49 protein-coding genes and 8 tRNA genes (2 of these 57 only partly in view) are annotated in these 57,437 nt (G+C 54.0%); 39 read left to right on the top strand and 18 right to left on the bottom strand.

The features are described from left to right. A protein-coding gene (locus tag ACWAU4_RS15055) for a hypothetical protein (RefSeq protein WP_232786079.1) crosses the window boundary here: on the bottom strand, window positions 1-112 show its 5' portion. 35 nt of this gene lie to the left of the window's left edge; only the first 112 of its 147 coding nucleotides appear in the window; it begins with the start codon at window positions 110-112; its stop codon lies beyond the left edge, outside the window. Between ACWAU4_RS15055 and ACWAU4_RS15050 the strand changes: the two genes are divergently transcribed. From ACWAU4_RS15050 to rpoS, 10 genes are all read left to right on the top strand, one after another. Next, the gene (locus tag ACWAU4_RS15050; RefSeq protein ID WP_238336466.1) at window positions 54-1,634 is read left to right on the top strand and encodes a CTP synthase; all 1,581 of its coding nucleotides are present in this window, start codon (window positions 54-56) and stop codon (window positions 1,632-1,634) included. The two genes, ACWAU4_RS15055 and ACWAU4_RS15050, sit on opposite strands and share 59 nt — an antisense overlap. Before the next feature lie 148 nt (window positions 1,635-1,782). Further along, a complete protein-coding gene (gene eno / locus ACWAU4_RS15045; protein WP_025011657.1) occupies window positions 1,783-3,078 on the top strand; it encodes a phosphopyruvate hydratase in 1,296 nt (431 codons plus the stop codon). Window positions 3,079-3,177: 99 nt separating this feature from the next. After that, on the top strand, window positions 3,178-3,480 hold the full coding sequence (gene ftsB / locus ACWAU4_RS15040; RefSeq protein ID WP_025011658.1) for a cell division protein FtsB: 303 nt from the start codon (window positions 3,178-3,180) through the stop codon (window positions 3,478-3,480). A gap of 28 nt (window positions 3,481-3,508) precedes the next feature. Then, a complete protein-coding gene (gene ispD, locus ACWAU4_RS15035) occupies window positions 3,509-4,261 on the top strand; it encodes a 2-C-methyl-D-erythritol 4-phosphate cytidylyltransferase (protein WP_190532651.1) in 753 nt (250 codons plus the stop codon). Between the two features lie 15 nt (window positions 4,262-4,276). Beyond that, a complete protein-coding gene (gene ispF / locus ACWAU4_RS15030) occupies window positions 4,277-4,756 on the top strand; it encodes a 2-C-methyl-D-erythritol 2,4-cyclodiphosphate synthase (protein ID WP_025889135.1) in 480 nt (159 codons plus the stop codon). Window positions 4,757-4,790: 34 nt separating this feature from the next. Then, the gene (gene truD, locus ACWAU4_RS15025; protein WP_144191823.1) at window positions 4,791-5,855 is read left to right on the top strand and encodes a tRNA pseudouridine(13) synthase TruD; all 1,065 of its coding nucleotides are present in this window, start codon (window positions 4,791-4,793) and stop codon (window positions 5,853-5,855) included. Next, window positions 5,852-6,598: a 5'/3'-nucleotidase SurE gene (gene surE / locus ACWAU4_RS15020; RefSeq protein ID WP_044734853.1), complete on the top strand. Its 747-nt coding sequence runs from the start codon at window positions 5,852-5,854 to the stop codon at window positions 6,596-6,598. The genes truD and surE overlap by 4 nt, the downstream gene beginning before the upstream one ends. Then, window positions 6,595-7,230 (top strand): protein-L-isoaspartate(D-aspartate) O-methyltransferase, encoded by a 636-nt coding sequence (locus ACWAU4_RS15015; protein WP_028781519.1) that lies wholly within the window; start codon window positions 6,595-6,597, stop codon window positions 7,228-7,230. Before surE ends, ACWAU4_RS15015 begins: the two co-directional genes overlap by 4 nt. A gap of 54 nt (window positions 7,231-7,284) precedes the next feature. After that, the gene (locus ACWAU4_RS15010; RefSeq protein WP_454290575.1) at window positions 7,285-8,196 is read left to right on the top strand and encodes a peptidoglycan DD-metalloendopeptidase family protein; all 912 of its coding nucleotides are present in this window, start codon (window positions 7,285-7,287) and stop codon (window positions 8,194-8,196) included. A gap of 78 nt (window positions 8,197-8,274) precedes the next feature. Beyond that, a complete protein-coding gene (rpoS, locus tag ACWAU4_RS15005) occupies window positions 8,275-9,231 on the top strand; it encodes an RNA polymerase sigma factor RpoS (protein ID WP_025889143.1) in 957 nt (318 codons plus the stop codon). Window positions 9,232-9,325: 94 nt separating this feature from the next. On the opposite strand, the gene mutS is transcribed toward rpoS, so the two are convergent. Continuing rightward, a complete protein-coding gene (mutS, locus tag ACWAU4_RS15000) occupies window positions 9,326-11,884 on the bottom strand; it encodes a DNA mismatch repair protein MutS (protein WP_375336379.1) in 2,559 nt (852 codons plus the stop codon). 316 nt (window positions 11,885-12,200) lie between these two features. Between mutS and recA the strand changes: the two genes are divergently transcribed. From recA to ACWAU4_RS14920, 16 genes are all read left to right on the top strand, one after another. Further along, a complete protein-coding gene (gene recA / locus ACWAU4_RS14995) occupies window positions 12,201-13,265 on the top strand; it encodes a recombinase RecA (RefSeq protein WP_025011663.1) in 1,065 nt (354 codons plus the stop codon). An 11-nt stretch (window positions 13,266-13,276) separates the two neighbouring features. Then, complete coding sequence (locus tag ACWAU4_RS14990; protein WP_371872948.1) at window positions 13,277-13,708, top strand: regulatory protein RecX; 432 nt, start codon at window positions 13,277-13,279, stop codon at window positions 13,706-13,708. A 463-nt stretch (window positions 13,709-14,171) separates the two neighbouring features. Further along, window positions 14,172-16,796, top strand: coding sequence for an alanine--tRNA ligase (gene alaS / locus ACWAU4_RS14985; protein ID WP_028781522.1), 2,625 nt, complete (start codon window positions 14,172-14,174; stop codon window positions 16,794-16,796). A gap of 22 nt (window positions 16,797-16,818) precedes the next feature. Next, window positions 16,819-18,057, top strand: a complete 1,239-nt coding sequence (locus tag ACWAU4_RS14980) for an aspartate kinase (protein ID WP_044734850.1) — start codon at window positions 16,819-16,821, stop codon at window positions 18,055-18,057. 116 nt (window positions 18,058-18,173) lie between these two features. Then, window positions 18,174-18,371, top strand: coding sequence for a carbon storage regulator CsrA (gene csrA / locus ACWAU4_RS14975; protein ID WP_025011666.1), 198 nt, complete (start codon window positions 18,174-18,176; stop codon window positions 18,369-18,371). A gap of 204 nt (window positions 18,372-18,575) precedes the next feature. Then, window positions 18,576-18,667: transfer RNA gene (locus ACWAU4_RS14970), tRNA-Ser, on the top strand. 18 nt (window positions 18,668-18,685) lie between these two features. Further along, window positions 18,686-18,762: transfer RNA gene (locus ACWAU4_RS14965), tRNA-Arg, on the top strand. 31 nt (window positions 18,763-18,793) lie between these two features. After that, window positions 18,794-18,870, top strand: a tRNA-Arg gene (locus ACWAU4_RS14960). A 29-nt stretch (window positions 18,871-18,899) separates the two neighbouring features. Beyond that, window positions 18,900-18,976 (top strand) — tRNA-Arg (locus ACWAU4_RS14955). A gap of 43 nt (window positions 18,977-19,019) precedes the next feature. Next, a tRNA-Arg gene (locus tag ACWAU4_RS14950) sits at window positions 19,020-19,096 on the top strand. A 30-nt stretch (window positions 19,097-19,126) separates the two neighbouring features. Further along, window positions 19,127-19,203: transfer RNA gene (locus ACWAU4_RS14945), tRNA-Arg, on the top strand. A gap of 8 nt (window positions 19,204-19,211) precedes the next feature. Next, window positions 19,212-19,303 (top strand) — tRNA-Ser (locus ACWAU4_RS14940). A gap of 46 nt (window positions 19,304-19,349) precedes the next feature. Continuing rightward, a tRNA-Arg gene (locus ACWAU4_RS14935) sits at window positions 19,350-19,426 on the top strand. Between the two features lie 717 nt (window positions 19,427-20,143). Further along, window positions 20,144-20,410, top strand: coding sequence for an OadG family transporter subunit (locus tag ACWAU4_RS14930; RefSeq protein WP_096142730.1), 267 nt, complete (start codon window positions 20,144-20,146; stop codon window positions 20,408-20,410). A 26-nt stretch (window positions 20,411-20,436) separates the two neighbouring features. Next, window positions 20,437-22,230: a sodium-extruding oxaloacetate decarboxylase subunit alpha gene (gene oadA, locus ACWAU4_RS14925; RefSeq protein ID WP_208171273.1), complete on the top strand. Its 1,794-nt coding sequence runs from the start codon at window positions 20,437-20,439 to the stop codon at window positions 22,228-22,230. 9 nt (window positions 22,231-22,239) lie between these two features. Then, window positions 22,240-23,373, top strand: coding sequence for a sodium ion-translocating decarboxylase subunit beta (locus ACWAU4_RS14920; RefSeq protein ID WP_028781526.1), 1,134 nt, complete (start codon window positions 22,240-22,242; stop codon window positions 23,371-23,373). Window positions 23,374-23,558: 185 nt separating this feature from the next. Here ACWAU4_RS14920 and ACWAU4_RS14915 read toward each other — a convergent pair whose 3' ends face one another. Together ACWAU4_RS14915 and ACWAU4_RS14910 are read right to left on the bottom strand one after the other, a co-directional pair. Further along, window positions 23,559-23,726 carry a hypothetical protein gene (locus tag ACWAU4_RS14915; RefSeq protein ID WP_025010950.1) on the bottom strand — a complete coding sequence of 56 codons (168 nt, stop codon included), beginning with the start codon at window positions 23,724-23,726 and terminating at the stop codon, window positions 23,559-23,561. A 49-nt stretch (window positions 23,727-23,775) separates the two neighbouring features. Next, entirely contained in the window at window positions 23,776-24,741 is a 966-nt protein-coding gene (locus ACWAU4_RS14910) for a PD-(D/E)XK nuclease superfamily protein (RefSeq protein ID WP_186494335.1), read from the bottom strand. Window positions 24,742-24,943: 202 nt separating this feature from the next. Here ACWAU4_RS14910 and ACWAU4_RS14905 point away from each other — a divergent pair, with 202 nt between their 5' ends. The 5 genes from ACWAU4_RS14905 to ACWAU4_RS14885 all read left to right on the top strand — a co-directional run bounded on the left by ACWAU4_RS14905 (window position 24,944) and on the right by ACWAU4_RS14885 (window position 31,286). Further along, a complete protein-coding gene (locus ACWAU4_RS14905; RefSeq protein WP_054745120.1) occupies window positions 24,944-25,369 on the top strand; it encodes a YqaA family protein in 426 nt (141 codons plus the stop codon). A 38-nt stretch (window positions 25,370-25,407) separates the two neighbouring features. Next, the gene (locus ACWAU4_RS14900; RefSeq protein ID WP_208124924.1) at window positions 25,408-28,263 is read left to right on the top strand and encodes a M16 family metallopeptidase; all 2,856 of its coding nucleotides are present in this window, start codon (window positions 25,408-25,410) and stop codon (window positions 28,261-28,263) included. A gap of 299 nt (window positions 28,264-28,562) precedes the next feature. Continuing rightward, entirely contained in the window at window positions 28,563-30,128 is a 1,566-nt protein-coding gene (gshA, locus tag ACWAU4_RS14895) for a glutamate--cysteine ligase (protein WP_208126197.1), read from the top strand. After that, window positions 30,125-30,550 (top strand): hypothetical protein, encoded by a 426-nt coding sequence (locus ACWAU4_RS14890; protein WP_028781529.1) that lies wholly within the window; start codon window positions 30,125-30,127, stop codon window positions 30,548-30,550. The genes gshA and ACWAU4_RS14890 overlap by 4 nt, the downstream gene beginning before the upstream one ends. Before the next feature lie 103 nt (window positions 30,551-30,653). Further along, window positions 30,654-31,286 (top strand): transglycosylase SLT domain-containing protein, encoded by a 633-nt coding sequence (locus ACWAU4_RS14885; protein WP_028781530.1) that lies wholly within the window; start codon window positions 30,654-30,656, stop codon window positions 31,284-31,286. Window positions 31,287-31,372: 86 nt separating this feature from the next. Here ACWAU4_RS14885 and ACWAU4_RS14880 read toward each other — a convergent pair whose 3' ends face one another. From ACWAU4_RS14880 to dauA, 8 genes are all read right to left on the bottom strand, one after another. Next, window positions 31,373-33,682, bottom strand: coding sequence for a toxin-antitoxin system YwqK family antitoxin (locus ACWAU4_RS14880; RefSeq protein ID WP_208141927.1), 2,310 nt, complete (start codon window positions 33,680-33,682; stop codon window positions 31,373-31,375). Window positions 33,683-33,735: 53 nt separating this feature from the next. After that, window positions 33,736-34,956: a sensor domain-containing diguanylate cyclase gene (locus ACWAU4_RS14875; RefSeq protein WP_208124923.1), complete on the bottom strand. Its 1,221-nt coding sequence runs from the start codon at window positions 34,954-34,956 to the stop codon at window positions 33,736-33,738. Between the two features lie 67 nt (window positions 34,957-35,023). Then, entirely contained in the window at window positions 35,024-36,103 is a 1,080-nt protein-coding gene (purK, locus tag ACWAU4_RS14870; protein WP_144224689.1) for a 5-(carboxyamino)imidazole ribonucleotide synthase, read from the bottom strand. A 1-nt stretch (window position 36,104) separates the two neighbouring features. After that, window positions 36,105-36,596, bottom strand: a complete 492-nt coding sequence (gene purE / locus ACWAU4_RS14865; protein WP_025010942.1) for a 5-(carboxyamino)imidazole ribonucleotide mutase — start codon at window positions 36,594-36,596, stop codon at window positions 36,105-36,107. Window positions 36,597-36,837: 241 nt separating this feature from the next. After that, a complete protein-coding gene (locus ACWAU4_RS14860; RefSeq protein WP_208124922.1) occupies window positions 36,838-38,004 on the bottom strand; it encodes a PQQ-dependent sugar dehydrogenase in 1,167 nt (388 codons plus the stop codon). Between the two features lie 98 nt (window positions 38,005-38,102). Continuing rightward, on the bottom strand, window positions 38,103-39,494 hold the full coding sequence (locus ACWAU4_RS14855) for an SPFH domain-containing protein (RefSeq protein ID WP_025010940.1): 1,392 nt from the start codon (window positions 39,492-39,494) through the stop codon (window positions 38,103-38,105). 10 nt (window positions 39,495-39,504) lie between these two features. Next, window positions 39,505-40,590: an alpha/beta hydrolase gene (locus tag ACWAU4_RS14850; protein WP_208124921.1), complete on the bottom strand. Its 1,086-nt coding sequence runs from the start codon at window positions 40,588-40,590 to the stop codon at window positions 39,505-39,507. 233 nt (window positions 40,591-40,823) lie between these two features. Further along, window positions 40,824-42,620, bottom strand: coding sequence for a C4-dicarboxylic acid transporter DauA (dauA, locus tag ACWAU4_RS14845; RefSeq protein ID WP_243756788.1), 1,797 nt, complete (start codon window positions 42,618-42,620; stop codon window positions 40,824-40,826). Between the two features lie 372 nt (window positions 42,621-42,992). Here dauA and ACWAU4_RS14840 point away from each other — a divergent pair, with 372 nt between their 5' ends. The 5 genes from ACWAU4_RS14840 to ACWAU4_RS14820 all read left to right on the top strand — a co-directional run bounded on the left by ACWAU4_RS14840 (window position 42,993) and on the right by ACWAU4_RS14820 (window position 48,112). Beyond that, entirely contained in the window at window positions 42,993-44,894 is a 1,902-nt protein-coding gene (locus ACWAU4_RS14840) for a vWA domain-containing protein (protein ID WP_208124919.1), read from the top strand. 168 nt (window positions 44,895-45,062) lie between these two features. Beyond that, window positions 45,063-45,614: a sigma-70 family RNA polymerase sigma factor gene (locus tag ACWAU4_RS14835; protein ID WP_101059792.1), complete on the top strand. Its 552-nt coding sequence runs from the start codon at window positions 45,063-45,065 to the stop codon at window positions 45,612-45,614. Continuing rightward, window positions 45,611-46,432 (top strand): hypothetical protein, encoded by an 822-nt coding sequence (locus tag ACWAU4_RS14830; protein WP_144226152.1) that lies wholly within the window; start codon window positions 45,611-45,613, stop codon window positions 46,430-46,432. Before ACWAU4_RS14835 ends, ACWAU4_RS14830 begins: the two co-directional genes overlap by 4 nt. A 104-nt stretch (window positions 46,433-46,536) precedes the next feature. Next, window positions 46,537-47,007: a cupin domain-containing protein gene (locus tag ACWAU4_RS14825; RefSeq protein WP_028781541.1), complete on the top strand. Its 471-nt coding sequence runs from the start codon at window positions 46,537-46,539 to the stop codon at window positions 47,005-47,007. Between the two features lie 343 nt (window positions 47,008-47,350). Continuing rightward, window positions 47,351-48,112: a substrate-binding periplasmic protein gene (locus tag ACWAU4_RS14820; protein WP_454290574.1), complete on the top strand. Its 762-nt coding sequence runs from the start codon at window positions 47,351-47,353 to the stop codon at window positions 48,110-48,112. On the opposite strand, the gene ACWAU4_RS14815 is transcribed toward ACWAU4_RS14820, so the two are convergent. Continuing rightward, window positions 48,051-48,515: a ribosomal maturation YjgA family protein gene (locus ACWAU4_RS14815; protein WP_107005325.1), complete on the bottom strand. Its 465-nt coding sequence runs from the start codon at window positions 48,513-48,515 to the stop codon at window positions 48,051-48,053. The two genes, ACWAU4_RS14820 and ACWAU4_RS14815, sit on opposite strands and share 62 nt — an antisense overlap. Beyond that, window positions 48,512-48,850: a winged helix-turn-helix transcriptional regulator gene (locus ACWAU4_RS14810; RefSeq protein ID WP_071239225.1), complete on the bottom strand. Its 339-nt coding sequence runs from the start codon at window positions 48,848-48,850 to the stop codon at window positions 48,512-48,514. The genes ACWAU4_RS14815 and ACWAU4_RS14810 overlap by 4 nt, the downstream gene beginning before the upstream one ends. 206 nt (window positions 48,851-49,056) lie before the next feature. Between ACWAU4_RS14810 and ACWAU4_RS14805 the strand changes: the two genes are divergently transcribed. Together ACWAU4_RS14805 and ACWAU4_RS14800 are read left to right on the top strand one after the other, a co-directional pair. Further along, window positions 49,057-49,371 (top strand): monooxygenase, encoded by a 315-nt coding sequence (locus ACWAU4_RS14805; protein WP_025010933.1) that lies wholly within the window; start codon window positions 49,057-49,059, stop codon window positions 49,369-49,371. Between the two features lie 134 nt (window positions 49,372-49,505). Next, a complete protein-coding gene (locus ACWAU4_RS14800) occupies window positions 49,506-52,772 on the top strand; it encodes a S41 family peptidase (protein ID WP_454290315.1) in 3,267 nt (1,088 codons plus the stop codon). A gap of 106 nt (window positions 52,773-52,878) precedes the next feature. On the opposite strand, the gene ACWAU4_RS14795 is transcribed toward ACWAU4_RS14800, so the two are convergent. Further along, window positions 52,879-53,322, bottom strand: coding sequence for an OsmC family protein (locus ACWAU4_RS14795; protein WP_028781544.1), 444 nt, complete (start codon window positions 53,320-53,322; stop codon window positions 52,879-52,881). Window positions 53,323-53,664: 342 nt separating this feature from the next. Between ACWAU4_RS14795 and ACWAU4_RS14790 the strand changes: the two genes are divergently transcribed. Beyond that, entirely contained in the window at window positions 53,665-55,227 is a 1,563-nt protein-coding gene (locus ACWAU4_RS14790; RefSeq protein ID WP_285699831.1) for a S8 family serine peptidase, read from the top strand. A gap of 82 nt (window positions 55,228-55,309) precedes the next feature. Here the strand turns inward: ACWAU4_RS14790 and ACWAU4_RS14785 are convergent, their stop codons facing one another. The 3 genes in view from ACWAU4_RS14785 to ACWAU4_RS14775 are tightly spaced (at most 1 nt apart) and all read right to left on the bottom strand, a layout consistent with a single transcriptional unit that may run on beyond the window. Further along, window positions 55,310-55,633 (bottom strand): DUF3325 domain-containing protein, encoded by a 324-nt coding sequence (locus ACWAU4_RS14785; RefSeq protein WP_044734831.1) that lies wholly within the window; start codon window positions 55,631-55,633, stop codon window positions 55,310-55,312. Beyond that, on the bottom strand, window positions 55,630-57,237 hold the full coding sequence (locus ACWAU4_RS14780) for a PepSY-associated TM helix domain-containing protein (RefSeq protein ID WP_454290314.1): 1,608 nt from the start codon (window positions 57,235-57,237) through the stop codon (window positions 55,630-55,632). The genes ACWAU4_RS14785 and ACWAU4_RS14780 overlap by 4 nt, the downstream gene beginning before the upstream one ends. 1 nt (window position 57,238) lies before the next feature. After that, window positions 57,239-57,437 carry the 3' portion of a DUF3649 domain-containing protein gene (locus ACWAU4_RS14775; protein WP_044734829.1) on the bottom strand. Its footprint extends 104 nt past the window's final position, so only the last 199 of its 303 coding nucleotides appear in the window; the start codon falls outside the window, past its right edge; it ends in the stop codon at window positions 57,239-57,241.

Genomic DNA, 57,437 nt, shown 5'->3' with positions numbered 1-57,437 from the left:
CTACAAGGTATATCTTCGTTACTGGTGGCGTTGTTTCATCACTAGGTAAAGGCATTGCAGCAGCATCGCTCGCGGCAATTTTAGAGGCCAGAGGCCTGAATGTAACCATCATGAAGCTGGATCCTTACATCAACGTTGATCCGGGAACCATGAGCCCAACCCAACACGGGGAAGTATTTGTCACTGAGGACGGCGCAGAGACAGATCTGGACTTGGGCCACTATGAGCGTTTCATCCGTACCAAGATGAACCGCCGCAACAACTTCACTACAGGTCGTATCTACGAGGAAGTGCTGCGCAAGGAGCGTCGTGGTGACTACCTGGGCGCCACTATTCAGGTTATTCCGCACATCACCAACGCCATCAAGGAAAAAGTCCTCGAAGGCGGTGAAGGCCATGATGTCGCCATCGTTGAAATCGGTGGTACTGTGGGTGATATCGAATCTCTGCCTTTCCTCGAGTCTATCCGTCAGTTGGGTGTTGAACTGGGCCGCGATCGCAGCCTGTTTATGCATCTGACTCTGGTGCCTTTTATCGGCCCGGCTCAGGAAGTGAAAACCAAGCCGACTCAGCATTCAGTTAAAGAGCTGCGTTCTATCGGTATTGCGCCGGATATTCTGGTTTGCCGTGGCGACCGCGCTATTCCAGCCACAGAGCGAGCCAAAATCTCCCTGTTCTGTAATGTTGAAGAACGAGCGGTTATCTCCCTCAAAGACGTGGATTCCATCTACAAGATCCCGGCGCTGCTGCGCTCACAAGGGCTGGATGAGCTGGTTGTCAAGCGCTTTGGCCTGAGCTGCCCTGAAGCCGATCTGTCCGAATGGGAAAACGTGGTTTATCAGGAAGCCAATCCAAACAATGAAGTGACCATAGGTATGGTCGGCAAGTACATTGAGCTGCCGGATGCCTACAAGTCAGTCAACGAAGCGCTGAAACATGCCGGCCTCAAAAACCGGGTTTCGGTGAACATCAAATATATCGACTCCCAGACTGTTGAAGTCAAAGGCGTTGAAGTGCTGGAAGGTCTGGATGGCATTCTGGTTCCCGGCGGCTTTGGTGAGCGGGGTGTTGAAGGTAAGATCCTTGCCGCTCAATATGCCCGTGAGAACGAACTGCCATACTTTGGTATCTGTTTGGGTATGCAGGTTGCCCTGATTGAATTCGCCCGTCATGTCGCCGGCATGGAAGGTGCCCACTCTACCGAGTTCAACAAGGAAACCCCTTTCCCTGTTGTGGGCCTGATCACCGAATGGATCGATGAAGAAGGCAATCTGGAGCAGCGTGACGAGGCCTCAGATCTTGGCGGTACCATGCGTCTTGGCGCTCAGCTGTGCCATCTGATTGAAGGCACCAAGGCCGCTGCGGCTTATAAGAGCAACACCTGTATCGAGCGTCACCGCCATCGTTACGAAGTGAACAACGCCTTCCGTGAGCGTCTGGAAAAAGCCGGCTTGGTATTCAGTGGCTTGTCTTCGGATCGCAAGCTGGTAGAGATGATCGAGATACCTGGTCACCCTTGGTTTGTTGCCGGTCAGTTCCATCCGGAATTCACCTCCACACCTCGAGACGGTCACCCTCTGTTTGAAGGTTTTGTCGCCGCCGCCAGTACTTACCAAAAGCGTAATCTGGGTTAAACTAGAAGAGCCGGACTGCTATGGCAGCTCCGGCTTTTTCATCCCCGGCCGCGCCGGGAAGTGTGAAGTGAAAGTCCAATACCCATATGAGAGACGCTGAACGCTCAGATGGGTATGGGTTTTTTCTTTAACTTTAATCGAGGACATTATGGCTAAGATCATTAACGTCATTGGACGCGAAATCATGGATTCTCGCGGTAACCCCACTGTAGAAGCTGAAGTGCATCTGGAAGGTGGTTTCATCGGCATGGCAGCAGCTCCATCAGGTGCTTCTACCGGTAGCCGTGAAGCGCTGGAACTGCGCGATGGCGACAAGGCCCGCTATCTGGGTAAAGGTGTGCTCAAGGCTGTTGACAATGTCAACGGTCCTATCCGTGAAGCCCTGCTGGGTAAAGATGCCACGGCTCAAGCCGAGCTGGATGGCATCATGATCGCGCTGGACGGCACTGAGAACAAAGACAAGCTGGGCGCCAATGCCATTCTGGCTGTGTCTTTGGCTGCTGCCAAGGCCGCTGCTGCCTTCAAAGGTATGCCGCTTTACGCTCACATCGCCGAACTGAACGGGACTCCTGGCCAGTACAGCATGCCGGTTCCTATGATGAACATCTTGAACGGTGGTGAGCATGCCGACAACAACGTCGACATTCAGGAATTCATGGTACAGCCAGTCGGTGCCAAGAGTTTCCGTGAAGCCCTGCGTATGGGCGCTGAAATCTTCCACAACCTGAAGAAGGTGCTCAAGTCCAAGGGCCTGAACACTGCCGTGGGTGACGAAGGTGGTTTTGCGCCTAACCTGTCATCCAACGCCGATGCCCTGGCGGTTATCAAAGAAGCCGTTGAAGCTGCTGGCTACAAACTCGGCACAGATGTGACTCTGGCGCTGGATTGTGCGGCTTCCGAGTTCTACAAAGACGGTAAGTATGACCTGGCCGGTGAAGGCAAGGTATTCGATTCCAACGGTTTCTCTGACTTCCTCAAGTCGCTGACCGAGCAGTATCCTATCGTTTCTATCGAAGATGGCTTGGATGAGTCTGATTGGGATGGCTGGGCTTACCAGACCAAGATCCTTGGTGACAAGATCCAGCTGGTGGGTGATGACCTGTTCGTGACCAACACCAAGATCCTGTCTCGCGGTATCGAGCAGGGTGTTGCCAACTCGATTCTGATCAAGTTCAACCAGATAGGTTCTCTGACCGAGACTCTGGCCGCTATCCGCATGGCCAAGGAAGCCGGTTACACCGCCGTTATCTCTCACCGCTCAGGTGAAACTGAAGATGCGACCATTGCCGACTTGGCAGTAGGTACCGCAGCCGGCCAGATCAAGACCGGCTCTCTGTGCCGCTCTGACCGTGTTGCCAAGTACAACCAGCTGCTGCGTATTGAAGAGCAACTGGGCGCCAAGGCAGCCTACCGCGGCCTGAGTGAGATCAAAGGTCAGGCGTAATTTTCGCCCCCAGCTACAAAAGGCCGCCACTTGGTGGCCTTTTTTGTTGTACTATCAACACTAATCGTATTTTTTAGGGCATGAGCTGAATTTATCACCATGAAACGACTGCTTTTTGTCATCGCCTTGTTGCTGGGGCTACTGCAATATCGTCTTTGGCTGGGAGAAAACAGTCTGCCGGAGTACTTCCATCTTGAGCAGCAGATAGCGGCTCAAAATGACAGCAATGCCAGGCTCGAAGAACGTAACCAGGTACTGAAAGAGGAGATCCGCGATCTGCGCAGCGGTACCGAAGCCCTGGAAGAGCGTGCCCGCAATGAGCTGGGGTTAATCAAGAAGGGTGAAACCTTTTATCGGGTTGTTGGTGGTGAGCAGCGTTCCATGTCCTTGGCCAGTCAGTAGCGGCCCAATTTCAACATAACGGATATCCATGAGCGAATCTATTTCCTCCCGAACCATAGCGGCCGGGGTTCCCAGTGATGAACCAGTGATTGCCATAGTACCGGCAGCGGGAATAGGCAGTCGCATGGGCGCCGACTGTCCCAAGCAGTATCTGCCACTCGCCGGCTCCTGCATTTTGGAGCAAACTCTCAAGGGATTGCTGAGCCACAATGGCATCTCAAGGGTGATAGTGGCACTGAACCCGGAAGATAGCTTCTTTGGCAAACTGGCGGTGGCCAGTCATCCCAAGTTGGAGACAGTCACCGGCGGTAAAGAGCGGGCCGATTCTGTGCTGGCGGCGCTTGAGAGCCTGGTTGCCGACAAGCCATTGCCCGCCAATACCTGGGCCCTGGTACACGATGCCGCCAGACCCTGCCTGACCCATGGCGATATTGATAAGCTGCTTGCTTCACGAAAACAACATCCTCAAGGGGCGATACTGGCTGCGCCGGTGCGCGACACTATGAAACGCAGCGGCGTTGATGGCTGCATCAGTGAAACGGTTGCCAGAGAAGCACTCTGGCATGCGCTAACGCCGCAGCTGTTTCCACTGCTTACTTTGACCGAGGCGCTGAAAGCGGCGCTGGCCGCCGGTGTGCTGGTGACAGACGAAGCCTCGGCGATGGAGTGGCGCGGAGTACACCCGGCACTTATCAGCGGCCGCAGTGACAATATCAAGGTAACCCATCCGGACGACTTGCCGCTGGCAGCGCTTTATCTGGCGCATCAGCGGGGCAACTGAATACAGGAACAAGCAATGAATATACGTATTGGACACGGTTTTGATGTACATAAATTCGGTGGTGAGCCGCCCTTGGTCCTGGGTGGGGTGGAAGTGCCGCACCACACAGGCCTGTTGGCGCACTCGGATGGTGATGTGGTATTGCACGCGATTTCAGATGCCATACTCGGCGCCATGGCGCTTGGTGACATAGGTAAACACTTTCCCGATACAGATGCCGAATTCAAGGGAGCCGACAGCCGGGTGCTGCTGCGTCATTGTTACCGCCTGGCACTGGACAAAGGCTTTCGTCTCGGCAACCTGGATGTGACCATTATTGCTCAGGCGCCCAAGATGGCGCCTCATATTGAAGCCATTCGGCAGATGTTGGCCGAAGATCTGCACACAGATCTCGATTCCATCAACGTCAAGGCGACCACGACAGAAAAACTCGGCTTTACCGGCCGAGGTGAAGGCATTGCGGTAGAAGCCGTGGTGCTGATGTTCGGTATGTAGTACCGACTCATTTACAGGAAAAGATTCAAATAAGATGAATTCATTACACTTTCTCTATGGCAAGCCGCTCTCCAAAGGCGATATGCGCACCAGCAACAGCGATTTTCAGGTGCAGGAAATACTGCCTTTTCTGCCCTCGGGCGAGGGTGAGCACCATCTGCTGCATATTCGTAAAGATGGCCTGAATACGGTTCAGGTGGCCGAGATGCTGGCCAAATTGGCCAAGGTTCATCCCAAAGAGGTGACCTTTGCCGGCCAGAAGGATAAGAATGCCATCACAGAGCAGTGGTTCGGCGTACGAATTCCGGGTAAAGAAACACCGGATTGGCTGAGTCTTAACAGTGAGTCCATCACGGTATTGAGTGCGGCGCGTCATAACAAGAAGCTGCGCATTGGTGCGCTTTCCGGTAACCGTTTCAAGCTGGTTCTGCGCCAGATAACTCAGCCGGAAGATGTATTGCAGCGGCTGGAGTCGATTGCCGAGGGGGGCGTACCCAACTATTTCGGTGAACAGCGCTTTGGCCACAACGGCCGCAACATAGAAATGGCGCGGCAGATGCTGCAGGGGCGCAAGGTGAAAGACAGAAACAAGCGCTCCATCTACCTGTCGGCGCTGCGCTCATTATTGTTCAATCAACTGGTCTCTCAGCGCCTGGCGACCCATGGGCTTGAGTGTCTCGACGGTGATTGTGTCATGCTGGCCGGCAGCCGCAGTTTCTTTGTTGCCGAGCGCTGGGATGAGGTATTGCAACAAAGGCTGGCAGAGAAAGATATTTTGCTGTCGGCGCCCATGTGGGGTAGGGGGCAGCCACTCAGCAGTGCCGATGCCTTGGCCTTTGAGGCTCAGGTACTGGCCGAATACAGCGCCGATTGTGAAGGCCTGGAAAAAGCTGGGCTCGAGCAGGAAAGGCGACCACTGTTGCTGCGCCCCGAAGGGATGAAGTACCAGTTTATCGAGCCGGACACACTGGAGCTGGAGTTCAGCCTTCCTGCGGGCAGCTTTGCAACCTCAGTGCTGCGGGAACTGCTCGACTATGATGATGTGACCGAACGTCTGTGGCGTGAGCGCCAGGCGGTTCAGGAAGGAAACCCTGCATGAAAATCTTGGTCAGCAACGATGATGGGGTAACGGCACCTGGGATCCGCGCTCTATCGGAAGCCTTGTCAGCCGTTGCCGAAGTGCTCACTGTGGCGCCGGATCGCAACTGCTCCGGTGCCAGCAACTCTTTAACCTTGACGAATCCCTTAAGGATTAATAAGTTAGACAATGGCTACATCTCGGTAAACGGCACGCCTACCGATTGCGTTCATCTGGCGATTCGCGAACTCTATGAAGGTGAACCCGACATGGTGGTCTCGGGTATCAATGCCGGTGCCAATATGGGAGACGATACCCTCTACTCAGGCACAGTTGCGGCGGCGATGGAAGGGCGTTTTCTGGGGTTGCCGGCAGTGGCCGTATCCCTGGTGGGCCGTGAGCTTACGCATTATGACAGTGCGGCGGCCTATGCGGTGAAGATCATAATGGGGCTTAAGAAGCATCCTATTGCCTCGGATCAGATCCTCAATATCAATGTGCCGGATCTGCCTCTCGATGAAATCAAGGGGATACGGGTTACTCGGCTCGGCGCCCGGCATAAGGCTGAGGGGATGGTCAGAGCCAGAGATCCTCACGGCCGCGAGGTATTTTGGTTGGGGCCACCCGGGATTGAACTGGATGTGGGTGAAGACACAGACTTTTATGCCGTGTCTCAGGGATATGTATCCATCACCCCATTAACTGTAGATTTAACCGCCTATCGGCAGCTTTCACAATTGCAACACTGGATAGAAAAACTATGACCCGGGTAGCCTCCACATCGGCACTGAACTTAACCAGAAAACTGCAGGAAGCAGGGATCCGTCACCCGGGTCTGTTGCAGGTGGTGGCCAAAACCCCCAGAGAGTTGTTTCTTGATGGTGCCTTGGCGCACAAGGCTTATGAAAACACCGCTCTACCCATAGGCTCGGGCCAGACAATATCCCAGCCTTATATTGTGGCGAGAATGACGGAGTTATTGTTGGAGCATAATCCTGCCAAGGTGCTTGAAATAGGTACCGGTTCAGGATATCAGGCAGCAGTACTGGCGCAGTTGGTGCCAGAGCTTTGCACGGTTGAGCGGATCAAAAGCCTGCAAATTCAGGCTCGCCAACGCCTCAAACGCTTGGATCTGCATAATGTGGCCTTCAAATACGGTGATGGCTGGCAAGGTTGGCCCAACAGGGCGCCCTTCGATGCCATCATGGTGACAGCGGCGGCCTCTGACATTCCCACAGCCTTGCTGGAACAGTTGGCAGAGGGGGGCGTACTGGTGATCCCCGTTGGTGATGAGAGCCAACAGTTGCTTAAGATCCGCCGGGAGAAGGGACAGTTTATTTCCCAAGTGGTCGAAGCGGTAAAATTTGTTCCCTTAATCAGTGGCGGTTTGGCCTGATAGTCATTAAAGCATGCAGGAGTATTCTTGAGCCCATTGCATTCCAGCCAGTTTCTGCATAAAAAGGCGTCATTTCTTTGTCGCCTTGGCTCAGTGCTATTGGTCACTCTGGTTTCTGGATGCAGTTTTCAGGCTCAGAGGCCGGCTCCGGTCGAATCCATTTATGGCGTAAAACGGCCGGCGATCGAAAGAGGTTCTATTCGCTCTGACACTTATAAGGTGAAAAAGGGCGATACCCTCTACTCCATCGCTTGGGGGGCCGGTAAAGACTATGCACAAATAGCCAAGTTAAATCAGCTAGATAAGTCTTATACCATCTACCCTGGCCAAGTGCTCATTCTCGATGGTAAAAAAAATGTTAAATCGAATTCACAGCCGAGTTCGAGTAAAAACTCCAAATCCAAACCTCAAAAACCAAAAGATAAGATCTATAAAAAACAGACGGTTAAGCAGAAACAAGCCGTCGCTCAAGCCAAGCAAAATAAGCCGAAAAACACACTTGATCCCAAACCAAAGTCTGCTTACCCTGTATCCAATGGTAAACAGAATGTTAACCACGTTGTCCACAAGCCGAGTTCGACTCTGCCGGACAAAGTCAGTCGCTGGATATGGCCAGTCAATGGTCGGGTGATTGGCGCCTTCTCTGCCAAAGAGCAGGGAAACAAAGGAATCAAGATAGCAGGCAACCGAGGCGATATTATTAAAGCCACTGCCGATGGTCGGGTAGTCTATGCGGGTAATGCTTTGCGGGGTTATGGAAACCTCGTCATTATCAAGCATAGTGATGACTATCTCAGTGCTTACGCCCACGCCGATAAGATCTTGGTCAAGGAAAAGCAGCATGTGTCCGCTGGGCAAACTGTTGCGAAGATGGGAAGTACAGGCACCAACCAGGTCATGCTGCACTTTGAGATCCGCTACCATGGTCAGTCTGTTAATCCACTTAATTATTTACCCAAACGCTGATTGTTTGGGAGCCAAAGTTGGCATATGGAGGATAAAAAGCGATGTAAATTAGTTTGTTAAGGTTTGGGAGAGAATATTATGAGCCGCAAAAATGCTAGCGCACCCGTGGAAGAGCTTGTAGATTTATCCGTAAACGACACGGAAGTGGCGTCGAAGAAGGAAGAAGCTCTGGCCGAAATGGTTCAGGATGACCTGCAAAAGAACTTAGACGCGACCCAACTTTATCTGAGTGAAATCGGATTTTCCCCCTTGCTGAGTGCAGAAGAAGAAGTCTTTTTCTCGCGCAAGGCCCTCAAAGGTTGTGAAAAATCACGCAACCGCATGATCGAAAGTAATTTACGCCTCGTGGTTAAAATAGCCCGCCGTTACAACAACCGTGGCTTGGCACTCTTGGATCTGATTGAAGAAGGCAATCTTGGTCTGATCCGTGCCGTAGAGAAGTTCGACCCCGAGCGCGGATTCCGTTTCTCCACTTATGCCACCTGGTGGATCCGCCAGACCATAGAGCGAGCCATAATGAATCAGACCCGCACCATACGTCTGCCTATTCATGTGGTGAAAGAGCTCAATGTGTATCTGCGTACAGCCCGGGAGTTGGCTCATAAGCTGGATCACGAACCCACAGCCGAAGAGATAGCTGAAAAGCTGGAACTGCCGAGCAGTGATGTCAGCAAGATGCTGAAGCTGAATGAGAGGATCACCTCGGTCGACACCCCGATAGGCGGTGACAACGACAAGGCTCTGCTCGATGTGTTGGCGGATGATGATGAGATGACGCCGGATGCCCAGGTGCAGGAAGAAGACATTTCCAACTCAGTGGTTAAGTGGCTCAATGAGCTCAATACCAAGCAAAGAGAAGTGCTTGCCAGACGCTTTGGCCTACTGGGATATGAACCTTCTACTCTGGAAGATGTGGGCTCGGAAATTGGCCTGACCCGTGAAAGAGTGCGGCAAATTCAGGTGGAGGCATTGAAACGCCTGCGCGACATACTCTCCTCTCAGGGGTTGTCGGTAGAGGCCCTGTTCAAGGCCTAAAGCAACTTACCATCCTTTGTAATAAAAAGAAGGGACGCATTGCGCCCCTTTTTTCTTGTATTTACAAGCCACAGCGATAGCTGGAGTAGCGGACTTAGTTTGCCAACGCCTTGAGTTTATAGATTAGGTCCAGCGCCTCTCTTGGGCTGAGTTCATCCGGGTTCAGCCTGCCAAGCAGAAGTTCAAGCTCAGATGGCGGCGTTTCCAGTTGCAGTGTGGCCTGCGCCGGGACATGGGGTTCTTGACCGTGATCGCGACTTTCAAGTTGCTGCAGTTTCAATTTGGCGGCCTTGATCACCGAGGCCGGAACACCGGCCAGTGAAGCAACCTGCAAACCATAGCTCTTGCTGGCGGCCCCTTCCTGCACGGCGTGCATAAAGACTATGCTGTCGCCATGCTCCATGGCATCCAGATGTACATTGGCAACCTGGGGCATCAATTCTGCCAACTGAGTCAGCTCGAAGTAATGGGTGGCAAACAGTGTCATGGCACCGAGTCGCTGAGCCAGATACTCTGCCGCCGACCAGGCCAGTGACAAGCCGTCATAGGTGGAGGTGCCACGGCCAATCTCATCCATCAGCACCAGACTCTCTGCGGTCGCATTGTGGAGAATATTGGCCGTTTCTGTCATTTCCACCATAAAGGTGGAGCGGCCCGAGGCCAGATCGTCCGAGGCGCCGATACGGGTGAAGATCCTGTCAACAGGCCCCAGAATTGCCTTATCTGCCGGCACAAAGCTGCCGATATGCGCCATCAGGGTGATCAGCGCCACCTGACGCATGTAAGTGGACTTACCGCCCATATTGGGGCCTGTGACTACCAACATTTTACGTTCAGGGCTAAGAGTTACCGGGTTGGCGATAAAGGGAGCCTGGCTGACTCGCTCAACTACTGGGTGACGCCCGGCTTCAATATGTATGCCCGGCTTATCGCTCAATTCCGGCTGGTTGTAGTTGAGACTGTCGGCCCGCTCGGCAAAGTTGCTCAGTACATCCAACTCGGCCGCTGCCATGGCAAAGGCCTGCAACTCGCTGAGCTTGGGTAGCAGGAGATCGAACAGCTCGTCCCAAAGCTGTTTTTCCAGTGCCAGCGCCTTGCCCTGACTGGAGAGTACTTTCTCTTCATACTCTTTCAGCTCGGGGATGATATAGCGCTCGGTGTTTTTCAATGTCTGGCGTCTCTGGTAGCTCAGAGGCACCAGTGCCGACTGGCCGCGGGAAACTTCGATATAGTAGCCGTGTACCCGGTTGAAACCGACTTTCAGGGTGGCTATTCCCGTTTGCTCTTTTTCCCTGACTTCCAACTGTTGCAGATAGTCACTGGCGCCTTCACTGAGGCGGCGCCATTCATCCAGTTCGGCATGATAACCATCGCGGATCACGCCGCCATCACGAATGAGTACCGGTGGGTTGTCGACAATGGCCCGCTCCAGCAGCGCGAGTTCTTCAGGGAATTCACTGAGCTGGCGTTTCAAACGGCCAAGTTCGGGGCTTTGCGTATTTGCCAATAGTTGCTGCAGTTGCGGCAACAGCGCCAGCGCTTGCCGCAGACGGGCAAAGTCTCTCGGGCGGGCGCTTCTCAGAGCTAGGCGCGCCATGATCCGCTCCACATCACCGAGCGCCTTGAGGTCATCATGCAACGGTTCGAACAGGCAGCTGGCAATCAACTCCGCCACAGCGGTTTGCCGCAGGCCTATCTGTTGATGATCTCTGAGTGGCTGATGGATCCAACGCTGTAACATCCTACTGCCCATGGGGGTAGCGGTTGCATCCAGCACCGAAGCCAAAGTATTGTCCCGGCCACCGGCAAGGTTCACCGTCAGTTCCAGATTCCGACGGGTGGCGGCATCCAACACTATGCTGTCGCTCTGGTTAAAGCGGGTAATGGCATTGATATGGGGCAGGGCGGTGCGCTGGGTATCTTTGACATACTGCATCAGGCAGCCGGCGGCCTGCAGTGACAGCCTGGCGTCTGTTATGCCAAAACCACGCAGATCTTTGGTGCCAAACTGATCCAGCAACAATCGCATGCTGGTATCCAAGTCAAACTCCCACTCGGGACGACGGCGTTTGCCCTTGATGCCGGCAATCAGGCTTTGTTGGGAAAAGTCTTCGCTGTAGAGCAGCTCGGCCGGTTTGGTGCGTTGCAGCTCGGCCTCCAATGATTCAAGGGTGGCCAGCTCGGCAATCACAAAACGGCCGGAGGCCACATCCAGGGTGGCGTAGCCAAAACCGTTCTTGCCTGCGTAGACGGCGGCCAGCAAGTTATCCTGACGTTCTTGCAGCAGCGCTTCATCGGTGAGGGTTCCGGGAGTGACTATGCGCACCACTTTGCGCTCGACCGGCCCTTTGGACGTGGCCGGGTCACCAATCTGCTCACAGATGGCAACCGACTCACCGAGCTGCACCAGCTTGGCGAGATAACCTTCCACCGCATGATAGGGAATACCCGCCATAGGAATAGGATCGCCGCCACTCTTGCCCCTGGCCGTCAGTGAAATACCCAAGAGCTCGGAGGCTTTTTTGGCATCATCGTAAAACAGCTCGTAAAAGTCCCCCATGCGATAAAACAGCAGCATTTCGGCATGCTGCGCCTTCATCGACAGATACTGGCGCATCATCGGGGTGTGTTTTTCCAAATCCGGGTTATCCATAGGCGTGATCACTGCATTCATGGGAGCTTTCAGATGTTTCCTTGACTGTTTTTCCAAGAGCGGTTGCCCTTTCGACAATGGCGCCAATAGTATCAGTTATTCATCACTGAACCAGTCGTGGGCGGGTAAATTTTATGCTTTCGGTCACAAGTGATTGATCCGCAAGCGGCCTTTAAATAAATTATCACCAGCACTTGATACTGTATGATTGTACAGTATACTAGGTGGCAGATTGGTATTTACGCCAAAGCTCTTAAAAGGAGCGGCAACATAGATTTCAGGCGGCGCATTGCGCCGCAATCAAGAGGGAACAGGAATGAAAATAGATCCAAACAAAGAGAAGGCGTTGAACGCAGTTCTGGGACAGATAGAGAAGCAGTTCGGTAAAGGTTCTATCATGAAGCTGGGTGAAGACAGAACCATGGATGTCGAAACCATCTCTACCGGTTCGCTTTCTCTGGACGTGGCTCTGGGGGCCGGCGGTCTGCCAATGGGCCGTATCGTTGAGATCTATGGTCCTGAATCTTCTGGTAAAACAACCCTGACACTGGAAGTGATTGCTGCGGCGCAGCGTGAAGGCAAAGTGTGTGCCTTTATCGATGCCGAACACGCACTGGATCCTATCTACGCCAAGAAGCTGGGCGTGGATATCGATAACCTCCTGTGTTCTCAGCCAGATACAGGTGAACAGGCGCTGGAGATCTGTGACGCGCTGACTCGCAGTGGCGCCGTCGATGTCATCATTGTTGACTCAGTGGCGGCGCTGACGCCCAAGGCTGAAATCGAAGGTGAAATCGGTGATTCCCACATGGGTCTGGCGGCCCGTATGATGAGCCAGGCAATGCGTAAGCTGGCCGGTAACCTCAAGCAGTCTAACACTCTGCTTATCTTCATCAACCAGATCCGGATGAAGATAGGGGTCATGTTCGGTAACCCTGAAACCACCACAGGTGGTAACGCCCTTAAGTTCTACGCCTCCGTTCGTCTCGATATCCGCCGTACAGGCGCTATCAAAGAGGGCGACGAGGTTGTTGGTAACGAAACTCGGGTTAAAGTGGTTAAGAACAAGATTGCCGCCCCCTTCAAACAAGCCGATTTCCAAATTCTCTATGGTCAGGGGATCAACCGTACCGGTGAGTTGGTTGACCTGGGCGTAGCCCACAAGCTGGTGGAAAAATCCGGCGCCTGGTACAGCTACAAAGGTGACAAGATAGGTCAAGGCCGCGCCAATGCCGGTAAGTTCCTCAAGGAAAATCCTGAAGTGGCTGCCGAAATCGAAGCGGCACTGCGTGCCAAACTGCTCAGCAAAGCAGAAGCGGCACCTGCCAGCGCCGAGACAGGTGAAGGCAATGTCGATCTGGAAACCGGAGAAGTCTTCTGAGCCAGTCGGTAATGGATGTTGCGGTCGCGCTATTGGCGCGCCGCGACTATGGCCGCGAGCAACTCAAGAGCCGCTTGCTGGACAAGGGCTTTGAGTCGCCGGAAGTTGAACAGACTTTGGATGCTCTGGAAGCCAAAGGTTTTATCGATGATCAGCGTTTCGCTGCAGCCTTGCTGCGCAGCCATATTGCCAAGGCCCACGGCCCGGGGAAAGTGCGTCAGGCACTGATGCAAAAGGGCTTAAATAAACAATGTATTGAGCAGGTTTTGGATGCCAGTGATTGTGACTGGTTTGCCTTGGCCCGTACGCGCGCGCTGAAGAAATTCGGTGATAGTCCCGCAGATGATATGAAAGAAAAAGCTCGTCGAATTCGTCACTTGATGGGGCAGGGCTTTAGTTATGATCAAGTGGCATATGCCCTTGAATATGACCCTTACGACTGACTTTTCCCTCTATCACAATTGCCCCTTCACAACTAAGCTTACCGCTGCTAAAGCATCCCAAACTGACCTTGTTTTACAAAACCCCAGCATTTACTTTCCTTGAGTTGCAGTCGTTGTTTGCACGCCAAAGTAACACTCAGCTGTTAACACTCCGTTCTGGCGCTTTTAGCTGACTTTATCTGTCCCGTTAAAACTTGCCGTAGCCTTCAGGGCTCCATCCCCTGAGTGATTCCGCGCCTGTGGCAAATGGTATTTGCTGACTCAGGTTATTGGGTTTCGGCTTATGCCGCTAACGCTCTCTGTACCTTGGCTGTATCAGGCGTCATACCCTGCGCAATCTAATTGGTATTCTGGCGCTGCATGCTTATAATGCTTGGCAAAAGAGCGCTTGAGTGGCCGGGCGACGCACGCCTTTAGACCACTTTTTATACATTATTCAGGCTTAAGCAACTCAGGACGATTTATGTACCAAACCACAGCAGCACTCAGAAGTGCTTTCCTGGAGTTTTTCCGCAAGAATGGCCATCAGGTAGTCGACAGCAGTTCACTGGTGCCAGGCAATGACCCCACTTTGTTGTTCACCAACGCCGGGATGAACCAGTTTAAAGACGTATTCCTCGGTATGGACAAGCGCAGCTATAGCCGCGCTACCACTTCGCAGCGTTGTGTTCGCGCCGGTGGTAAACATAACGACCTGGATAACGTGGGTTATACGGCCCGTCACCACACCTTCTTTGAGATGCTGGGTAACTTTAGCTTCGGTGATTACTTCAAAGAAGATGCCATTCGCTTTGCCTGGACCTTCTTGACTGAAGAGCTCAAGCTGCCCAAGGAACGTCTGTGCGTTACCGTTTATCAATCTGATGATGAAGCCTTTGATATCTGGAACAAGCAGATAGGGGTTCCCGCCGAGGACATTATCCGTATCGGCGACAACAAGGGCGCACCTTATGCTTCAGATAACTTCTGGCAGATGGGAGATACAGGTCCTTGTGGACCTTGTACCGAAATATTCTATGATCACGGTGCTCACATTCCTGGTGGCCGCCCAGGTACACCGGAAGAGGATGGTGACAGATTCATTGAGATCTGGAACATAGTCTTCATGCAGTACAACCGTCAGGCCGATGGTGTGATGGAGCCTCTGCCCAAGCCTTCAGTCGATACAGGTATGGGTATAGAGCGTATTGCCGCCATTATGCAAGGCGTGCATTCCAACTATGAAATTGACGTGTTCCGCACTCTGATTGCCAAAACGGCCGAGATCATCGGCGTGACAGATCTGGAAAACAAATCCCTGCGGGTTATCGCCGACCACATTCGCTCTTGCGCCTTCCTGATTGCCGATGGTGTGATGCCGTCCAATGAAGGCCGGGGTTATGTACTGCGGCGTATTATCCGCCGCGCCGTGCGTCACGGTAACAAACTGGGCGCCACAGACACCTTCTTCTACAAGCTGGTACCTACACTAATTGACGTGATGGGCGATGCTGCCAAGGGCCTTAAGGCGACTCAGAGCATAGTGGAAAAGGCGCTGAAAGCCGAAGAAGAACAGTTTGCCCGTACACTTGAGCGTGGTCTGGGTATTTTGGATGCTGCTTTGTCTGAGCTTAAAGGCGATACCTTGGATGGTGAAACCGTATTCAAGCTCTACGATACCTATGGTTTCCCTATGGATTTGACCGCTGATGTTTGCCGCGAGCGTAATATCAAGGTCGATGAAGATGGTTTTGATGCGGCGATGGCCGAGCAGCGTAGCCGGGCTCAGGCCGCCGGTCAGTTTGGTGCCGATTACAACGCCGGGCTGAAGATTGATGCCGACAGTGAGTTCTGCGGTTACAGTGAACTCAGCGGCAATGGCAAGGTTATCGGCATCTATGTCGATGGTCAGGCGGTCGACACTCTGGATGCCGGTCAGCAAGCGGTTATTGTGCTGGATAAGACTCCATTTTATGGCGAGTCGGGTGGCCAGGTAGGCGATAAGGGCCAACTGACAGCCGAAGGTTTGCTGTTTGAGGTGAGCGACACCCAAAAGTATGCCCAGGCCACAGGTCATATCGGCCAACTGAGCCAAGGCAAACTGACTCTGGGTCAGGAGTTGCTTGCGCAAGTCGATAAGAAACTGCGCCATCGCACCCAGCTGAACCACTCAGTGACTCACCTGCTGCACGCCGCGCTGCGTCAAGTATTAGGTGAGCATGTGACTCAGAAAGGTTCATTGGTGGAGCCTGAGCGTCTGCGTTTCGACTTCTCTCACTTTGAAGCGGTTAAGCCTGAAGAGCTCAAGGCGGTTGAGGAGATGGTCAATACCCAGATCCGTCGTAACCACGAGCTGAAAACGGCTGAGATGGACATAGAGCAGGCCAAAGCCAAGGGCGCTATGGCCTTGTTCGGTGAGAAATACGACGCCCAGGTTCGGGTTGTGACCATGGGAGACTTTTCTATTGAGCTTTGTGGTGGTACCCATGTGGGCCGCACCGGTGACATAGGTCTGTTCAAGATCACTTCCGAAGGCGGTATCGCCGCCGGTATTCGCCGTATTGAAGCAGTCACAGGTGCTGCTGCCATGGCCTTCGTCGCCGAGCAACAGCAAGAGTTGAGTGATGCTGCTAACTTGCTGAAAGCAGACAGTCACTCAGTGGTAGCCAAGCTTAAGGCGCAGTTGGAGCGTAGCCGCCAACTGGAAAAAGAGATTGCTCAACTCAAAGACAAACTGGCCGCCGCGGCCAGTGCCGATATGATTTCCGATGCGCAAGAGATTGCCGGAGTCAAGGTGTTGGTGAAACAGGTCGAAGGCATTGACCCTGGCTCTCTGCGTGGTCTGCAGGACGAGCTCAAGCAGAAGCTGCAATCTGGCATAGTGGTGCTGGGTCTGGCTCATGGCGACAAAGTAAACCTTATCGCCGGGGTGACTAAAGACTTGACCGCTAAGGTGAAGGCCGGTGAATTGGTGGCCATGGTGGCTGCGCAGGTTGGTGGCAAGGGCGGTGGCCGTCCCGATATGGCTCAGGCTGGTGGTAGTGAAGTTGCCAACTTGCCTCAGGCATTGGCATCGGTAACGCCTTGGCTGACTGAACGTCTGGCATAATTTCGCCACCAACGAGGTCTATGTGACACAAGAAGTACGTTCAGGCAGTAACGAGCGACTGTATGTCAAAAAGTTCGGCGGCACCTCGGTAGGCTCGATTGAGCGTATCGAGGTGATTGCCGAGCAGATTGCCAAAGCTCAATTGAGCGGCGAGCATCAGGTGTTGGTGCTCTCTGCCATGGCTGGTGAAACCAACCGTTTGTTTGCACTGGCGGGGCAGATTGACCCCGATGCATCGGCGCGGGAGATGGACATGCTGGTCTCCACCGGCGAGCAGGTGAGTATTGCGCTGATGGCGATGGCGTTGGCAAAACGTGGCGTCAAGGCCAAGTCGCTCAATGCCGCCCAGGTGCAAATCCACACCAATAGCCAGTTTGGCCGTGCCAGTATCGAACGAGTTGACGTTCAGTATCTGCTGGAATTGCTGGCCCAGGGAATTATCCCGATAGTGGCCGGCTTCCAGGGTCGGGATCAATTCGGGGAAGTGACCACTCTTGGGCGCGGAGGCTCGGATACCACTGCTGTGGCATTGGCTGCCGCGCTCAAGGCGCAGGAATGTCAAATTTTTACCGATGTGGCTGGTGTCTATACCACAGATCCCAATATTGAACCGAGCGCACAAAAGCTTGATGCCATCAGTTTCGAAGAGATGCTGGAGATGGCTCGGTTGGGAGCCAAGGTGTTGCACCCGGATTCAGTCTCTTATGCCGAGCGCTTTCGGGTTCCCTTGCGGGTGCTTTCCAGCTTTGAACCTGGCAGTGGCACCCTGATCCGTTTCGATGCCTGTGAAGACAAGAGTAATCAAGTAGCGGGTATCGCTTGCAGTAAAGGGCAGGCGATGCTGAGTCTGAGTCGCACCGACGATTCACCGGACCCCTTTGCGGCAGTATTTTCACTGCTGGCCGAAAATGGTGTGGAAGTGGATCTGGTGACCAAGGCGGGTACAGATGACAGCGTCAGCTTTACCTTGGATGCCAGCAGGCTCCCTTGGGCGTTAAAGGCGCTCGATGAACCGGAACTTGGAACATCGTTTGGCCCATTGGTGTTTGAAAAAGCCCTGGCAAAGGTGTCTGTAATAGGTGCCGGCGTGCATCGCAGGGCCGAGGCAACCGCCAAGGTGTTTGATATCTTGGGGAATGAAGGAATTCATGTTAAGTTGATGGCAACATCAGAGATAAAGCTGTCAGTGGTAATAGATGAATCGGATTTACACAGGGCAGTTCGGGTGTTACATCACGCTTTTGAACTAAATAAGGTGTAATTAAACAACGGATTTAGTATTGAATACTATTAATTTATACTAAGCTCACCTTATAATAATGGTTACGACGGATGAGCGCCGTGTGTAGAAGATATGGAAACTAGAGGAGCAATCGAATGCTGATTTTGACTCGTCGTGTTGGCGAAACACTGATGATTGGTGACGAGGTCACAGTGACAGTGCTGGGTGTGAAGGGGAATCAGGTACGTATAGGTGTGAATGCACCCAAAGAAGTTTCTGTGCACCGTGAAGAGATTTATCAGCGTATTCAGTCTGAGAAAACAGGAACACCTTCTGAAGGTGGTAACTTCTGAGGCGACATAAAGTGAACCTCCGTCAGGAATAGAAGAGTCAGTTTTTAAACTGGCTTTTTTATTTTCTGGAGCCGGAAAACCCTTGATAGCACAGGATTTGCGCGTTATTTAGGTCAGGTGATTAAAAACAGGACAAACGGAAAAGGTTTCGGAAAAAGGGTTTGACTTATTTTCTTCAAACAGTAATATGTGCGCCAAGAAAACGGAGAGGTGGCCGAGTGGCCGAAGGCGCTCCCCTGCTAAGGGAGTATGGGCTTTATCTCCCATCGAGGGTTCGAATCCCTCCTTCTCCGCCATTTCTTAACGTAAAATATGCGCATGTAGCTCAGCTGGATAGAGTACCTGGCTACGAACCAGGCGGTCGGAGGTTCGACTCCTTCCATGCGCACCATTTTCCGTTTTAGCAGTAAAGAATACAATTCGCGCATGTAGCTCAGCTGGATAGAGTACCTGGCTACGAACCAGGCGGTCGGAGGTTCGACTCCTTCCATGCGCGCCACTTCTGCTTTAGTTTTCCAAGATGATCAAGCGCATGTAGCTCAGCTGGATAGAGTACCTGGCTACGAACCAGGCGGTCGGAGGTTCGACTCCTTCCATGCGCACCATCTGGAACCTTAAAGGCTGCTAAGAAAAATTGATTATCTGAAAGCGCATGTAGCTCAGCTGGATAGAGTACCTGGCTACGAACCAGGCGGTCGGAGGTTCGACTCCTTCCATGCGCACCAGATATCAAGTAAAGTACGCAATAGATTTAAGCGCATGTAGCTCAGCTGGATAGAGTACCTGGCTACGAACCAGGCGGTCGGAGGTTCGACTCCTTCCATGCGCACCAATTTATGCGGAGAGGTGGCCGAGTGGCCGAAGGCGCTCCCCTGCTAAGGGAGTATGGGCTTTATCTCCCATCGAGGGTTCGAATCCCTCCTTCTCCGCCATTCTTTACTATACTCTGAGAGCTAAGCTTTCTGAGTTCCGGATTAAGCGCATGTAGCTCAGCTGGATAGAGTACCTGGCTACGAACCAGGCGGTCGGAGGTTCGACTCCTTCCATGCGCGCCAAATAGCAAAGAAGTAAGACGCCCCGCAATAGCGGGGCGTTTTGCTATCTGTTTCTTACTCGCCTGCAATTTCCTAGCTATCCACCGTGCCTTATCCGTAAGCTTGATACAGAGACACAGGCCCACTGAAAGTCCGGGATGTAACAAGTTCTGGATAGAGAACCTATTTTCATCATCAAGTACCATGCTTTGTTCTTCATACCGTCGAAATTCGTACCCGCCATTGCTTAAAGCAGAGCCGCTGAGTCGCTTGGTTTCTAGGCAAACTCATCACAGACAGTTTTATCGCTTATGGCGAACACATCCGGGAAAGGCTTTAAAACCATTTGTATTCACAAGTCCCCTATGTTGAAACTTGCCGCCCTTGCCGGTATTCGCGATATCATCTTCCCTTCGTTCTGGTTTGAGTTTTGGTTTTTCATCAAAAATCTTAAATGAATATTTATGAATCATTATTCCCTATGAGGTTTTATTGATTTGTTTTGGTATGACCAATTTACATTGGGGAGGTTTTTTTGTTATAGATTGGTTATCGCTTTTGACCTAAGTCACATGGTTAGGTGCAACTTGGCCTGTTAGGCTAAAACAAGCAGTGATTGAAAATCACATTTTTTCGCATATTTACCATTATTGTCCGGCTGGGGTGCCATGTTCTGTCATCTCAGACCAGACTTAGACATGGAAAGGCCTGCCGCGCCATTAACAAAATGAGGAAGATATGATGTCGCTTTCTGAGCAACTCGTGGAAGCTGTGGGGATTATGCTGCTTGGTATGGGGCTGGTTTATCTGTTCTTGGGGCTGCTGATCTTGGGGATCCGGGTATCGGCCCATTATCTGGCACCTAAACCCAGCTTGGAGGATAAGAACCAAACTCAGGAAAGGGCCAAGGCACAATCTGCAGTCGTCGCCCAGGCAGGTGCACCAACGCCGCAACAGTTGGCAGCCATTAGTTGTGCCATTCACCAATACCGCAAACAGGCTTAATTGCCGCAATCTGATGGATAAAAAAGATGAGTAAAGCTTTAGCATTAACCGACGTTGTCCTGCGGGATGCCCACCAGTCATTGTTGGCAACCAGAATGCGTATCGAAGATATGTTGCCGATTGCATCCAAGTTGGACAGTGTCGGCTTTTGGTCCCTGGAGTCCTGGGGCGGTGCAACCTTTGATGCCTGTATCCGTTATCTGGGTGAAGACCCATGGGAGCGGATCCGGGCGCTGAAACAAGCCATGCCCAACACCCGGCAGCAGATGTTATTGAGGGGCCAGAACTTGCTGGGTTATCGCCATTACAGTGACGACTTGGTGACCCGGTTTGTGGAGCGCGCCCATGACAGCGGGGTCGATGTATTCCGGGTGTTCGATGCCATGAATGATGTGCGCAACTTGCAAGCCGCGCTGAAAGCCGTGATTGATGTTGGCGCTCATGCACAGGGCACAATTTCTTACACCACAAGCCCCGTACATACACTGCAAACCTGGTTGACCATGGCCAAGCAATTGGAAGATATGGGCTGCCATTCACTCTGTATCAAGGACATGGCCGGTTTGCTCAAGCCGATGGAGGCATTTGAGCTAATAAGCCGCTTGAAGTCGGAAACCGATCTCTTGATCACCATGCAGTGCCATGCCACTACAGGGTTATCAACCGCAACCTATCAAAAGGCGATTGAGGCAGGCATTGATGTTCTGGATACTGCCATCTCTTCCATGAGCCAAACCTATGGTCACAGTGCCACCGAAACCTTGGTTGCCATGGTTGAAGATACCGATAGGGCGACAGGCTATGACTTGGCACTGCTGGAGGAGATAGCCGCCTATTTCCGTGAGGTCAGAAAAAAATATGCCCGTTTCGAAGGGGCACTCAAGGGCATAGATTCACGCATTCTGCGGGCTCAAGTGCCGGGTGGCATGCTGACCAATATGGAAAACCAGCTCAGAGAGCAAGGCGCCGAGGACAAGCTGGATCTGGTGCTCGAGGAGATCCCAAGGGTGCGGGAAGATCTGGGTTTTATTCCTCTGGTGACCCCCACCTCCCAGATTGTCGGTACTCAGGCGGTAATCAATGTGCTGATGGGCGAGCGCTATAAGTCGCTGACCAAGGAGACGGAAGGTGTACTCAAGGGCGAATATGGCGCCACCCCGGCCAAGGTGAACAGTGAATTGCAACAGCGGGTGTTGCAGGGGGCCGAGCCTGTCAGTTGCCGCCCGGCCGATCTGCTCGCGCCCGAGCTTGAACATCTGCGGGCCGAACTGGCCGAAAAAGCGTTGGCGCAAGGTTTGAGCCTCAGCGAAGAGCGCGACGATGATGTGCTGACTTATGCGCTGTTCCCGCAAATCGGCCTGCAGTTTATTAAGAACCGTGGCAATCCAGCGGCATTTGAACCTAAGCCAGAATTGGAAGCTCCTCTGTCACAAACAACTCAAACCAAGGTCGGTGGTCGTCAGCCGGAGGTTTATACCGTAGATGTGCAGGGCCAGCGCTTTGTGGTGCAGGTCAGTGAGGGCGGTGATATCAGTCAGGTGGCGCCTTTGCCGGTGGCAGAGCCCCAGGCCACCCCAGTGCAGGCTCCTGCTGTTGCCTCTGGCCCGGAACTGGAGATGAGCGCGCCGCTTTCCGGCAATATCTTCAAGGTACAGGTGGCCGCCGGAGACAGCGTTCGCGCCGGTGATGTCGTTATCATACTCGAGGCGATGAAGATGGAAACTGAGATCCGGGCTCAGGCCGATGGTGTTGTCAGCCGCATCCTGGTCAAGGAAGGCGATGCCGTCAGCGTCGGTACCAAGTTGCTGGCACTGGCCTAAGGAGCGATGATGGACGGTTTACTCGCTTTTTGGTCTGAGACGGGAATAGCGCACTTTACCTGGCCACAGGCCTTGATGATGTTGGTCGGTGCCTTGTTGTTGTATCTGGCAATAGTGCGCAAGTTTGAGCCTTTGCTGCTGCTTCCCATCGGCTTCGGCGCCATTCTGGCCAATATCCCCAATGCAGGTTTTACCGAGGAAAATGGGCTGCTCTACTATGTTTATCACGTGGGCATAGATACCGGGGTTTTTCCGCTGCTGATCTTTATGGGGGTCGGCGCCATGACAGATTTCGGCGCCCTGATTGCCAACCCCAAGACGCTATTGCTGGGCGCGGCCGCTCAGTTCGGGATCTTTGCCACCCTGATTGGTGCGATAGCCTTGAACCTGGTGCCCGGGTTTGAGTTCAGTATGCAAGATGCCGGTGCCATCGCCATCATAGGCGGCGCCGATGGTCCTACGGCCATTTTCCTCGCCTCCAAACTGGCGCCTGATTTGCTGGGAGCCATTGCGGTGGCCGCATACTCCTACATGGCCTTGGTGCCGCTCATTCAGCCTCCCATCATGCGGGCCTTAACCACGGAAGCCGAGCGGCAGATCAAGATGGAACAGCTGCGGGAAGTCAGCAAGAAGGAGAAGATCATCTTCCCCCTTATGGTGCTGGGAATGACCATATTGTTTTTGCCGACGGCGACCCCCTTGGTGGGCATGTTCTGTCTCGGTAACCTGATGCGCGAATCCGGGGTGGTGGATAGACTTTCCAACACGGCGCAAAACGAACTTATCAATATCGTCACCATTTTCCTCGGATTGGCGGTTGGTTCCAAGCTCTCGGCCGAGCAGTTTCTTCGGGTCGAAACGCTGGGGATCTTGCTGCTCGGGGCGGTGGCCTTCAGCATTGGCACCGCTGCCGGGGTCTTGATGGCCAAACTCATGTGTAAACTCAGTGGTGGCAAGGTCAACCCCTTGATTGGTGCAGCCGGGGTCTCGGCCGTTCCCATGGCCGCCAGGGTGGTGAATAAGGTTGGGCTAGAGGCCAATCAGCAAAACTTCCTGTTGATGCACGCCATGGGCCCCAATGTGGCCGGTGTGTTGGGCAGTGCGGTCGCTGCCGGTATTCTGCTGGCGGTATTGGGGAACTGAGCGCTTTGCGCGCTGAATAGCTGAGTGCCATGACGTTAAAAATAACCGGCGTAGCCAGTGTGCCGCGCCGGTTATCGGTTTTAAGGCTCGCTGGAGGGCAAACCGCAACGCGCGGGTTTTGGTACACTCTGAGTCGATTAAAGCACCCATTTCAAAGGCTCATTTCAAAGGCTTATATCAAAAGCTTAGGCCGTCAGCCAGATGGCCAGTGACAGCAGGGCTATCAAGGCACCACTGACGCCTATTATCCAAATAAAACCGCGTTTCCCCTGCGCCAAAGGGACATTGTTGAAGTGTAAAAACGCTATCCAGAACAGGGAAAGGATAATAGGTAGAAACAAAAGACGGGCCATGATTGCTCACTATTCAAAGAGATATGGCTTAATCATAGACCGGGGTTCTTCAAGAGTACCAGTCAGATGCTTGAATATTGCTCGCTGCAATTCTTTTATCCGCCAGCACCTGAATTAACATCTGTCTCAGTTTCTTGGCTTGGGCAATGGATTGCTGCACTTGTGGTTGGACATCTTCGAATTTGTCTTTAAAAGGGTCAATGGGCGGCGTAGGCAGTTCCATCACGACAGACTTGCCGGAGCGTTTGATCATGAGTCCTGTGCTTGCATATGCACCGAAGGCTTGCGTGAGCATATCAAGCTGCTCGGCTGCTCCCAGAAACATGATTTTGACCACGCTTCCTGCCAATTGATGAACGATGCGGATTTGCTTATTGGGCAGTAGCGGGTAGAAATGCAGCCAGGAATGTCCGGCGGCGCGGTTTTTGGGTGTTTCCGGGTTCAACTCCGGGTGATGTCTTTTCGCAAACTCAAGATAACTCCTGGCAAACTCTGTGACTTCGGGGCTAATGCTGGGCAGGTATCCGCGTCTTTGCTTGCTGATGCTCTCGGCCATAAGTCGTGCCCGGTACCATGCCCCTTGGGCGACAAAGTACGCCATGAGTTCCTCATAGGCGATGGTTTTATCATAGGGCTCATTGTTGGATGCCAGGTATTTTTGCGGAGCCAACAGACAGGTGCGAAAATCGACCCAATAGCCCTGTTCTATCCCATGCTCGCCACGGTAGCGATACCTTAACCCTTGTTGCTGTTGTGGCGTTGCATCTATCTTGTTTTCGATAAGAATGGCTTGATGGGAGCCGTCATTGTCATTGAAAATCACCACGAGATCCGACTCGCCGTATTGGTTGTGAATGACAGAATGCCAGGCGCCGACAAACTCTACGGTGTGGGGGAATTCATATACCCGGGAAACCAACCAATTGCAGAAGGCCATTGAAGTGTGGCACTCCTCCAGCAACATCAAATCAATATCCCGCTCCTGAACAGATTGAATAAAGTTCAGCTCCTGCATTTATGACTCCTTTCCTTGTCCATCTTAGGGCTGGTTTTAACCCCTGGTTTTGTGGCTTTCTATCGCGATTGTATGATTTAAACTCTTGAGACTTAGCTGGGCAATGACATTGTTTTCTTATATCTTTCAGCGCTAAAAACTATTTATCTTTGAACTTGCCTGGATGGACATTTGATTCAGGCAGTATGCAGGAAGGTATCTTATGTGGGAACTCTGGCTGATGTTCAGCGGCGCTTTTTTGGCGGCGACATTGCTGCCTGGAGGCTCGGAAGTCTTGTTGCTGGCTTTGCTGGACAAACAGCCGGAGATGGCATTGTCGCTGCTGCTTAGCGCCACTATAGGTAACACCTTGGGGGCCTTGAGCAGTTATCTACTTGGGCTTTTGGGGCGCAAGGCGGTCACGCCCGAGCAACTCGACAGCGGTCGCCACAAGCAGGCGCTGGCGCTGCTGAAGCGCTACGGTTATTGGGCCTTGTTACTTTCCTGGGTGCCGCTGATCGGCGATATTCTGTGCCTTTTAGCAGGTTGGATGAAACTTCCTCTTACAAAATCCACTCTGATGATTTTGACAGGCAAGGGCCTGCGCTATTTGATTATTGTGTTGTTGGCTTTAGAGTGGCTGCAATGAGTTATTGGGTTTCAGTCTCTGGTTGAAGGAGTAACGTTTTGAAGAAATGGTTATTGGCGGCGGCAATTTCAGCCGCATTGGCGGGTTGCTCTGTGCAAACCGACACAGGATTGGCTGAGGTTTCCTCGGTACAACTGCCAGCAGGAGTGACTCTCATCGAGTCGGTCACCCCCAAGGCCGGTGAAGTCGGTATCCCTTACAGCAAGTATCGCTTGGCCAACGGCCTGACAGTGATACTGCATCAGGACAATTCTGATCCTCTGGTGCATGTGGATGTAACCTATCATGTGGGCTCGGCCAGAGAGCAGGCGGGGCGCAGTGGTTTTGCCCATCTGTTTGAACACATGATGTTCCAGGGCTCCGAGCATGTGGCTGATGAACAGCATTTCAAGATAGTCACCGAAGCCGGCGGCACCTTGAATGGCACCACCAACACTGATCGCACCAACTATTTCGAAACCGTTCCCAGTAATCAGTTGGAAAAAATGCTTTGGCTGGAGTCGGACCGCATGGGTTACTTGCTTCCGGCCCTGACCGACAAGAAATTTGAAGTGCAGCGGGAAACCGTGAAAAACGAACGGGCCCAGCGCATCGATAACCGTCCTTATGGGCGGATGAATGAACGCTTCAATCAGGCGTTTTATCCCGCCGGTCATCCTTATTCCTGGCCTGTTATAGGTTGGCCGGAGGATCTCGATCGCGCCACGCCCGATGATGTAAGACACTTCTTCCAACGCTGGTACGGCCCCAACAATGCCACCCTGACCATAGGCGGTGATATAGATACCGCGCAGACGCTGGCCTGGGTCAGCAAGTACTTCGGCGATATTCCTAAGGGGCCTGAGGTGGCGACCGATGCCAAACCTTTGGTAACGCTGGACAAGAGCCGCTATATCTCGATGGAAGACAATGTCCATCTGCCACTCATCCGTATTGCTTTCCCAACCGTTTATGCCCGTCACCAGGATGAGGCCGCGCTGGATCTGCTGGCCAATATTCTCGGCGGCGGCAAGACCTCGCTGGTTTACAAGAATCTGGTGAAAGATGGTTATGCGGTGCAGGCAGGGGTCAGTCATCCTTGCCAGGAGCTGGCCTGTCAAATGTCCATCTACGCCTTGGCCAATCCGGCCAAGGGCGGAGCTCTGGCGCCGATAGAGGCCAAGATCCGCGAATCGATCGCCGAATTTGAACAGCGGGGCGTCACAGATGAAGATCTGCAGAAGGTCAAGGTGCAGTTCCGCGCCGACAGCATCTTCTCGCTGCAGAGTGTGTCGGGCAAGGTGTCCAACCTGGCCTATAACCAGACATTCGCCGGTGATCCCAATCAGATAGCCAAAGATTTGGCCCGCTATGATGCTGTGACCAAAGAAGATGTGATGCGGGTATTCAAGCGCTACATCAAGGATAAGCCCAGCGTGGTGATGAGTGTGGTGCCCATGGGCGCCAAGGCGCTGGTGGCCAAGGCCGATAACTTTACCCCGCCTGAGCCAAGGGTTGCCGCCAACGCCGTTGCCGGGTTGCAGCAGGCAGCAAGTGCCAACAGCAGTTTCGATCGCAGTAAGATCCCCGCTGCCGGCAAGGCGCCCTCCATGCAGGTGCCCAAGCTTTGGTCTGCCCAGCTGAACAACGGTATCAGTGTCATGGGCACTGAAAGCCATGAAACGCCTACTACCGAGCTGGTCATCTACCTCAACGGCGGTCACAGACTGGTGCCGGTGGAAAAGGCCGGGCTCGCCGGTTTGACTGCGGCCATGCTCAATGAGTCCAGCGCCAAACGCAGCAGTGAAGAACTGGCCCAGGCGCTGGAGCTGCTGGGATCTTCCGTGGTGTTCGACAGCAGCGGCTATCAAAGCAGCATCCGGATCTCGGCCTTGACCGAAAACCTGGATAAGACCCTGGCAATAGTCGAAGAAAGGCTGTTTGAGCCAGGCTTCAAGGAAGCCGATTTCGAGCGGGTAAAACAGCAACAGTTGCAGAGCCTGCAACATCTGGCCTCGGATCCCAACTATCTGGCCGAAGAGGGTTTCAGCAAGTTGCTGTTTGGCAGCCAAACCAGTCTCGGTGTCAATGATAACGGTACGCTTGAGAGTGTCAGCCAACTGACGCTCGATGATATCAAGGCTTTCTATAAGGAGCAGTATCGTGCCGGCAATGCTCAACTGGTGGCGGTAACCGATCTGCCCCGCGAGCAGCTACTCGGCAAGCTAAAAGGATTGGAGCCTTGGGGCGGCCAGGCTGTGTCTCTGCCGACCTTGGGTGAGTTGCCCGAGGGTAAACCCGGAGTGGTATTTCTTATCGATAAGCCGGGAGCGGCCCAGTCGGTTATCAGCATAGGCAAGCGCGCCCTGCCTTACGATGCCACGGGCGACTTCTTCAAGGCTTACCTGATGAACTATCCCTTGGGCGGCGCCTTCAACAGCCGCATCAACCTTAATCTCAGGGAAGACAAGGGCTACACCTATGGTGCCCGCAGCTTCTTCAGTGGTGGTATTGAGCAGGGGTACTTCAAGGCGGGCGCCAGCGTTCGCAGTGATGTCACCGACAAGGCGCTGGCTGAGTTTATCAAGGAGCTCAAGGCTTATCATGATAAGGGGATGACGACACAAGAGCTTAGCTTTATGCGGGCCTCAATTTCGCAGGGTAAAGCACTGGATTATGAAACGCCTTACCAAAAGGCCGGCTTTATCCGAATGATCCAGAAGTACGGTCTGAGCGATGATTTTACTGCCCGTCAGGATGAGATTATCAACCAAACCAGTCTTGATAAGCTAAATGAGCTGGCTAAAGAATGGTTGGATCCTGCCAGCATGCAAATATTGGTGGTCGGGGATAAAAATCTTATCGAGCCAGGTATTGAGGCAATGGGTTATTCAGTGATCAATCTGCCCTTGTAAAACGGTCACTTTGACCTCATATTGATCTTGACCGCAGCGGGTTACGACTCGCTTGCCACTATGCAAGGCGGTGATGCTTGAAAGAGCATCACCGCCTGTCTCTTTTAAATTACACTTGCCTGAAAGGCCGCTTAGGCTTTATTTTGGGCAGCAGTCACACAGAGCAGTCCTGTGCCTTTTGGTGATGAATCACCAAGAGATGAAAGCGGAGCAGGTATGCCCGGGTCTATTGGCCAGATAAAGGCCTAGGCCGCCAAGCAGAGAAAAAGAATTTGAAGTCATTTACCGAATCTGTCGCAATGCTCAAAGGAGCCGAAGGACGCGCCGCACTCAAGGATATGCGCCGTGGGATTGAGCGAGAAGCCTTGAGAATTGATGCCAGCGGGCACCTGGCTATGGATGGTCATCCCAAAACCTTGGGCTCGGCCCTGACCCACTCGAGGATCACTACCGATTACAGTGAGGCGTTGCTCGAGTTCATAACGCCTGTTACCCACAGCATAGATGAGCTGCTTACCGGCCTCACCGAGACTCATGCCTTTACCCTCAATCAGCTTAAGGGACAAAAGCTTTGGCCCGTGAGCATGCCTTGTTATGTTGGCGACGAGAAGGATATTCCCATCGCCCAATACGGCAGCTCCAACTCAGGGCGGATGAAGACCCTCTATCGCAAGGGCCTGACCTACAGATACGGCGCTTTGATGCAGATCATCTCAGGAGTGCACTTTAACTTCTCGGTTTCTGACGAGCTTTGGGATCTGCTCTATGCCCAGAGCGACAAGTCGGTTTCCCGCTGTGACTTTATCTCCGAGCGCTACTTTGGCCTTATCCGCAACTACCGCCGCTTGGTGTGGGTGTTGCCTTATCTGTTTGGTGCTTCACCGGCGCTGTGCGGCTCTTTCATCAAAGAGCAGCAGACAGAACTGGATTTTGAAAAGATGGGCCGCGGCACCCTGTATCTGCCCTGGGCCACCTCACTGAGAATGAGTGACCTGGGTTACACCAACAAGGAGCAGGAGCGGCTCAGTATCAGCTATAACTCGCTGGCGGATTATCTCAAGGGGATCCGCGCCGCCATCAAGATGCCTTCGGACAACTTTGCCAACATAGGGGTGAAGGTTGACGGCGAATATCGCCAGCTCAACGCCAATGTGTTGCAGATAGAAAATGAGTTTTATGCCCCCATTCGCGCCAAGCGTGTGACCCGCAGCGGTGAAAAGCCTTCCGAGGCACTGGCACGCGCCGGGGTGGAATATATCGAAGTGCGGGCACTGGACGTTAACCCCTTCAGTGCCATAGGCATAGAGGCCTCTCAGGTGCGCTTCCTGGATCTGTTCCTGCTTCATTGTTTGTTGAGTCCATCGGTGACGACCGATAGCACAGGTGAGCAGGAGATAGCCGCCAACCTCAAGGCCGTGGTGTTGGAAGGGCGTAAGCCCGGCTTAATGCTGAGCCAAAATGGCGAGCCTGTGGCGCGTGAGCAGTGGATGCTGGCACTGTTTGCCGAGCTGCAGCAGTTGGCCACGCTGCTCGATGGAAAGGATGATGACCAATATCAGCTGGCGCTGGCCAAGTGGCATCAAGCCGTTATCGACCCGAATGAGACGTTGTCTGGGCAGGTGATGAAGACCCTGGCAGACAAGGGGCTGGATCACGGTGCCTGGGTGATGGCATTGGCGAAAGAATATCAGCAGCAGCTGCTGAATTATCCGCTGAGTGCCGCAGCGCTGGCTTCCTTTGAAGCCGAAGCACAGGCCTCAATCGAGAGTCAGTTGCAGATGGAAGCCGCTGATCGTTTGAATTTTGATGATTTTCTGGTTCAGTACTTTGCCGATGAACCAGCCAAGGAAGCAGTCAGTCAGTGAAGTCTTTGTTGTTAATCTCGGCCGCAGCGGTGTTGCTGACGGCCTGCGCCAGTGCTCCCGAGCCAGGGCGCGAATGTGGTACGGTTTCAGGTTATCTGGAGCCGGATCGGGAGCAGCAGTTTTATCGTCTGGTGGTCACCCATCTCGATGGCAAACCCGTGATCTCCAAACCCAACTATCAGTTGCCACCGGGTGAACACAGCTTTACCGTCTCTGAGCTGATAGATTCACCTGAGCTCAAAGTGCGGCTGTCGGCCCGCACGCCCAAGGAGCTGAAGTTGCTGGTGGAAGCCGGGCAACGTTATCACCTGGCGGCCAAGTTCAATACCGACAGGCGCTATACCGGCAAGGATACCGGTTACTGGGAACCTGTGGTCTGGCAGCAGGAAGTTCATGAATGCGAGCTGCCGGAGCCGCAATAAAGCTCACTTTTTCAGAGGCTCAGGTTGCATTTGATGTTTGACTCGGGCGACACTGAGTCCAAGTTCAACCAAAGGCCTGGCCTTTGAAAGCCGTGAGATTTTCGTGAAGCGACAGTTTCTATCCAAATTTGCCCCGGCGCTTGCTGTTTCCGCCTCCCTGTTTTTGGGTGGCTGCGCCACTTCACCTCCCAAAGAGCCCGACAATATCTGTTCCATCTTCAAAGAGCACAGATCTTGGTACAACGCTGCCAAGGATGCCCGTGAAAAGTGGGGCGTTCCCGTGCATGTGCCCTTGGCCATGATGTATCAGGAGAGCTCCTTCAAGCATAATGCGGCGCCACCTATGGAGTATTTCTTGTGGATCATTCCCATAGGACGCGCCAGTGATGCTTATGGTTATGCCCAGGCCAAGACCATGACCTGGGATGATTATGTGCGTGAGACCGGCAACAGCTGGGCCAGTCGCAGCGATTTTGATGATGCAATGGATTTTATGGGCTGGTTTATCTACAAGAGCCATAAGATCAATGGTGTGTCCAAGTGGGATGCCCGCAACCAGTATCTCAATTATCACGAAGGCTGGGGCGGCTACAAACGCGGCAGTTACCGCAGCAAGGCCTGGTTGGTAAGGGTGGCCGACAAGGTGGACAATCGTTCCCGCCGTTATGCGGCGCAATATAATCAGTGCAAGGAAGACCTGGACGCCTCTTGGCTCTGGCGTTTGTTCTTTGGCTAGGGAAGGGGAAACTAAGCTGTTCCTCGGTAAAAGCGCACCCTTAAGGTGCGCTTTTTGGGTTCTCTACAGATGAGCCAGCCGTTTTATCAGCCGTGGTGTTCTGTCTTTATCAGCTTGCCGAACTGGTCGTAGAAGTTCCAGTCGCCGGATTCACGATTGCTGATATAGCTGCCTTCGGTACGCTTCTCGCCATTGGTCCAGAAAGTCTGCCACAGCCCCTCTTTTCTGTCCCTGAGGAAGGTGCCTTTCTCGGCCAGCTTGCCGTTGTTGTGGAAGTAACTGGCTTCACCCTCTTTCTGGCCCTTGACCCACTGCTCATGGCTCTGTGGTTTGCCATTTTGGAAGTACTGGCTCAGTTTGCCATCGAGTTTTCCCTGCCAGTAGTTGGCCTGCTGTTTTAACTGGCCGTTACTGTAGTACTGCTCAGATTTGCCGTGCAGTACATCGTCCTTGAATTCTTGACTGGCGGCGAGCATGCCATCTTCAAACCAGCTTTGCCACTGGCCGGTTTTGGCCCCTTTTAACAACTCACCGGCCAGTTTCTGCTGCCCATTGTCGACATAGTATTCGCTATAGCTGCCGGTCTTATCGCCATTGTCATAGGTTTCCTTGCGATAAAGGATGCCCTTGAAGCTGTAGTGCTCGCGTGCACCATGTAACTTACCCTGTTGCCACAGGCTCTTGATCCTGATATTGCCTTCTGGGATGGTGCCGAAGGTAGGATCGTCCTCTTCGTAGCGGTAGTCTATCCAGGTACCTGTCTTCTTATTGTCCAGGTATTCCCCAGTAACCCGGCGGCGGCCATGGTAATACTCGGCATATTTGCCATTGAGTTTGCCTTTGACAAAGGTCTGCTCCCGGCTCTTGACCCCTTCGCGATACTGAATCCAGAGCCCGTCCTTGTCGCCGTTGAGATATGCGCCTTCCTCATTGGGATCGCCGTTGGCGTACCAGCGCTTGAAGGCACCATCGAGCGGATAACGATAATCCTTGGCGGCCTTGTCTTTGGCATAGTGGGCCAACTCCCTGGGCTTGCCATTGTCGTAGAAGCTCTCATATTTGCCGACCCACTTGCCTTCAATGACATCGCCCTGCTCCTGCACAGTGCCATCTTCAAAGTAGCGGATGGATTTTCCGGTTTGCTTGTCGTGCTGGTATTGGTTCAGGCTGCGTTTTTTACCGTTCGGGAAGTAACGGATAAAGTCGCCGTGACGCTCACCCTGCTGCCATTGGCTGGACTCCTGCAGTACGCCGGCGCTGAAACGCTGATGCAAACCATCCAGCAGGCCCATGGCAAACTGGGACTTCTCCAGGGGCTTGCCATCGATATCGAAACGCTCATACTTGCCATGGCGGGGATATTGACCGTTGTCGCTCAATTGGCTGTCGTGGAAGGTTTCCAGCTCAGCCAACTGGCCATTGGGGTGAAAACGCTTCTGTACACCAGTTTGCAGGCCGTTTTTGTAGTGCTGCTCTATGACCAGCTTGCCTTCACTGTTGAAGTACTCCTGGGTGCCATCTCTTTCGCCGTCACTGAAATGCTCATTGCCCAGCAGTATCCCTTTGTCGTCAAACGTCTGACATTGGCCCTGGCGCTTACCCGCACGATAAGCACATTTGAGCGCCAGTTCGCCGTTTTGGTGATATTTCAGGCTTTCGCCGTCCCGCTCGCCGGCACTGAAGCTTATCTCACTCTCTTTGCTGCCATCATCAAAAAAGCTCTGCCAGACGCCCTGACGTTGGCCATTGGCATCGAATTTGCCCTTGACCTTGATTACCCCCTGGGCGTTTTGCTCCAGATAGTCGCCTGACAGTTGGTTGTTGGCGTATTGCTGGCTTTGGGCCAGGGTGCCGTTTTCATAGAAGCTCTGCCACTGACCATGGCGCAGGTTGTCGGTATAGGTTTCGCTGGCCTTGAGTTTACCACTGGCGTAGAAACGTTTGACCTGCTCTTTGTTACCGTCGCGGTAGAAGACGCTTTCACTGAGACGGCCTTTAGTGTCGAAGGTTTGCCATTCCCCTTCCGGCACGCCCTTGTTGAACACCTGCAATTCGGTCATCTGGCCGCTGATGTCATACATGCGCCAACTGCCATTTTGATAGCCCTGGAAATATTGGCCCTCAATCAATTTGGCATTGTTGGAGTGAAATACCTGCCAGCGCCCATTGGGCAAGCCCTGGGAGAATTCCGCCAGGGTATAGCCTTGATTGTCCCGGACGATGGATATTTCACCATTGAGGGGCATGCCACTGGCCAGATTGTAATAATGGGGGATACCATCCTGCTGGCGAACTTCCACCATTAAGGAAGAGAGGTTTTGTGCCGCCTGCGCCTGTTGCAGCACGGTTAGAGTGCTTGCGGCCAGCGCCGCCATAATTATGAGCTGTTTGTGCATCGGTTCTCCTTGTCACCTACTGCAGCAATCCCGTCATTGGGAGCCAGGTTTCCTTATTCGTGCCCACCCTTGCGGGCTCTTTTCTGCCGGTACATCTGGCTGTCTGCCAGTTTCAGGCTGTATTCCATATCGCCGTTGAAAGGCGCGATGCCGGCACTGAAATAAACGGCAACCTCATCGGCTGCAAGTCTGGCCTCGGCCTGTTGTAAACGTTCTCTGAGCCAGCTTTCACTGCCGTAGCAGAGCAGCACAAATTCGTCGCCGCCAAATCGGCTCACCAGGGCCGGTGGCGGGCAGCTGCGTTTCAGCTCGGTTGCCAGACGCTTGAGGGCAAAGTCACCGGCACCGTGCCCCAAGTTGTCGTTGATCTTTTTCAGGTTATCCATATCCAGCAGCACCAGCATGCTTTCCAGCTTGGTCTTGGGCTGCCATTTTTGCGCCTGTTCTTCAAAATACTTGCGATTGGCCAGTCCGGTCAGGCAGTCAAAATTAGCCAACTGGTGGATCTGGCGGGACTTTTGATACAGGGCAATGGCATTGGCAGCTTCACGGGTCAAAATAGCCACCAGATCCCTGTCATAGGTGCTGAAACAGGCCAGCAGTGAGCTGTCTAGGTTGAGCATGGCATAGAGCTGACCATCGATATGGATTGGGCTGGACAGGGTGGCCCGAATGGGAATGCTCGCGGCACTCAGCAGCAGGGCCTGATCTTCGGCGCTCAGGCTACTCAGGGCGTTGATTTTGCGCATATCGTTGACCACGACTACCCGGTTGCAGCGGCCATCGGTCAATCTGTATTCGAAAGACTGCTCCAGGGTCATATTCAGCTGTTGCAGCTTGGCCAGATCCAGCCCGAGTGCAGATTCAAAATGCAGCTTATTGCTGCCGGGTTCCACCAGTATGATGGAGCCCATTTCGGCGCCATCAACCATGGCGACTGCCTTACCCAGCAGGGCGTTGAGAAAGGCGTGTTCGGTTTCGTATTGACTGGAAAGATGCACTAATTCGAAGGTGGCTTCGTTGATCCCCAGCACCTGCTCCAGGTGTTGCCACAGTCGGCCCAAGCGCCCTTGATGGACAAAATAACCCAGGCTGTAGGCCAGGAAATAGATGATAGAAACCCCGCCCCACTGCAGCCAGGGAAGCTCACCGGCCGGGCTGGTGACCCAGAACAGTAAGGCTATCAGCAGCAGAGGCAGTAACAGAAGCAGCAGATGATAGCGCAGATCCAATGTGTCTATCTTCTGCTTTCTGAGTCCGTTCTGATCCAACAAATCCTGAGAATCCTAAAGTTATACCTTGAATCAAAGTCAGAGGCGGGCGAGGGTGCCCGCCCGTTTATCAGCCAAACTCCGCCAGTATCCACATAAGTGGCGCCTGATATTGCGCCGGCATCCACTGCTGAAGCTTGGCAATGCTGTCGGCCAACGCGTTTTTATCCAGTACCGACAGGTTCAGGTGGCCTACCTTGCGGCCGGGGCGCACCTCTTTGTCGTACCAGAACAGCTCGGCATTGGCCAGGCTCAGCCAACGGTCGTCCTTATCTATGCCTATCAGGTTTACCATCACACACTGGAAGTTAACCTGAGGCGTCATCAGTGGCAATTCGCACAAGGCCCGCAGGTGCAACTGGAACTGATCCATATGGGTGCCTGCCTGAGTCCAGTGCCCTGAGTTGTGCACTCTGGGAGCCAGCTCATTGACCAGCAGGTGATCGCCCACCCGGAAACATTCCATCGCCATCACCCCCACATATTCCAGCTCATGCATTATGCTGCCGAGCATGGTTTCGGCCTCGGCCTGCAGCGGTTGCAGACGCGCCAGGGGGGCTATCGATGCCATCAGAATACCATCCTGATGCAAATTGAGCGTCAGAGGATAAAAGAAGCACTCGCCGCTGCGGCTGCGAACCCCAACCAGAGACACCTCTTCATCGAAGGGGATCGCCTGTTCGGCAATCGCTTGATTGCGCCAATCGGCCGGGATACTGGTCGATTCGGCTTGTTTCAACCAGTGCTGACCCTTGCCATCATAGCCGCCGGTGCGGCGCTTCAGTAGAACTCTTTCACCATATTTGTGATAAAGATCATTAGCTTGGGTGTTATCGTCCAGCAGTTCCCAAGGCGCAGTGGCCACCTTGAGCTGATCCAGCAGGGATTTTTGGGTGTATCTGTCGGCGAGGCGGCCAAATACCGGGCCATTGATGAAATGACAGTGTTGCGACAACTGCAGGCTCAGGGGCGATTCCGGCCACTGCTCACGCTCGGCGGTAATAATATCTGTGTCTGTCAGCGGCAACTTTTCATCACTTGGCGCCATGATATCCACGGGGCGGACATCTATGGCCAGCGGTTGGCCGGCATGACGCAACATGGCACCCAGTTGGCCATCGCCCAGTACCCAAACTCTCTTGTCAGCCATCTCAGTCTTCCCTCGGATCCGGATTATCGAGTACCGCGCGGGTTTGAGCTTCGCGGAAGGCTTCAAGGCGCTCGGCCAGTTGAGAGTCTTGAGTTGCCAGCATCTGACAGGCCAGCAGCCCGGCATTGAATGCCCCGGCTGTACCTATGGCCAGCGTTCCCACGGCAATACCCTTGGGCATCTGCACTATCGACAACAGGCTGTCCATGCCGCTGAGAGCCTTGCTTTGTACCGGCACGCCCAGTACTGGCAAGCGGGTCTTGGAAGCTATCATACCCGGCAGGTGAGCGGCGCCGCCGGCACCGCCTATGATGACCTTGTATCCTTTGTCTGCTGCTGATGCGGCAAATTCCATCAATTTGTCTGGGGTTCTATGGGCCGAAACCACTTCGACATGGTAAGGCACCTTGAGAGAATCCATGATCTCTGCGGCCGCTTCCATGGTGGGCCAATCACTCTTGGAACCCATTACAACAGCAACGAGGGCTTGCATGATAACTCCTTAACTACTGATTTTATTTATAATATTTTGCCTGTTTCCAGGTCGGGTACAGTAACGGAAGGTGCGAACCAGTCCCATGCGTGCTCTGCGTTGGCTTACAGGCCTGGATACAAGGCGTGGTTCACAGCTTCCTTAACCCGGCGTTGTTCCCAAGGCCGGGCGATAATGGCTGCAGATAATATCATGACAGGACGGCGCGCGCTGCCCTTGAACACTGTGTTTCGGACAAAAATCAGCCCGAATAAAAGATGCGATAGAGGCGGCCTTGGGCATCATCGGCTATCAGCAAGGAACCATCCGGTAACTGCAGTACATCGGCGGGGCGTCCGGATACGGTTTCGCCCTTGAGCCAGCCTTCGGCAAACACCTGAGGTTCACCGGCCTTGCCCTGTTTTATCGGCACGAAACGCACTCGATATCCCACCTTGCTGGACCGGTTCCAGGAGCCGTGCTCGGCAATAAAAATGCCGCCATGATAGGCCTTGGGGAAGCTGTCGCCGCGATAGAAGGTCATCCCCAGCGCTGCTACATGGGCGCCCAGCTTGACTTCAGGAGGGCTGAAATCGGCAGGCTGCTTACCTTTGCCGAATTCAGGATCCAGGGTATCTCCTTGATGAACGTAGGGATAACCAAAATGTTGGCCGCGCTGACTCAAATGATTGAGTTCATCGGCTGGCATGTCGTCTCCCATCATGTCGCGGCCATTGTCGGTAAACCACAGCTGGCCACTGACAGGGTCGAAGTCGAAACCGACACTGTTGCGCACACCGGCGGCTTCGAGCCTTGGTTGTTTGCTTTGGAGGTCCAGGCTGATTATTTTGCTGTAGTCGCTGCCGGCATCACAGGTATTGCAAGGCGCGCCTATGGGAATATACAGGCGGCCGTCGGCGGCAAACTTGAGGTATTTCCAGCCGTGATGCTTATCTGTGGGTAAGTCATCATAAAAGATTCGATAGCTCGGGGAATCACTCTGACTCAGCTGCTGCTCGATATTGTCAAAGGTGAGAATTTGGCTCACGGCGGCCACGTAGAGAGTCTGGTCCCGAAAGGCTAGCCCGGAAGGCATATTGAGCCCGGAGGCGATCACTTTGACCTTGTCATGGCGGCCATCGGCATCTGTATCTATTGCCGCATAGACTTTACCTTCGCCGCGACTGCCGATAAAGAGTGTGCCCTGGCTGCCAAGCGCCATCTGGCGGGCATTGGCGACATTATCCAGATAGACTTCTATCTCAAAGCCCTGGGGCAGGCGGATATCCTTCAGTACCGATGGCGCTGAATTTTCAGCCAGTGCAGAGCCACTCACGGTAGCTGCCAGCAAAGCCGCCGTAGAGACAGCCGCTGCAAGTGAAATAGCGCGGCGCAGCGGGCGCAGTGAAACGGATGAATGCTTAGACATAAGGCCTCCTTGCGGTTGGGCATATCAGTATGACCTGAAATGAAGGCGAATAAAAAGGGAGGCTAAGCCTCCCTTCAATTTACCTTCTAACCAGCTCGTTATTTGGCGGATGCTTTGCTGCCAAGGGCGGTGCTTTTTTCCATCAGCCCCAACGCCGACAAGCCGGTGATCACGTCCAAATTGGAGGTCATACCGTTGCCGCCACTGCCGTTGATATAGTTCTTCGGCATATCCACCTTGAAGTTGGGCAGGTTCTGATACAGGGAGTTGGCCACATCCCGGTTCAGCTCGGCCAGATACACCTTCTCATGGGCACCCAGGGCCTTGTATTTCGCCGCCAGTACGTCGGCTTCGGCTATCCCTTTTTCACGGATCGCCTTGGCCTCAAACATGGCCGAGGCCGAGTTGGCTTTCTGGATCTCCAGGTTGGCCTGGGCGATTTCCAGCTCTTTGGCCTTGCTCAGGGTGGCGATATCTTTCTTCTTGCGTTCTTCCACCAGTTCACGCTCGGCGATTTGCCGCGCCACTTCAACCTCTTTTTGCTGGGCAATAACCGCCAGCTCCTTGGCACGTTGGGCATCCTGTACTTCGCGGGTACGCTGGATCTCTTTTCGCAGCTGCTCTGTCTTGGCCTGGGCCTTGGACGTTTCCTGCTCCTGAATGGTGCGGATCCGCTCGGCAACCAGTTTTTTCTTATCAGTCAATAGCTTGTCCAGCTGATCTTCCGGCTTGGGATCGCCGATAGTGACCTGGGTGACCGTGATGCCATAATGTTTGAGCGGGTTGTCCTGACGTACCGGATTACCGCTCTTGTCGGTAATAGGCACTGTCTTCCACACCAGTTGTTTGGTGGCTTGCAGCTTGTTGGAATCTTCCTGATCGAAGCCAACCGGCACCAGATCCACCTGCTCGACTTCAACCTGGCGCCGCTCAGTGGTGTAGATACCGTTGCTGAGCTGATCTGACAATTGTGCCTTGAACTGATTGAGGCCGCCCTGGAAAAACTCCTCGCCGGTATATTGGGTCGAGGTAATCACAGTGACGTTGCGGGCGTTCTTGATCAACATGGTGTCAATCAGGTTGTCGTTGGAGCGAAACTCCCGATGCATCGTCTTGAGCTGCTCGGGATCATAAGACAGCTTGAAGCGGAAAGTGGCCGGTACCTGGCCTGTGTAGGTATCGGCAAAACGTACCTGCAGCGCCGGCAGACGTTGGTAGAATACCTCGCCCTGGTTGTTGCCAAAGGAGACGGTAACGACCTGATCATAGCGGGTTATTTTCGACAGAAACGGCATGCGAAAGTGGATGCCGGGCTCGGTGAACACATCCAAAGAGCCGGTAACATTGTTCTGATGCACATAGGTGTAACCGGCATCAGTCATCAATACTGAGCTTTGGGCAATACCCAGGGCCGCCAAAACGCCCACCCCAATCAGAATGCGCTTGGGGGTAAAATAGGATTTAAAACCTGAGGCACTTTTCAGTTCCATCTAATCTTCCTTAATTGAGTTCCAATACGAAATTGACATAATCCGGGTATTTCTGCTGCCAGGCATCATCAAAGAAATGCCCGCCCTGATGCGGTTTGAGCTGCAGTTGATTACCCGGGCTAAAAAACTGTTCCAGCTGTTTATCCAGCGCCAGATTACTGCTGTGCTCCTGTTTGCCGTATGAGATAACCAGTCGCTTACCGGCGGGCGCCGAAGCCTTGATTTCGGTTTGCATACCGCCTGCCGACAATAGCAGGGCGCCGACATAATCATTCGGGTGTTTGGCCAGCAGGTGAGCGCTGTGAAGGGCACCCTGGGAAAAGCCCATCAGTGCCACTTTCTGCTTGTTGACAGGGCTGTTCTTTGCCGCCTTGGCCAAAGCCTGCTGCACTGCCTGATGACTGGACTCGGTTTCGGTTCTGGCCCAGCGGAAGCTGTGCTCATTGAGTTTTTCCGTGCCGTTGATCCCGATAAATATTGCCCGTTCACTTGTCAGCAGTTTGGCCATATGGGCGCTGTCACTGCCTTCTGTGCCATAGCCGGATAACCAGACCAGCACAGGCCAGCCACCTTCAGGGGCAGCCCCCTGAGGGCGGTAGATATAAGCTGTACCGGCATCTTTTGCATGCTGAGGATAACGGCGTTTAATCTTATCCAACACGGCGCGGTATTCATCCGAGTCCTTGATGCCGGCAAGTTCGTCGTCTTCCTCAAGCATTATCTGTTGCCACAGGCCGCGGCTGTCGGCCAACTGCAGCATTTCGATTGCCTGGTCTTTAAGTTCCAGCATTGCCAGAGTACCGGCGGCTTGATAGGGCGCCCAGATATTGCTGCTATCGCGCTCTGTGGCCATCAGGTAATAGGCGAGGGCACCGGCGTAGTTGTCGTAGCGGTTTTTTTCTTCATCCCCCTTGGCGATAAAGTCTTCCGCATTGGCGTGACTCAGATACAGGTTGGCTATCGGGCTCAACGCCTGCCAGCGGATCTCCGCTTCCGTTTTACCCTCATCTGCCTGCGCCAATTGGCTCATGCAGAGCAATCCCAGCCCGGCACCCAGCTTCAACAGGTTACAGAGCTTTGTTTGTTTGGCTTGCATCCCCAGTCCTTTGCAATGTATGGCGACAATTCAATATTGCGCCTTTTTTATCCTGTGCTTTTTAATCAGCGCCCTTTTCATCAGCGCGCATACTAGCAGATTAACTTTAGTGGGGGGATAGCCAATTTCTTACAGTTGTGTCAGTCAAAAACTGCCATGTCTGTTGCCGACGGGATAAACAAGCGCCCGGATAACTCCGGGCGCAGGCAGAAAAAGAGCTCGGCGTTGCCAAATTATTGGGCGGGTTTCTCCTTGGCGGTAGCGCTTGAGTCCGGTGCCTTGGAATCGACGGTTATCTGTGGTACTTGCTCTTCAATCAGTTCTCTCAAGGTGGGATAGAACTTGAGCACACCTTCGATAGGCTGAACCTTGGCTTTGGCCAGTGTTCTAATGGGCTGGAACTGCAGATCGGCAACCAGCAGACGGGTATTGTTGCTCTGGCATTTGCGTATCAGTTTATTCAACGCGGCCATACCACCGGCATCGAGAATGGACACCCCATCCATATAGAGCACTATGACTTGCTTATCCTGGGTCATCTGCGCGATTTCGGCGAAAATGCGCTCAGCGGCGGCAAAAAACAGTGGCCCGTTGATCTTCAGTACTACCCAGTCGTCCGGTAGTGGCCGGTCGATGTAGCGCTTATTGTTGCTGATATCGTAGAGACGGGTCATCTCGGCGATCTCTTTCATAAACAGCAGGGCCGCCAGCATGATCCCGAAGGAGATGGCGATCACCATATCGAACACCACTGTCAGGAAAAAGCAGCTTAAGAATACCCAGATATCGCTGCGCGGCGCGGTTTTCAGCAGTTGCCAGGCCTTGGGGGCTTCGCTCATGTTCCAGGCTACAACCAGCAGCAAGGCCGCCATGGCAGCCATCGGCAGGAAGGACAGTAAGCCGGCCAGTGCCACCAGCCCCAGGAGTACCACCAGGGAGTGGATAATCGCCGATACCGGGCTAAAGGCACCGGCCTTGACGTTGGCCGCGCTGCGGGCAATGGCAGCTGTAGCCGTGATACCGCCAAAGAATGGGGCCACTATATTACCTATCCCCTGGCCAAGCAGTTCGCTGTTGGCGCTGTGACGCTTGCCTGTCATGCCATCGAGCACTACGGCGCAAAGCAGGGATTCGATGGCGCCCAACATGGCGATGGCAAAGGCAGCCGGAGCCAAGGCTTTAATCATCTGCCAGGAAAGCCCCAGAGGTTCGCCATCCGGCCCAGGCTGCAACCAAGGCCACTCAAAGCTCGGCAGGAAGGGTGGAATACCATTGCCTTGGCTACCATCGGGCAACAGATAATGGAAGCGGCTGCCTATGGTTTCTACTTCAAGCCCCAAACTGCCGAGCAGCAAAGCCAGTAGACTGCCGACAATGATGGCCGGCAGATGCGCCGGCACCGGCAGTTTCAGTTTTGGCCACAGCAGCATGACAACCAGAGTGACCAATGCCACCACTAAGCTGGGAAAATCGGTTTGTGGCAGCGCCAGTGCCAGCACCTGCAGTTTTTCACCGAACTGCTCCGGCATGCTGTCTATGGGCAGACCGAAAAAATCTTTCAGCTGCAAAACTGCGATGACCACACCTATCCCGGCGGTAAAGCCCAGCGTCACCGACTGGGGAATATATTGGATCAGGCGACCAAGGCGCAGCAGCGCCATGGCTATCAGGATAACGCCTGACATCATCCCCGCCATCAACAGGCCGGCGAGGCCAAACTCCTGGGCTATGGGATAGAGCAGCACCACAAAGGCGGCGGTCGGGCCAGAGATTGAGTAGCGTGAGCCGCCGGTGATGGCGATGATAAAGCCGGCTATGATAGCGGTGTAGAGACCATATTGAGGGGCTACGCCACTGGCGATAGCCAATGCCATGGCCAATGGAATGGCGATAATCCCCACAGTGACCCCGGCCATCAGATCCTGGCCAAAGTGCTTTCCACTATAGCCTTCCTTGGCGATGACTTCACGCAGGGCATGGCCCAGGCGCAAAGAAAAGAGTTGGGTTCTGAAATTGCTTATGTGAGGCACGTCGACAGGGCTCCAGAAAATCGAACCGGCTTGTGACCGGGAAAAAAGAGCCGCTATTTTAGGCTTCTGTAAAGGCATCTTGTGTGATGGGTGACTCAAAAGCTAAATTTTAAGCTTTTTTTTGAGTTAAAAGTGTGTTTGGTCGAAGAGGTTGTGCTTCTCACGTTTCCCCGTCTCTTTTTCTCTGCCTTGGTCGCTTGGTGTTTCTCCGCCATCATCCAACAGCGCTTTGGCTTATTGGCAAGATTTATTGGGGGCTCAATAACCCTTTTGCTTCTGCTGCCCGTTTGCAATAACAACAGCCGAATATGGAGAAATGTTATGAAGGTGATAATGTTGCCTGGCAAGTGCAAGGTAAATCAGAAAGGGAAGATGAGGATAAATCAAAGCGCCGCCATTGCCGGGCGCCGCTATCATCTTAGCCTGTTGGCCATCTTAGTTGGCAGTTTGGGGGTGGCCGCTTGCCAGCCACAGCAGTCCCATGAGCCCCCCAAGGTCGCCAATCAAGCGGGCGAGGCTCAATTCCCTGAGGTTGAAACAGAGGTACTGCCAAGCAAAGACCCCGGGCAGGATATGGCGAACGCTGTCACCCATGCGCAAGCCCAGAAGTTAGCCGTCAGCGCCGCTGCATCGCCGCGGGCTTTGTACAAGCCGAGTGTCCAGCCAAGAAGCTTGAGCGTGCCCTCTGAATTGACTCTGGCGGATGTGAATTATCCCAGCGCCACAGTGCTTGCCAATGGCTCGGAGGTGTATATCGCCAACGGCATCATGGTGGCGGGCGAAACGCCGTTATCGACCTTTTCCGTCGACGTGGACAGCGGCAGTTACAGCCTGATGCGGCGCAGTATCAACCTGGGAATATTGCCCCCCAAAGGCACAGTGAGAGTCGAGGAGTTGATTAACTATTTCGACTACAACTACCCACAGCCGGACAAAGGCGAGCCTTTCTCCGTCAGTACTGAGCTGGCACCGTCACCTTACAATGAAGGCAAGATGCTGCTGCGTATCGGGCTTAAGGGCTATGAAGTGCCGGCCAGTCAGATAGGCGCCGCCAACCTGGTGTTCTTGCTGGATGTTTCCGGCTCCATGTCATCGCAGGACAAGTTGCCGCTGCTGAAATCGGCCATCAAAATGCTCAGCGATACGCTCACCTCGCAGGACAAGGTGTCGATAGTCGTCTACGCCGGTGAGGCCGGCGTAGTACTGGACGGTATCAATGGCGCCGATAGCGAGAGCTTAGACGCCGCTTTGGCTGAGCTTAAGGCCGCCGGTGGCACCAACGGCGGTGAAGGCATCCAAACAGCTTACCGTTTGGCCCGCAAGCACTTTATCAGTGGCGGGGTAAATCGAGTTCTGCTGGCCACCGACGGCGACTTCAATGTGGGCCTGACCAGCAAGCAGGAGCTGCTGGCGCTGGTTGAACAACAAAAGCAGCATGGGATTGGCCTGACGACTCTGGGGTTTGGCCTAGGCAACTACCGCGACAGCATGTTGGAGCAGTTGGCGGATAAGGGTAATGGCCAATACGCTTATATCGATACCCTGAACGAGGCCCGCAAAATCCTGGTGGAGCAGCGTAGCGGCACCCTGCTGACCATAGCGTCGGATGTCAAAGTGCAGCTTGAGTTCAACCCGGCGCTGGTGGCCGAGTATCGCCTCATCGGCTATGAAAACCGCGCCCTCAAGCGGGAGGATTTCAACAATGATAAGGTCGACGCCGCCGAAATGGGCGCAGGGCATGTGGTGACGGCCCTGTATGAGCTCAGCCTTACGAATTCAAATAATCTGGCCAACGATGCATTGCGCTATGGTCGCGACCCTGTCAGCGGCAAGGAAAAATATAGCCGTGAAGAGCTTGGCTATCTGAAACTGCGAGCTAAACCACCCTTGAGTGACAGCAGCAAAGACAGCAAGAGTCAGCTTTATACTCATGCCATTCGCCTGGACTCGGCCCAAAAGTCGCTTGCGCTCGCCAGTGATGATCTGCGCTTTGCCGCGGCGGTAGCCGGGCTTGGGCAACTGCTTAACGGCTCAGTGTATCTGCATGGCTTTGACTGGCGTCAGGTCGCCGAGCTTGCCGATTCGGCCAAGGGCGAGGACCCATACGGTTATCGACATGAGTTTGTCAGCCTGGCTCGCAGCGCCGCACTGTTGGCCGAGCAAGGCGCGCTTAAACCCGGACACAAAACCGTGGCAGATAAACTCAGCGCCGAACCTATGTCCGAACCCATGCTTGAACTTATGCCAGCCTCCGGATTTAAGCCGCTGGAATAGGGGGCATAGGCAAAACTGAGACCCAGAGTCACGCCATTGGGGTTTACAGTCCAATGGCGTGGGGGCAAACTCTCATCCCAACAGCCAATATATAGGCCCGGCCAGGGGAGAGAGAATTTGGAACAGCAAAGGCAAACGGGATTGCCAAGTGGAGAGGATGAGACCTGGATGCTGGCTTATGCCGCCGGAGATGCCCAGGCCTTTGAGCGCCTCTATCTTAAACACAAGGGCGGACTCTATCGGTATTTTGTCCGCCAGTTAAGCGATATGACCTTGGCTGAAGACTTGTATCAGGAAACCTGGAGCCGGGTGATTAAGGCGGCGCAGAGTTATCAACCCAGCGCCAAGTTTACCACCTGGTTGTACCGGATAGCCCACAACCTGCTGATTGACCATGTGCGGGCGGTTAAACCGGTCGACAGTCTCAGCATAGATGAGGATGAGCCTGATGCGCAGGCCAATCTGCTGGGCCCACAAACCGCCGAGCCGGATAGCGAGCTGCTGCGAAGTCGTCAGGTCGCCTGGCTCAAGGAGTGCATCGGCCTCTTGCCCCAAGTGCAGAAGGAAGCCTTCTTGCTGAATCAGGAGTCCGGGCTGACGGCGCAACTGATCAGCGAAGTGGCCGGGGCGACGCTGGAGGCCACCAAGAGCCGGATACGTTATGCCTATCAGAGCCTGCGTGACTGTTTGGGGCGCAAGACCCAGGAGAGCATTGAATGACAGAGAACAAACGCGATGATGCTGCCACGCCAGAGTCGCAGATAGATGCGCTCTATCGTGAAGGTGCTGTCGAGCAGCCGCCCCAGACCTTGGATCAGCAAATTCTGCAGCAGGCGAGGGACAACTGCCGCCAAGCACCAGAGGTGATCCGTCCGGCGCCTGGTTTCTGGCAAAAGCACAGGTATGGCCTATCCGCCGCGGCATCTGTGATGCTGGTGGCAGGGCTGTTTATTCTTAATCCCGAACTGCGAAACTCATCGACGCCGCAGCTTAGTGCTCCGGTGGAAATAAGCCCGCAGGCAGATAGCGCTGAAGATGCGGCGCAGCCCGCCAGGCTGCAACCTATGGCGGCGCCGCAGCCCATGACCGCCAAGCGAGCGGCACCTCAGGAACAAGCTGTTCAGCAACAGGATATGCCTCCTCAAGAAAGTGCTGCAAAGAATCGCGCCGTGGCAGAGGACACTGTGCAGCAAAGAGCGAGAATGGCCCCCAGGCAGCAACAAGCCCTGGCCGCGTTGCCAAGGGATATCGACGGCCGTTTGGATCTGCTGACAAGTGTCATCGAAGTCGGTGAAATTGAGCAGGCGGCGGTGCTGGTACGAGGCATAGCCGCAGATTATCAACTGACGCTGCCGGATACCTTGGCCAAGATCTTGAGCCCAAACGAAGCGGCCCAGCTGCAACTGAAGCAGCAGTCCTTTATCCATCAGGATACGGCGCCCGAGAGTGCGCAAGCGCTTAATAAGGAGCAGAGCGAGCGCTGGCAAGCCTTGCTTGAGCGTCTCGAGCAGAGTCTCGAAGCCAAAGAGAATCACTGAGGCTAAAGACTGAGCTTAACTTAAAAAGAGTTATCGGGAAGCCAGTCAGTTTCAATCCATCACGGGGCAGGGAGCCTGCCCTCATTTTAATAACAGGAGTTTTTATGTTGACCGCCGATGATGTTATCCAGGCACTTGAGCTTGAGCCCCATGTTGAGGGCGGGTATTTCGGTCGTTCATTCGTCTCGGACAGCCGGTTTGATGACAGCCGTAACCTGTGGACCAGCATCTACTTTATGCTCAAGACGGGTGAAGTGTCCCACCTGCATCAACTGACGGCCGATGAGATGTGGTATTTCCACAGCGGTGAGTCGCTGACCATCTATATGCTCTCCGAGCAGGGTGAACTGACCGAGGCGCAACTCGGGATGGACTTGGCCAAAGGTGAGCGGCCACAGGTCTTGGTGCCCAAAGGCACTATTTTTGGTTCGGCAATGAATAATCCGGGCTATTCGCTGGTAGGTTGTATGGTGGCACCTGGCTTTACCTTCGATGACTTCAAGCTGTTCGGCCGTGATGAACTGCTTGAGCGTTTCCCTGAGCATCAGGCGTTGATAAACCGCCTGACCCGCTAGCGGGCGTTACAAGGTTAAGCTTATTTGAGCCGTCACTTTTAAACCGCTATTTTTGAACCGTCAAATCCCCTGGGGGCAGGTGCCAACCTGCTCCCTGTCATCTTGCGCCTATACTTGAAACATGAGTTGCAGCATAAGTGTTACATGCCCATTGCATAGGTGCTGACTCAAACCTATGTATCTATGCTCATCACTTGTATCTACGGTCGTCACTGTTCGGCTCAAAGGCTTGGACCGACTCAAGTGCTTGGATTGTCCGAAGGGGGTCTGCGTGCGCTGTCTGTGTTGTCTGCTGTTGTTGCTGTTTGCCCTCCCGACATGGGCTAAAGAGTGCCAGTAAGGCCTGACACTGGCCTACAATGATTGGCCTCCTTACGCCTGGACAGACGCTTTTGGCCAGCCGCAGGGACTGGACATTGAGGCCAGCCGTTTGATCAGCGGCAAGGTGGGGTGTCCGCTGAGTATAGAGGCGATACCGGCCAAGCGGGCACATCAGATGTTGAAATCCGGCCGTATTGATCTGCTTGCCGGGGCCACCAAATTGCCACAGCGGCAGCTTTATGCTCACTTCAGCCTGGCTTATCGCAGTGAAGAGGTGCGTATCTTCGTCAAACAGGGGCACCAAGCCGTCACCCAGGTGCGGCAATGGCAGGACGTATTCTCACAAAGGCTCAGGCTTATTCTGCCCGGTAACGGCTGGTATGGCGCCGACTATCAGGCATCCAAGCAACGTTTGAGTCAGGCTTCGCTGTTAATCATCAGCCCCAACGCTTCCCAGGCGGTACAGATGTTGGCCTACGACAGGGGCGATGCAGTAGTGGGTGACTCCCTCTCAGTGCCTTTTATTGCCGGTGAGCAGGAAAAACTGCGGTTGGAGGCGCTGCAACCTGTGTTGGCGCAGGACGGGATCCATCTGATGTTGAGCAAGGTCTCGGTTGATGAAACCTTGCTCGAGCGTTTCAATCTGGCCATTGAGGCACTGGAGGCCGATGGCTCTCTGCCGGCGCTGCGGCGTAAGTGGCAGCAGATCTCCTACGCCAGACTCAGCCTGACGCCGAGCGTCGAGAGCGATCTTCATTTTGGGGATTATCCCCGGGCCCCTTGATGTTGGCTCTTCCCGGAAAAGACAGCGCCATGGAACCCGGGAGTAACAGCAAACAACCCAGGCTGTATGCCAGCAGATCCAGCCAGTCGAAGTGGCTGCCGATAACGATTCGTGCCAGGCGAATATGGCCCAGTCCCAGCTTATCCACTAAGCCAAAGGCCTGGCCAAACTCTATGGCGAAGGCAAATGCCAGTACCAAGGGAAGCAGCAGCCGACTTGCCCAGGGGCTCACGGTTTTAAGGGCGAAAAACATCAATATCACTACCAGCAGATCGCCGATAAACCCGCGGATGAAGCCGGGCGGGGCGTAGCGGGCTATCAATACTTCAATACCGAACAATAAAACTGTGGCCAAGGCAAAATGCCAGCGCTTCAAACCATCGAACCAGGGCACAGGTTTCATTGGGGCTCTCCCGTCAGCAAGTCGGCGTTTTGCTCGGCAAAAAGGTGCATCTGCTCCAGCAGCGGCAACAGTGCCATTCCAAGCGCGCTGAGACGATAGTCGACTCTGGGTGGCACTTCAGGGTAGAGAGTACGGGTAAGTACGCCGTCTTGCTCCAGCTCCTTTAGCTGAGCGGTCAGCACTTTTTGACTGACACCGGGTAGATGCCGTTTTAGGTAGCTGAAGCGCTGTGGCTGCTGTTGCAGCAGGAACAGGATGGCGGGCTTCCATTTGCCGCAGATCAGCCGCAGAACCTGATAGGCCGGGCAGAGAGGGGCTTGCTGATTGAGTGTCATAAGGCTGGGCGCAAGTTACTTTGGGGTAACTATGCCACCAATTTGTGCCTCCTTGTAGCGAACGCGCAGCAGTTTTATGATTTTATCAGGAAGGTCCTCACGGCGCTCTCTTGAAAGAGAGCGGCTAAAACAGTGACAGGCATTCAAGGCCTATGACTTGTTTGCATCTTCCCTGACATTAATCCGCAAACCAAGGGGAGGGTTGAATGACCACTCTATTGCAAATTGATTTTGAATTTCCCGCCGAAATGATGGGCGATGCCCTGACTGAGCAGGCCAAACCTCTGGCCGAGTCCATTACCCGGGAGCCGGGTTTCATTGCCAAAATCTGGACCGAAAACCCACGCAGCGGCGAGGCCGGTGGCATTTATCTGTTTGAAGATGAAGCCAGCGCCGAAGCTTACGCCTGCATGCACTCACAACGAGTGGCGGCCATGGGCGCCCACAACATACGCATAAGGCTATTCGATGTGAATGAATCCTTGAGCAAAATTACCCACGGCTGGCCGCTATCAGTTTGATTTTTCAGTATGCCTGCCGACACATTTGCTAAAACTTCTGTCGTCGGCAACAGCTGAATCCCGCTGCTTTCTCTGCTAACTTGTTGGACTCGCAAAACCGCGCTAACAGACTAATAACAGAGATAGAGGCATTCATGAAACTTCGTCACTCCGTGGCCTGCTGTATGCTGGCATTGGGAACTTTGGGCAGTGCAGCCGCCTACGCCGCAGAAGCGGGCCAAGGCTATTACCGTTCGCCAGCGATTCATGACAACACCCTGGTGTTTACTGCCGAAGGGGATATCTGGACTCAGAAGCTCGGGCAGGACAAGGCCGCCCGTTTGACCAGCCTGCCTGCCGAAGAGTTGAATGCCAAGATCTCTGCCGATGGAAAATCGCTGGCGTTTACCGCCAACTATGACGGTGCCCAGGAAGTCTATGTGATCCCCATGAGCGGCGGAATAGCCAAGCGCGTCAGCTTCGAAAACAGCCAGGTACGGCTGCAGGGCTGGACCGCAAATGGCGAAATTCTCTATGCCACAGACAATGCCCAAGGGCCGGCGAATTACTGGGTGCTGCGTTCGGTAAACCCGGATACCCAGACAACCCGTGATCTGCCGCTGGCCGATGCCATAGAAGGCGTGGTTGACCCACAAGGCGAGTATGTCTACTTCACCCGCTTTGGGCTGCAAACCACAGGGGATAATGCCAAGGTGTACCGCGGCGGTGCCATGGGCGAACTGTGGCGTTATCAACTGGGGCAGGACAAAGAGGCCGTGCGGCTGGGCAAAGATCATCAGGGCTCGCTGCGTCATCCCATGCTGTGGCAGGGGCGGGTCTATTTTGTCTCGGATGCCGATGGCAATGCCAACATCTGGTCTATGGCCAGCGATGGCTCAGATCTTAAACAGTTGACTCAATATCGTGATTTCGAAGTGCGCAGCCCCTATCTGGACGGCGGCCGCATAGTGTTCCAGCTGGGCGCCGATATTCACCTGTGGGACCTGGCTTCCGGGCAGGAGCAGAAGCTGGATCTGCGTCTGGCCTCCGACTTCCCCGAGCGGCGTGAACATTGGGTTAAAGATCCGCTCGATTTTGCCACCAGTGCCAGGCTGGCGCCGGCAGGAGACAAGGTGGTCATCACTGCCCGCAGCCATGTGGCGCTGGCGACTACAGATGGTTCCCGCCTGGTAGAGCTGGACTCGGACGGCAAGCATAGAATGCGCAATGCACTGATGAGTCATGACGGCCGTTGGGTCTATGCCATCTCGGATGCTTCCGGTGAGCAGGAGATCTGGCGTTATCCCGCCGATGGCAGCGCTGGCGCCAAGCAGCTGACCCAAGATGGCAACACATTGAGAATGAGCCTGGAGCTGTCGCCCAATGGGCGTTATTTGGCACATGATGATTATGCTGGTAATTTATGGCTGCTGGATCTCAAAGACGGCAGTAACAAGAAGATAGTGACCAACAACGAAGGTCTTGGCCCCTATGCCGATATCCGTTGGTCGCCGGATAGCCGCTTCCTGGCTTTGACTCGCTCGGAAGTCGGTGCCCAACGAAGCCAAGTGATGCTTTACTCGCTGGAATCCGCCAAGGGCGATATGCTGACCAGCGACAAATACGAGTCTTTCTCGCCCAGTTTCAGCCCGGATGGTCAGTGGCTCTATTTCCTGTCAAACCGCGAGTTCCAGGCCACCCCTTCTTCGCCTTGGGGCGATCGCAACATGGGCCCCGTATTTGACAAGCGTAGCCAAATATTTGCCCTGGCATTGAGTCAGGATGCCCGTTTCCCATTCCAACGTCCCAACGAGCTGCAAGGCGTTGCTGCCGGTGATGAAAAGGCCGCTGACGATAAGCTGAAAGTGGATTGGAAAGGCCTGAAGTCGCGGCTGTGGCAAGTCCCCATCGAGGCGGGCAACTACCAGAAACTGCAGGTATTGGGCCCGGGTCTCTATCTGCTCGATAGGGATATCACAGGCAAACAGTCGGCGCTCAAGCTGGTGAAGTTTGACCCTTTGAGCCCCAAGTTGGAAACCTTCGCTGATGATGTGCGCGATTATCAACTCTCGGCCGATCAGAGCAAGGTATTGCTGCGTAAGCAGAGCAATCCCAAAGAGATGGTGATAGTGCCAGTGGGTGACAAACTGCCGGGCGATCTCAGCAATGCCGTGGTGCAAACATCCCAGTGGCAACTTGCCATTCAACCGCGTCAGGAGTGGCAGCAGATCTTTGAAGATGCCTGGCTGATGCACAGAGACTCCTTTTTCGACAAGAAGATGCGCGGTGTCGATTGGCAAGCCGCCAAGGCCAAATATCAGCCATTGCTGGACCGGCTCACCGACAGACATGAGCTGAATGACATCTTCACTCAGATGATGGGTGAACTGGATGCGCTGCACTCTCAAGTGCGCGGCGGTGACTTTGCCAAGGATCCCGACATGCCCAAGGCCGCCGAGCTGGGTGCACGTCTGAGTCAGGTGAAAGATGGTGTCAAGGTCAGCCATATCTATCGCACCGACCCTGAATTGCCGATGCAGGCCTCACCGCTGGCGCGCCCCGGGGTCGATGTCCGTGATGGCGACATCATCACCCACATCAATGGCCGTAAGTTGGCTACCCTGGCGCAGCTCACCTCCATGCTGCGTAATCAGGCCGACAAACAGGTGCTTTTGGAACTCAAGCGCGGCAGCAAGCAGCACAAGGTAATAGTGCAGGCTATCAGCAACCGTGACAATGCCAAACTCAGGTATCTCGATTGGGTCAATGCCAATGCCGATAAGGTGGCCAAGGCCAGCGATGGCAAGATAGGTTATCTGCATCTGTATGCCATGGGCAGTGGTGATATTGAGAGCTTTGCCCGCGAGTTTTACGCCAACTACGACAAGGATGGCCTGGTTATCGATGTGCGCCGCAATCGTGGCGGTAATATCGACAGCTGGATCATTGAAAAGCTGCTGCGTAAGGCATGGGCCTTCTGGCAACCCACAACAGGCGCGCCTTATGTCAACATGCAGCAGACGTTCCGCGGCCACCTGGTGGTACTGACAGATCAGTTGACCTATTCCGATGGTGAAACCTTCTCTGCCGGCATAAAGGCGCTGGGACTGGCGCCCTTGGTGGGTAAACAGACGGCGGGCGCCGGGGTGTGGCTCTCGGGGCGCAACAGCCTCACCGACTGGGGCATGGCTCGGGTTGCCGAGTATCCTCAGTATGCCATCGATGGTCGCTGGGTGCTTGAAGGCCGAGGTGTCAGCCCGGATATCGAGGTAGACAACCTGCCACTGGCAACCTTCAAAGGCCAAGACGCCCAGCTCGAGCGGGCTATCAGTTATCTCAAGGATGAACTGGTACGCGAACCCATACCGGCATTGAATGCTCGCCCCATGCCTCCCAAGGGGGAAGCGGACGATATTAAGTAAGCATGCAGTGATAAAAAAACAGGGGATGCATTTTGCATCCCCTGTGCAGGTGTTAGGGTGTTATCGGCCACGTGGTTCCCAGGCCGGTAGCACCCGTTTTTATTGCTCAGAAATTAATTTCCACTTCGGTATCGGCCGCCAGTGAGTTGGCGATAAAGCAGTTGGCATGTGCCTTTTCGTGGATCTTTTCCAGTGTTTCCCTATCTATCTCAGTGCCTTCGGCAAAAGTGACTTCAGGGTTGAGGCTCATACGGGTCACGGCAATTTTGCCAGACTCCTTCTTGCCGATTTCTGCGGTGGCGTTATCCCGGTAGCTCTCTACCGGTAAGCGCTTCAAGTGAGCTATGGTCAGGAAGGTCAGCATATGGCAGGACGACAATGCCGCCAGCAGGCTCTCTTCCGGATTGACCTTGGCCTCATTGCCTTTGTATTCGGGGGCTGCTGATGCCAGCAGTTGTTGGCCTGTACCAAAGTCTATTTGATGATCGCGATTGAACTCTCCCTCGGGCGCCGGGCTGGTTTGCCAGGATACGGTCAGATGAAAACTCAATTGGATGCTCCTTGAGACGGTTTGCAAAGTAGCGGCCACTATAGCCTATTTGCCAAACCCTTGTCTGCCACAGGTCATCACGATTCCACCCGGCTCGATTTTTCTCAGTAAACCCAAGAGCTGTTTTTTATTAACTAATTGTTTTAAATTGAATATTTGTATTTTTTAACTTTAATGCTTTGGTCTTATCTCTTTGGTCATTCCACCTACTTTAGTCTTGCATCTGTCGTCTGGCGGCGCTATAACAACAGTGTGTGTAAACACAATGTTTCAAATGTTAATAAAAATGATATTTCGAGATGGATCGAAATACTGATCAAAGACAAATTGCAGGAGAACATTATGCAGGCATTTTACAAGCCCCTCGCGGCAGCGGTTACCCTGGCGCTGTGCGTTGGTGCACAGGCTGCAGATAACGAACGTTACATCGTTAAGTTCAAGGAGGGGAAAGGCCCCGGCACTATGGCGCAGATGAAGGCCATGGGCGCCAAAATGGAACTGGATCTGTCGGCCCACAACGCCGCCGCCTTTTCCATCCCGGCTCAGGCTCTCAAGGGCCTGGCCAACAATCCCAACGTGGAATATGTCGAAGCGGATGTGAAACGTTTCCCGCTTTCACAGGTAGTGCCTTACGGTATTCCCATGGTACAGGCCGACCAACTCAGCGATGCCCAGACCGGTAATATGAAGGTCTGTATCATAGACTCAGGTTACCAGTTGGCCCATGAAGATCTGTCGGGCAACAATGTCGATGGTACCAATGACCCCGGTACCGGTAACTGGTACACAGATGAAAACCATCATGGTACCCATGTGGCCGGGACGATTGCCGCACTCAACAATGGGGTTGGTGTGGTTGGCGTAAACCCCAACGGCAATCTTAACTTGCACATTATCAAGGTGTTTAATGCCGATGGCTGGGGCTACTCATCCAGCCTGGTTGCCGCGCTGGACAAGTGTGAGCAGGCCGGCGCCAAGGTAATCAACATGAGCCTGGGTGGCAGCTTGAAGAGCCGCACCGAGGACCGCGCCTTTGCTGCCGCCGACAGCCGCGGCATTTTGAGTATTGCCGCCGCCGGTAACGACGGTAATACCCGTCACTCTTATCCGGCATCTTATAACTCTGTGGTGTCGGTTGCCGCAGTGGATGCCAACAAGCAGCATGCGGATTTCTCACAACGTACCAGTCAGGTTGAACTCTCCGGCCCGGGTGTCGGCGTGCTTTCCTCCGTGCCTATGGGCACTGCGTTGGTGGCTGCGGCCTCAGTGGCCGGCAATGGTTACGAAGCCATAGGTATGGAAGGCTCACCTACAGGTAGTGCCGCCGGTACTCTGGCTGACTGCGGCACAGGTGAGAGCCAGTGTGATGCCGCCGGTAAGGTGTGTTTAATTCAACGCGGTAATATCGCCTTCTCCGACAAGGTGCTCGCCTGCGAAAATGGCGGTGGTGTTGCGGCCATTATCTACAACAATGAGCCAGGGGCCTTAAACGGGACTCTGGGTGAGGTGGTTACCGCCATTCCGTCTGTGGGTGTGAGTGATACTGATGGTGCGGCCATGTTGGCGGCAGTTGGCAGCAATGCCAGCGTTGATATCGGCGCGGGTAACTATGCTTACTTCGACGGTACTTCGATGGCGACACCTCATGTGGCTGGGGTTGCGGCCTTGGTGTGGAGTCATTTCCCTCAGTGCAGCAACAGTGACATTCGTGCGGCATTGCGTGCCACCGCCGAAGATCTCGGTGCTGTCGGCCGTGATGATGAGACAGGTTACGGTCTGGTGCAGGCCAAGGATGCAGTGGATTACCTGACCGCCAACGGTTGCTCAGGCGGTGGTACCGGCGGTGGCGGTGACACTGGTGGTTGTAAGGGCAAAGGCTGTAAGAGCCCTAAAAATCCTCGCTGATTGCTGGCTTTATTTTGAGATACGCACTAAAAAGCGCTGCTGTTGCAGCGCTTTTTCATGGCAGAGTTTGAGACAAAATTGGTTAGATAAACCAACCCACAACAAAAACAACCGGCGCCAACATAAGCGCTTTAGGCAGACTGCGACCGAGATAGCTGAGCTGCAAAACCACAGGTAGGGCAGCCAGCGTCATCAGGCCGAAAAACAGTATGCTGCCATAACCCCAGCCATACCCCATGCCACAAAGCACAAAGCTTGCCAGCAGGGCCAACCAACCGCCCGCATACAGCAGGCGGCTTTCCAGAGTTTTGGGAGCGCGCCCCATGGCCTCACGGAAATGACCGAACATGGACATGGCCAGCAGGCCAAAGGCGAGATAAGTCAACGCAATAAGTGCAATCATCATCCGCGCACCGCCTGAAGTTTTTGGGCCTTGGCCGTTTGCTTCATTGGCTGCCTCCCCAAACGCTTGAAGGCAAATAAGCCAAGGGCTGCGAAGGCCAGTGCCAGCAGATCAAATCCCGCCAATTGCCACTGACCGGCCGCGAGGTTGCTCAGCAGGTTGGCTGGCGAGGTCAGGGCGTTCAGCAGCGGCAAGAACGCCAGTGCAGCTGTCAGCGCCGCCAGTTGAGCGCGCCACATGGCTCTGTCTCTGCGCCAGATAGCCAGCAAGCCGCTGATCAGCAGCAGAATAAAGAAGCTGTGAACCTCCCATTGACTGCGGCCAGGCAAAGAGGCAGGCAGCAGGCGATTGGCATAGAAAAAGGCCACTGTACCCAGTGGCAGACCGAGGATAAACATCAGGTTCAGCGTTTCCACCAGGCGCAGACCCAGGCTGGGCTTGGCGCCCTGACTGATGGCTTTTTGTTGTTTCTGGCGAATCTTTACCGCCCACATCAAGGTGCCGCTGGCTATCATCACGCAGCCGCTCAGCCCCAGAAGGAAGAAGAGCCCCCGCAGTGCGGGGCCGGAGAAACGGGCTGTGTGCAAGGACATCATGGCGTCGTGAGTCGCCTTGGCGGCGCTGATGTCATTGTCTGTGCTGTAGAGAAGCTCGCCATCAGTACCGCTGAACACCATAAACAGCTCCCGTTCTGTGACTTGCTCGCCAGTGTTGAAAGTGACCACTACCCGGCTGTTGGCATCATCCGGGTTGATCACTGACACCGACTTGAGCGGCAGTTCGGCAAAGGTTTGCTGCACCTTGGGCAGGAAGCTTGCCAGTGGCAATTGAGGCGCGGCTTCATTGGCGGCAGCTATGCGGGTAAAGCTGCTGCCGGGACGGGCTTCATTGATAAATTCCCGGCGGTCACTGTCATAGTTGACCAATATGCCCCAAGGCATGTAGATGATCATCAGGGTGATAAGCCCGGTATAAGTGATCATCAGATGGAACGGCAGCGCCAGTACCGAGCTGACATTATGGGCATCGAGCCAGGAACGACTGCCCTTGCCGGGACGGAAGCTGAAGAAGTCCTTGAAGATGCGCTTATGGATCACTATTCCTGAGATGATCGCCAGCAACATAAACATGGTGCAGAAACCGACAATCCAGCGTGCCGTGATGGCAGAGATATAGTGCAGATCGAAATGCAGGCGGTAAAAGAAGTTACCGCCGCGGCTCTCCCGCACTTCAGTCACATAGCCGCTATTATCGGCCTTGACTAGATGTTCACTGAAGGCGCCGCGGCGCTGCCCCGGCTCCGGCGGCTGTTGCCAGCCATAACTCAACATGGGGTGGCGCTCTGTGGGGAATTCAATCAGCCAGCGCTGGGCGTTGACCGCATTCTGCCTGAGATAATCCTCGCCCTGACTCAATTGCTCAGCAAGGCGGGTGTTATCGTAGGATTGGAACACCGCCTTGTGCAGCTCGGGCTGATTCCACAGGCTGATTTCATGGCGATAGTAGCTCAGGGTTCCGGCAAAAAACACCAGTAGCAGCACCCAACATACCAGCAGACCCACCCAGGTGTGGAGCCAGGTCATGGTTCGGAAAAAACTGTCTTTCATCTCAAACCCCCAGCAGTTTCAGCATGCCAAACAAGGCGGCTGTCAGCAGCAGGAGTTCTTGCCAGGCCCGCAAACTGCGTTTGACGCAAAATACCCTGATAACCACCATGGCGTAGATCAGAAAAGACAGCATCATGGCACTCACTGTACTGTCGATACGGCTCATAGGCAGGCTCACAGCCAACAGGGCACAGGCCAAA

The sequence above is a fragment of the Shewanella sp. FeAMO genome (assembly GCF_053653955.1).
This window is presented reverse-complemented; position numbering and strand designations above follow the sequence as displayed.

Bases quoted from the DNA above. Each gene is read 5' to 3' on its own strand.
- eno (WP_025011657.1), top strand. From the start codon at position 1,783: ATGGCTAAGATCATTAACGTCATTGGACGCGAAATCATGGATTCTCGC.
- ftsB (WP_025011658.1), top strand. From the start codon at position 3,178: ATGAAACGACTGCTTTTTGTCATCGCCTTGTTGCTGGGGCTACTGCAA.
- ispD (WP_190532651.1), top strand. From the start codon at position 3,509: ATGAGCGAATCTATTTCCTCCCGAACCATAGCGGCCGGGGTTCCCAGT.
- ispF (WP_025889135.1), top strand. From the start codon at position 4,277: ATGAATATACGTATTGGACACGGTTTTGATGTACATAAATTCGGTGGT.
- truD (WP_144191823.1), top strand. From the start codon at position 4,791: ATGAATTCATTACACTTTCTCTATGGCAAGCCGCTCTCCAAAGGCGAT.
- surE (WP_044734853.1), top strand. From the start codon at position 5,852: ATGAAAATCTTGGTCAGCAACGATGATGGGGTAACGGCACCTGGGATC.
- ACWAU4_RS15015 (WP_028781519.1), top strand. From the start codon at position 6,595: ATGACCCGGGTAGCCTCCACATCGGCACTGAACTTAACCAGAAAACTG.
- rpoS (WP_025889143.1), top strand. From the start codon at position 8,275: ATGAGCCGCAAAAATGCTAGCGCACCCGTGGAAGAGCTTGTAGATTTA.
- mutS (WP_375336379.1), bottom strand. From the start codon at position 11,884: ATGGATAACCCGGATTTGGAAAAACACACCCCGATGATGCGCCAGTAT.
- recA (WP_025011663.1), top strand. From the start codon at position 12,201: ATGAAAATAGATCCAAACAAAGAGAAGGCGTTGAACGCAGTTCTGGGA.
- ACWAU4_RS14990 (WP_371872948.1), top strand. From the start codon at position 13,277: ATGGATGTTGCGGTCGCGCTATTGGCGCGCCGCGACTATGGCCGCGAG.
- alaS (WP_028781522.1), top strand. From the start codon at position 14,172: ATGTACCAAACCACAGCAGCACTCAGAAGTGCTTTCCTGGAGTTTTTC.
- csrA (WP_025011666.1), top strand. From the start codon at position 18,174: ATGCTGATTTTGACTCGTCGTGTTGGCGAAACACTGATGATTGGTGAC.
- ACWAU4_RS14930 (WP_096142730.1), top strand. From the start codon at position 20,144: ATGATGTCGCTTTCTGAGCAACTCGTGGAAGCTGTGGGGATTATGCTG.
- oadA (WP_208171273.1), top strand. From the start codon at position 20,437: ATGAGTAAAGCTTTAGCATTAACCGACGTTGTCCTGCGGGATGCCCAC.
- ACWAU4_RS14920 (WP_028781526.1), top strand. From the start codon at position 22,240: ATGGACGGTTTACTCGCTTTTTGGTCTGAGACGGGAATAGCGCACTTT.
- ACWAU4_RS14915 (WP_025010950.1), bottom strand. From the start codon at position 23,726: ATGGCCCGTCTTTTGTTTCTACCTATTATCCTTTCCCTGTTCTGGATA.
- ACWAU4_RS14910 (WP_186494335.1), bottom strand. From the start codon at position 24,741: ATGCAGGAGCTGAACTTTATTCAATCTGTTCAGGAGCGGGATATTGAT.
- ACWAU4_RS14905 (WP_054745120.1), top strand. From the start codon at position 24,944: ATGTGGGAACTCTGGCTGATGTTCAGCGGCGCTTTTTTGGCGGCGACA.
- gshA (WP_208126197.1), top strand. From the start codon at position 28,563: ATGCTCAAAGGAGCCGAAGGACGCGCCGCACTCAAGGATATGCGCCGT.
- ACWAU4_RS14880 (WP_208141927.1), bottom strand. From the start codon at position 33,682: ATGCACAAACAGCTCATAATTATGGCGGCGCTGGCCGCAAGCACTCTA.
- purK (WP_144224689.1), bottom strand. From the start codon at position 36,103: ATGGCTGACAAGAGAGTTTGGGTACTGGGCGATGGCCAACTGGGTGCC.
- purE (WP_025010942.1), bottom strand. From the start codon at position 36,596: ATGCAAGCCCTCGTTGCTGTTGTAATGGGTTCCAAGAGTGATTGGCCC.
- ACWAU4_RS14860 (WP_208124922.1), bottom strand. From the start codon at position 38,004: ATGTCTAAGCATTCATCCGTTTCACTGCGCCCGCTGCGCCGCGCTATT.
- ACWAU4_RS14855 (WP_025010940.1), bottom strand. From the start codon at position 39,494: ATGGAACTGAAAAGTGCCTCAGGTTTTAAATCCTATTTTACCCCCAAG.
- ACWAU4_RS14850 (WP_208124921.1), bottom strand. From the start codon at position 40,590: ATGCAAGCCAAACAAACAAAGCTCTGTAACCTGTTGAAGCTGGGTGCC.
- ACWAU4_RS14840 (WP_208124919.1), top strand. From the start codon at position 42,993: ATGAGGATAAATCAAAGCGCCGCCATTGCCGGGCGCCGCTATCATCTT.
- ACWAU4_RS14835 (WP_101059792.1), top strand. From the start codon at position 45,063: ATGCTGGCTTATGCCGCCGGAGATGCCCAGGCCTTTGAGCGCCTCTAT.
- ACWAU4_RS14830 (WP_144226152.1), top strand. From the start codon at position 45,611: ATGACAGAGAACAAACGCGATGATGCTGCCACGCCAGAGTCGCAGATA.
- ACWAU4_RS14825 (WP_028781541.1), top strand. From the start codon at position 46,537: ATGTTGACCGCCGATGATGTTATCCAGGCACTTGAGCTTGAGCCCCAT.
- ACWAU4_RS14815 (WP_107005325.1), bottom strand. From the start codon at position 48,515: ATGAAACCTGTGCCCTGGTTCGATGGTTTGAAGCGCTGGCATTTTGCC.
- ACWAU4_RS14810 (WP_071239225.1), bottom strand. From the start codon at position 48,850: ATGACACTCAATCAGCAAGCCCCTCTCTGCCCGGCCTATCAGGTTCTG.
- ACWAU4_RS14805 (WP_025010933.1), top strand. From the start codon at position 49,057: ATGACCACTCTATTGCAAATTGATTTTGAATTTCCCGCCGAAATGATG.
- ACWAU4_RS14800 (WP_454290315.1), top strand. From the start codon at position 49,506: ATGAAACTTCGTCACTCCGTGGCCTGCTGTATGCTGGCATTGGGAACT.
- ACWAU4_RS14790 (WP_285699831.1), top strand. From the start codon at position 53,665: ATGCAGGCATTTTACAAGCCCCTCGCGGCAGCGGTTACCCTGGCGCTG.
- ACWAU4_RS14785 (WP_044734831.1), bottom strand. From the start codon at position 55,633: ATGATGATTGCACTTATTGCGTTGACTTATCTCGCCTTTGGCCTGCTG.
- ACWAU4_RS14780 (WP_454290314.1), bottom strand. From the start codon at position 57,237: ATGAAAGACAGTTTTTTCCGAACCATGACCTGGCTCCACACCTGGGTG.